Raw genomic sequence first — 49,895 nt, 5'->3', positions numbered from 1 at the left:
AGAAGTGAAACCTCTTAGCGCTGATGGTAGTGTGGGGTTACCCATGTGAGAGTAAGTCATCGCCAGCTCATTATTCAAAGCACCCCAATCTCTATAGAGGTCGGGGTGCTTCTTTATGCGTAAAAATTAAGAAAAAATGAAAAATGAGAGAGTTAGGTTGAGTTTATTAACCAGTCGTGAAAAATTTGTGCTGCGTCACTAAGTTTTCGATGCTTTTCATAGACTAAAAATTCTCCATTTCCAGTGTGACATTTGAAAGATGTCACTTGTTGAAGTTTTCCTGTATGTACCAATTCATCTGCTATAAAGCTCCATGCTAATCCTATACCCATTCCTTGTTGCACTGCATGAAAAGCCAATGTTAGTTGATTAAACGTTGGGCTGCCTGAGGCAATTTGATAGGACATATCAAAGTGTTGGAACCAGTCTTTCCAGTCTAAACAATCCCATGCGCTTGCATTAATTTGAACTAATGGAATTTTTGCTAAGTCATTTAAGTTATGAATTTTCGAAATATCAAGATCAGGATGAGCAACAGCATAAATGACTTCTGGGATCAGGCGTTGGCTATGTAAAGATGACCAATGCCCTGCACCATATAAAATACCAAGATCATATTGGGTAAAGCTCGATTCATCCATAGTATTGATCGCATCGACATGTACAGTAATGTTGGGATAAGCTTTATGAAATTCGACCAATTTAGGAAATAACCAAAATTGGGTCAGTGCATGTGTTGCAAGAATAGTGACACTATTGGATTGATGAATTGTCTGTAAGCGAATGATTTTATGTTGTAATTTCTCAAATATTTGCTGAGTTGTTTGATGTAATTCTTCTCCAGCAGGGGTCAATACCACACCGCGAGGTTTACGTTCAAATAGTTGAATTTTTAAGGTGTCTTCAAGTTGCCGAATCTGTTTGCTGACAGCACTTTGAGTCAGATACAGTTCAGTTGCTGCTTGGGTAAAGCTCCCGTGCCGCCCGACAGATTCAAAGGCAATCAAGGTTTCAAGAGGGGGTAATTTTTTAATATAAGGACTCATATTTTTTACCGTTGCTATTCCTCTATGGAATAGATTAATTCTAAATGATCTTTAGTCTTTTTACTGTGATCTCTTTATGCTGCTGTTTTATTTTTAGGGAAAATCAGTATGCGTCAAGGCATTATTTTCGCGATTTTAGCCTGTGCTTTGTGGGGAGGAACGATTGTTGCTCCCTGGTTTATTCCTGAATTTAATCCCATTCTGATTAGTAGTGTGCGCTTTGTTTTATATGGGCTAATTTCATTGCTTGTGGCATTGCCTACCTTAAAACAATTGATTAAAAAATTAGATAAAGCCGATATTTATAAACTGATTCAGTTGTCGATTGCAGGTAACATTTTATATTTTGCCTGTATTGGTACTGCTGTACAGTTTGCTGGTATCACCATGACATCATTAATTAATGGCTTAATGCCTGTATCAATTGCCTTTTTAGGACGAGGTGAACAGTTGAGTCTACCCTTTTCACAACTCAAGTTACCGCTATGTGTTGTGGCATTTGGCTTGATTTTGATTAACTTTATTCCTGATGTATTTTTTGGTGTACATTCGAGCACTGGGCAACGAATTTTTGGAATGGCATGTGTTGTTGCTGCAGTCGGGAGTTGGTCATGGTTTGCGATTCATAATGCACGTTATTTGAAAGAAAGTGCATTTAACAGTCGTGAATGGTCGAGTTTAATGGGTATTATGACGGGATTAATCGCCTTACCTGCGGGGATATTAACGGTAATTTTGATGCCGAAAACGTGGTTTTTACAGCAAACTACAGAGCAATGGGTGACTTTTGCAATGGTCAGCTTATTTTTGGCAATTGCGGGTTCTTGGATCGCAAATGCCTTGTGGAGTGCTTCAACCCGACGCTTGCCAATTAGTTTGGGTGGGCAGTTGATGGTGTTTGAAACCCTGTTTGCATGTAGTTATTCCTATGTATTTGCTGGACGTTTTCCTAGTACCTTAGAAGCGATTGCAATTGGTTGTATTTTAGGTGGAGTGTTTTGGGTGATTCGCTTGTATATGCGAGTACAGCCAGAAAAAACATCGGATCCATCTGCGATTTCATAGAATCAAAAAAGCCTCAACATCCTGTTGAGGCTTTTTTGATTCTTCACCGAGGGTACAACTCCTGTCATACCATAAGGTTTCCATACCTAGATTTTTTATTCTTTTAATAAGAAAAATCCTGTTTCTGTATGATTTAATCATAAGAAAAAAATGAATGATGCCATAGCCGCTAATGGCGGTAAGCGTTGTAAGAGATTGCTGACAACGCTGTAATCATTACACCAGAATTGCTTTGAATTCTGCAAAATGCGAATGCTCTAAACACTGTTTCTTCTTGGTTTTTTGTTTAGAATATTGAAGATATGCCATTAGCCGAGATCAGCATGCAAAAAATACAAGATTCCACTGCGATTGTTCATCAAAATACGCAGGATTATTTGCACTGGTTTCGTCATTCCGCACCTTATATTAATGCGCATCGTAATAAAACCTTTGTGGTGATGTTTGATGGTGAGGCCATCCAGCATGAAAATTTTCAATATATTATTCATGATATTGCGTTACTGCATTCCCTTGGCATTCGCTTGGTTTTGGTTTATGGCGCACGTCCACAAATTAATGCCCAACTGCAAATTCAGCACCTTGAAACGCCTTTTGAGCAGTCACGTCGTGTCACAACCCGTGAAGCATTGCCTTGTGTGATGCAGGCAGTCGGTGCTGTGCGTATGCAGATCGAAGCACTTTTGTCGATGGGGCTTGCCAATTCCCCCATGTTTGGCGCGCGGATTGATGTCGTTTCGGGCAATCTGATTACTGCCAAGCCTTATGGGATCCGTAATGGTATTGATTTTCAGCTGACAGGTGAAGTTCGTGCGGTGGATGTAGATGCCATGACGCGTTTGCTGGAACGTCACAACATTATTTTGCTCGGGCCTGTGGGCTATTCAACTACGGGGGAAGTCTTCAACTTATTGGCAGAAGAAGTGGCTACCAAAACCGCAATTGCGCTCAAAGCAGACAAGTTAATTTTTTTGGGCAATCAACGTGGGGTACTCAATCCGCAAGGGCAGTTACAGCGTGAAATTGCACCGCATCTGCTCGATCAATATATTGCTCAATCTCAGCAAAGCCAAAGTCAAATGGCGTTGTACTTACAAGGGGCAAAAGATGCGGCACTCAATGGTGTGCAGCGGGTGCATGTTTTACCATATGCGCATGATGGCGCTTTGATTCAGGAATTGTTTACCCGTGACGGGATTGGAACCATGGTCACGGATGCACATTATGAAGAAGTGCGTATGGCGAATATTCAGGATGTCGGTGGTTTAATTAACTTGCTACGTCCGCTCGAAGAGCAGGGGATTTTGGTCTATCGCTCACGCGAGCGCTTGGAAACCGAGATTGATCAATTTGCAGTGATTGAGCGCGATGGAACGATTTTGGCTTGCGCTGCTTTATATCCGATTCCAACGACTGAAAATGAAATTGCATCGGCTGAAATTGCTTGTGTTGCGGTGCATCCAAGCTATCGTAAGTCAAACCGTGGCAGCCAGATTTTAAACTTCTTGGAAGAAAAAGCCCGAACTTTGGGGATTCGCCAACTCTTTGTATTGACCACGCGGACGGCACATTGGTTCTTGGAGCATGGTTTTAGCCATGCAACAGTCGATGATTTACCAAATGCTCGACAAGCCCTATATAACTATCAGCGTAATTCCTTGGTATTTAAAAAGATAATCTAAAATTTCGATGCTTTTTTTAAAACCCATTTTATTTTTATGGATTTGTGCATTTATCGATAAGATAAGTGCACAAAGTCACAGAATTGCTCTACAATCAAATTCATTTCTCTGAAATTGTGTTGGCAATGGAACTAAAGAAAAGTACGCAAAAACGTAATCAACTTTTAAATGCTGCCTTAGATGTATTTTCTGTGTACGGCTTTAATGGGGCGAGTCTGGATGAAATTGCCCAGTTGGCACAAATGCATAAGTCGAATATTTTCTATTATTATGAAAATAAAGAAGCGCTGTATATTGAAGTGCTGATGTCAGTTCTTCAGAAATGGATTGAACCTTTGCAACTGTTTGAATCAGGTTTAGAACCTGAAGAAATTTTAACCCAGTATATTACGCAAAAGATTGAATTTTCTAAAACCAATCCGAAAGCCTCTAAACTGTTTGCCTTAGAAATTATTCAAGGTGCACCGTATATTCAAACGGTACTGAAAGGTTCGATTAAGAAACACGTCAAGCGTAAGCTGAAAGTGCTACAACACTGGCAGGCTGAAGGGAAAATGTCAGCACATATTGATCCTGAGCTGTTTATTTTGAACTTATGGTCAATTACGCAAAGCTATGCTGATTTTGATGCCCAGTTTTCTGCGATTTTAGGCAAAACCTTGCGTAATCGTAGTTTTCATCAACGTGCCATTCAACATACCATTGCGATGCTATTACATGGCAGTATGACCTCACCAGCGCAAGAATAACGCTGGTGTTATTGCTTTAAAAATGTTGTTGGTAGAGCTGCAAGAGCTTTTCTGCCCCCACTTTTAGATTCTCTTGCCAGTCGAGATGCGCGCTATCATCTGCGCCATCGGTAATATATTTGACTGAAATCAGGCGTACACCCAGTTTTTTGCAGACTTTTGCCAGCGCATAGCCTTCCATGTCGACCACCTGACATTGCACTTTGGGTAAGCCTGTTTCAAAGGAATCACCTGTACCACACACGGCATAGGGAAGTTCCAGAAAATAGCGTTCCAGTTCAATTTCAGCAGGATGCTCGTCATCCATGGGTGTCGTTCCGACAGGAAAACCAAGCGGAGAGACATCCATATCGCGTTGTACAAATTGCCCGATTTCAACTAACGCATGTCGTGGAAAACTTGAACTGCCTGCGGTACCAAAATTGATCAGGGTTTTGCAACCTGTACGCTGAATCACGTCATAGGCTTTAAATGCCGCATTGACCTTACCAATACCACTATAGTGCACGGTAATGCCATGATTTTCGAAATAACCTTGAGATTCGCTCGGAAGTGCCATGATCAGGGCATGGTCATGCAAATTGTTCAAATGATCTACTCTTTGGGGCTGAAGTTGCATGTTTAGTATAACCAAATTGTATTGATCTGTAAGAGTGACAGTAAGTTGGATGGGTTTGAAATAAATTGAGATTTTTATTATTAAATATATGTTTTTAAACATTAAAATTTGATAAAAACAACCACAAGACGAATTGATCAGAATATGGCACAATAGTTGGCTTTGAAATCATCAATTTTTAAAAGTGCCATGAAGCTACTTCGTTTGAATGCATTGCCAGCCGATTTAGATTTGCCAAAGACAGCCGTGACGATTGGCAACTTTGATGGTGTGCATCTTGGGCATCAGTCGATGATTGCTCAGCTCAAACAAGCAGCGCAAGCCGAGCAGTTGAAAACTGCCGTGATGATTTTTGAACCGCAACCTTTAGAGTTCTTTAAAGGTTATCAAGCGCCGCCACGGATTACGTCACTGCGTGAAAAAGTTGAATATCTCAGTGAGTTGGGTGTGGATTATGTGGTGATTGCCAAGTTTGACAATCATTTTCGTAGCTTGAGTGCGGAACAATTCTCAGAACTTTTAAAACAACAACTCAATGCACAGCATTTGGTGTTGGGTGATGATTTTCATTTTGGTAAAAACCGTCAGGGCAATGCCGAGTTTTTACGCCAGTATGGTTTTGGTGTCACCAACTTGCATACTGTGGAACTCGATGGTGAGCGTGTCAGCTCAACCCGTATTCGTGAAACCTTGCAAAAAGGTGATCTGGCTTTGGCTGCGCGCCTGCTTGGTCGTCCGTATAGCATTACAGGTCGGGTACAATATGGCGATCAGATTGGTCGAACCATTGATTTTCCAACGATTAATGTACGTTTAAACCGCCATCGTCCATGTATTAACGGGATTTACGCAGTAGATGTCTTCTGTGAGACGACCGCACTGGATGCCAAAGTCCGTCAAGACTCACCTGAGCAACTCGGTGTCAAAGGTTATCAACCGACGGCACTGTTTGGGGCAGGGCATGTTGGCACGCGTCCTGCGATTCGTCAGGAACACCCGCAATGGCGTTTAGAAGTACATTTTCCTGAGGTTTCTGCTAATCTGTATGGTTTATTAATGCGAGTGACATTCTTACACTTTTTGCATGGTGAACGGAATTATCCTTCTTTAGAAGCACTCAAAGCAGGAATTCAGGATGATGTTGTACAATTACGCGCATTCCGTGAGCAACACCACGAATTCCCTTTTTAAATTTTAGTTTTAATTTTGATGTTACAACGTGTCGGCGTGAGCGCAGACAGAACTGGAAGCAACTTGCATGAGCGATAAGCAAACACCTGAAAATGTAGTGGATTATAAAGCCACATTGAATCTGCCAGGTACTGAATTTGCAATGAAAGCAAATTTGGCAGTACGCGAACAAAAATGGTTAGAAGAGTGGTACGCCGACAACATTTATCAGCAGATTCGTGCTTCGCGTATTGGCAAGAAAAAATATGTGCTTCACGATGGCCCTCCGTATGCCAATGGTCAGATTCACCTTGGGCATGTGGTGAACAAAGTTCTTAAAGATATTATTGTCAAAAGCCGCACTTTAGATGGTTTCGATGCACCATATGTACCCGGTTGGGACTGCCACGGTTTACCAATTGAACTGAAAGTTGAAGAGAAAGTCGGTAAAGTCGGCGAGAAAGTCGATGCTGCAACTTTCCGTAAGCACTGCCGTGAATATGCGCTAGAACAAATTGATATTCAGCGTAATGACTTCAAACGTCTGGGCATTTTGGGTGATTGGGACAATCCGTATTTGACCATGAACTTCAAGCAAGAAGCCGATATCGTACGTGCTTTGGGTGCAATCCAGAAAAATGGTCACATTCAGCCCGGTTTAAAACCAGTGAACTGGTGTTTGGACTGTGGTTCAGCATTGGCAGAAGCTGAAGTTGAATATGAAGATAAAAAATCTGACGCGATTGATGTTGGTTTCTCTGTGGTTGATCTTGCAGATTTGTCAGCGCGTTTAGGTGTAGACGTTCAAGATCCAACCGATTTGGTGATCTGGACGACGACGCCTTGGACTTTGCCTGCCAACCAAGCAGTGGCACTGCATGCTGAAATTGAATACCAATTGGTTCAAGTACAAACCGATCGTGGCACACAAAACCTTGTCTTGGCAAAAAGCTTGGTTGAGTCTGCATGCGAGCGTTACAAGTTAGAAAATCCTGTGGTGCTTGCTGACTTTGTTGGCGAGAAACTGGAAAATCTACAACTGCAACATCCACTGATCGCAGAGCGCCAAGTGCCTGTCATTTTGGGTGAGCATGTGACTGCTGATAGCGGTACAGGTGCAGTGCATACGGCACCAGGTCATGGTGTAGACGACTATAAAGTAGGTTTGATCTACAACTTGAAAGTGGACAATCCTGTGGGTGGAAATGGGGTGTATTTACCAACTGCCCCGATCTTTGCAGGCGAGCACATCTATAAAGCCAATCCAAAAATTATTGCAGCATTAGGCGAAACAGGTCGTCTTTGGGCACATAACCCGATTAAGCACAGCTACCCGCACTGCTGGCGCCACAAAACACCAATCATTTTCCGTGCAACACCACAATGGTTCATCAGCATGGATCAACAAGGTCTACGTGACGGTGCATTGAAGGCGATTGAAAATGACATTCAGTTTGTACCGAACTGGGGTCAAAACCGTATTCAATCGATGATCGATGGTCGTCCAGACTGGTGTATTTCACGTCAACGTACTTGGGGCGTGCCAATCCCGTTCTTTGTGCATAAAGACACCAACGAGTTGCATCCGCGTACGCCTGAACTGATTGAAGATGTAGCGAAACTGATTGAACAAGAAGGCATTGATGCATGGTTTAACCGTGGTGCTCAAGACTTCTTGGGTGATGAAGCTGAACAATACAATCCTGTACGTGACACTTTAGACGTCTGGTTTGACTCGGGTACAACCCACTATGCGGTACTTGAGCAACGTGATGAGTTGGAAAGCCCTGCGGACTTGTACTTAGAAGGTTCAGACCAACACCGTGGTTGGTTCCAGTCTTCATTGTTGACCTCTATGGCGATCCACAACCGCGCACCATATAAAGCGTTGTTGACGCATGGTTTCACGGTCGATGAGAAAGGTCGTAAATTGTCTAAGTCTTTAGGCAACTACATTCCGCTTGAAGAAATCATCAAGCAGTTGGGTGCAGATGGTCTACGTTTATATGTCGCATCGAGCGATTACCGTTATGAAATTGCAGCATCTAAAGAAATCTTTAGCCGTGTCAGCGACAGCTACCGCCGTATTCGTAACACCTTACGTTTCTTGTTGGCGAACTTAAACGGTTTCAAACCAAGCACAGACTTGTTGCCTGTTGAAGAGTTGATTGCACTTGATCAATACATCTTGCAACGTGCTAACGAAGTTCAAAAAGTCATTACTCAAGCTTATGACGAAATGAACTTCCACGTGGTGTGCAGTGCATTGACTAACTTCTGTATCAATGACTTGGGTGGTTTCTACCTCGACATCATTAAAGACCGTCAGTACACCACCAATGCCAATTCGCAAGCACGTCATTCAGCACAAACTGCGTTGTATCACTTGGTACAAGCCTTTGTTCGCTGGATGAGCCCAATCTTGAGCTTTACGGCACAAGAAGCATGGCCGTTGATTCCAGAGCAATCTGAACAGTATGTGTTTACGACGGAGTGGTATAGCATTCCAACGGTGACAGCAAATTTACTTTCAGAAGCAGATTGGCAAACATTAATTCAAGTAAAATCAGCAGTAAATAAACAGATTGAAGTGGCGCGTAACGCTAAACTCATCGGCAGTAATTTGTCAGCGAAAGTAGAGCTTTGGGCGCAACCTGAACTTGCAGCAGTCCTTAACAAACTGGGTGATGAACTGCGTTTTGTATTGATTACTTCACAAGTGGCAGTGCATGAATTTGCAGAACAAGGCGAAGCAACTGAGCTAGACGGATTACGTGTTCAGGTGTCTGCTGCGGAAGGTGAGAAATGTGCACGTTGCTGGCATGTTTTACCAGATGTCAATACACATGCAGCGCATCCTGGTTTATGTTCTCGTTGTATTGTGAATGTTGCCGGTTCTGGCGAAGAGAGAAAGTATGCCTAATCCTCAAAACAAGGGTTTAGTATTTCACGCGCATAATATCCTGTGGCTTGGGTTGTCTGCCCTCGCCATTGGGCTGGATCGATGGACAAAACACATTGCCAGCACCGATCTAGTCTATGCGCAACCTGTCCATGTAATGCCATTTTTAAACTGGACATTGCTACATAACTATGGCGCAGCCTTTAGCTTCTTGTCCGATGCAGGTGGCTGGCAACGTTATTTGTTTATGGGACTTGCTGGGCTCGTGTCTTTGATTTTTGTATTTTGGCTGATGAGAATGCCGAAATCCATGAAGGTTTTACCCGCCGCGATTGCCCTGATTTTAGGTGGTGCGCTCGGTAACTTAATTGATCGGGTAACTCTGGGTTATGTTGTAGATTTTATCCATGTATATTATCAAAATCACAACTTCCCTGCGTTTAACATAGCCGATAGTGCGATTACCTTGGGAACGATTTTGTTGCTGATCGACACGTTCTTTTTGGAAAAGCAGCGTAAAGCAGGTGTAAAAAGTTAAGATGGTTGAAATTATTAATCCCAATGAAGAAACGCGCGTTAACGAAGGTTCAAAAGTCGATTTGCACTTTTCAGTAACCATTGAAAATGGCGTAGAAATTGACAATACCCGTAGCCGTGAAGAGCCTGTGAGCTTGGTGATTGGCGATGGTAACTTGTTACCAGGCTTTGAAAAGGCATTGTTTGGTTTACGTGCAGGCGATCGCCGTACTGTGCATTTGCCACCTGAAGATGCTTTTGGCCCTTGGAACCCTGAAAATGTTCAGCGTTTTGATACAGTTAAATTTGAACAGCGTCCAGTCGTTGGGCACATGATTGAATTTGAGGACAAAGCCAAAGCGAGTTTGTTCGGTGTGGTGAAATCGGTCAATGAAGATATTACCGAAATTGATTTTAACCATCCACTTGCTGGAAAAAACATCACTTTTGAAGTCGAGATTTTTAAAGTGACCCCAGCAGGGCAGCAAGGCATTAAAATCATGTAAGAAAAAAGCTCCTTAGGGAGCTTTTTTTAACGCACTTGAATAATGGTATTGTCATCATTAATCAACAAATAGTCATTGTTGACTTTATACCACTGTTGTCCACGTGCAGGTTTTGGCAGATTGTAGTGACCATAATCGACTTTGTAGCGGTCACTGCGATAGTGTTGAGGCATGGTATAGCCTGTTTGCCATTTCAGTTGTTTGAGCCGTTGAAAACCGCGTTCTTCACGGGCACGGCGGCGTTCTTGCAGATCTTGTAATGAATAGGCATCGTTATAGCCATCGTTATTACGATCAAAAAAATGATCACCACCGTTTCCACCACCAAAACCACCGCCACCATGTGGCCCTGCGAAAGCAACAGGAGTACTTAGCCAAACAGTTAAGCACAGTGCTATCGCTGTTAAACTCTGTTTCATGTTGCATCCTCAAGTGTATTGCGTGTTATGCCAAGTGTGGCTGTATTACTGTATAAAAAAAATGCAGAGAAACTGTGAAGATCATGGCATGATTGTTTTAAAAAACGTGCAGAATTTCCTATACATTAGTTTCTTATACAGATTTTATTTTAAGAATTCGCCAAAAATCAGCACTTGAATTTTAAATTGCTGATTTTTGGAGAGAGTATGACTGATGCCATTAGCCTAAAGATATGATTAATCTTGAGCATTAATGCTCTGGCCATTCATGCCAATACTGTCTTCACCCATGAGGTACAGATAGGCTGGCATCAGGCTTTCTGGCGTTGGTAGGCTCAGTGGATCTTCCTGAGGGAAGGCTTTAGCACGCATTGCGGTGCGTGTTGCGCCAGGGTTAATGCAATTGTAGCGAATATTGGCAAAGCTATTTTCACTGGCAAAAATCTTGTTCATGGCTTCAACCGCAATTTTTGAAACAGAATAGGCACCCCAAAATGCGCGAGCTTCACGTCCAACACCTGAGGAAGCGAACACGACAGAGGCATTTTCTGATTTTTGCAGCAGTGGCAACAGGGCCTGTGTCAGAAAAAATGGTGCACGTAAATTGACAGCCATGACTTCATCCCAGACATCGACAGGGTAGTCGGCCAATGGAACCCGTTCACCCAAGATGCCCGCATTGTGCAAGATCCCATCTAGGCGACCAAATTGATGCTCAAGTGTATCGACAAGATGTTCATATTCACGGCTAGAAGCACTGGAAAGCTGTAAAGGTAAAATCGCAGGTTGCGGTGCACCTAGGCTTTCAATTTCATCGTAAATCACTTCAAGCTTATTCAGTGTTCGGCCATGTAGCACCACGGTTGCACCATGTAGGGCATAACTAATTGCTGCAGCTCGCCCGATGCCATCACCTGCACCAGTAATTAAAATAATTTTGTCTTTTAATAAGTCATTACGAGGTTGGTATTCTGAATATTTCATTATGAAACCTCCGTTTATCATTGGTTTATGGAAGTATTAAATTGCGAGGTGCTGTTGCAAGATATCTTGAAGCTGTGCAACATTTTCAATAATGCAGTCTGCTTGCCAAGCCTGTAAATCATTACGATGCTGTTCGGGTAAATACCCATAGGCAGCCAAAATGGTATACATGTCAGCATTACGACCCGCTTCAATATCGCGAGGATGATCACCTACATAAATAATCTGTTCAGGATCAATTTGCAATTGTTTGGCTGCGAGAAACATCGGTTCAGGATGTGGCTTGGCGTGGGTGACATCGTCAGGGCAGACCAAAACCGAACAACGCTGTTGCAAATTAAGCGCTTCTAATAGTGATTCACTTAAATTACGTGGCTTGTTGGTGACAATACCCCACGGAATTTGATGCTGTTCAAGCATACCGAGCAGGGGATACATGCCTTCAAACAGGTCTGTTTCCACCACAATCTGCTGACCATAACGATCGAGAAAATCCTGACGATGTACCAAGAAAGTGGCATCATCAACTGCCAGTTCGGGGTACACCAGTTTCACCATGGCACGTGCGCCTTCAGACACCTGACTACGAATGGTATCGGCATCGACCACAGGGCGCTGTTGTTCACGGCACATGTCTTGAATGATACGGATAAAATCTGCTGCGGTATCGATCAGGGTACCATCGAGATCAAAGAGAACTGCTTTCATGCTTTAGCCCAAATTCTGTGTATACACCATGTAGTTCACATCAACATTTGGCGCAAGCCAGTAGTGTTTAGTCAGTGGATTGTAATGTAACCCCGTCATGTCTTTGAGCTTTAAGCCCGCAGCTTCAATATCGGTCGCCAGCTCAGAAGGGCGAATGAATTTATGATAATCATGTGTGCCTTTTGGCAGCATGCGCAGTAGATACTCAGCCCCAATAATCGCAAATAGATACGCTTTAGGATTGCGGTTAATGGTGGAGAAAAACACATGGCCATTCGGCTTGACCAATTTCTGACAAGCTTGAATAATCGAGGCAGGGTCTGGGACATGTTCCAGCATTTCCATACAGGTCACGACATCGTATAGTCCTGCCTGTTCTTCTGCCAGTTGTTCAACAGGCACTTGGCGATATTGAATATTGGTCACCTGTTCTTGTTCAGCATGTAAACGAGCTACAGCAAGTGGTGCTTCGCCCATATCAACACCCAGCACTTCTGCTGCACCACGACGTGCCATACTTTCTGCCAAAATACCGCCACCACAGCCGACATCGAGAACTTTTTTGCCACGTAAGCCACCCGACAACTCATCAATCCAGTTTAAGCGTAAAGGATTGATTTGATGCAGGGGTTTGAATTCGGAATGCTGATCCCACCATTTGGCTGCGAGAGCTTCGAATTTTGCAATTTCTTGTGGATCAACATTCAGCTGTGACATGACCTTCACCTCAGTACAGTGCTTCATTTTTAAGAGATTTGTTTTCAGTGTTAGTGTAGCGTGTCTTAAGGAAAAAGTGATCAAAGCTGCAAAAAAGTTGACACAAACAAAACGTTTTTTTTTGCATAGATGTTTTATAGTTAGCAGCTAAGCGGGTCAAAATGCTTATACAAGGAAAACTTAATCAATGAAAAAATTCATTATCAATGGCTTGGCTGTAGCTGTGATGGCATTCTCTGCGAATGCAATGGCAGAAAACTTTGTGGCTGGAAAAGACTATACGATTCTAAAAAATCCAGGCAAAGTGGATGTTCCCGGGAAAATCGAAGTTCGTGAATTCTTCTGGTATGGTTGCCCACACTGCTTTCGATTAGAACCACATATGCAGGCATGGTTGAAAAAATTGCCAAAAGATGTGAATTTTGTTCGTTCACCAGCAGCGATGAACCCAGTTTGGGAATCAGGTGCACGTACTTATTATGCTTCAGAGCAATTAGGCATTCGTAAACGCACTCACTTGGCCTTGTTTGATGCGATTCATTTACAAAACCAACAGATTTTTGACCAAGCATCGGCAGCCCAATTCTTCACAAAATATGGCGTGCCAGTTGCTAAATTCAATGCAGCCTATAGCTCGTTTGCTGTGAGTGCTAAAGTAGCTCAGTCTAACCAGTTAGCGGCTCAATACCAGTTAGCAGGTGTCCCTGCTGTTGTGGTGGATGGCAAATATTTAGTACAAGGTGAAGATGGTAAAGTTCCTAAAGTGATTGATTTCCTGATTAACAAAGAACGCCACAGCAAATAAGTCATAAGCTGAGTTGAACCTTTAAAAGCGTATATTGATATACGCTTTTTTTATATGTGGCAAGGCAAATGAACAAATTTAAGCTGCTGAATAAAACATTGTAAAAGCTGATTTTTTTGGGTTTCGTCATGGCAATGCAGCCATTTAATAATCCACGCAAAATGCAGTTCAATATTCAGTTCTGCCAAAGCTTGTAACTGTTGGGGTTGAGACAGTTGTTCGCCGTATTTTTTGCTTAAAATTTGGGTCAAATCATCGACTAAAAAAATCTGTTCCTGACTGATTTTTTCTCGCAAAGGTGGATCACCCCCCCAGCGTTCGACAATAAAGAAATGCCAGTGAGCTGCCTTTTGCTGAACCTGATTACAAAACAGAGTTAAGAGTTGTTCTAGGCTCTCTTTATTTTTAGGCTGTACATGTTCAGCAATCTGATTGAGGTGGCTCTTGATCATTAAGGAGGTTTGGTCAACCAGTTCAACGGCCAGTTGTTCTTTATTGGGGAAAAAACGATAAAAAGCGCTCGGCACCATGCCAACGGCCTGTGCGAGTTGTCTTAAACTGATGCTATTAAAACAATGACCAGCATAGTTTAGCTTTAATACTTGTTCTAGAATTGTTTGCTGACTCTGCAATTTACGCTCAGCACGTACTGACATGGCAAGTCCATCCCTGCGATCGTTTATCTTATGTACTTTGTCTCGATTATAGCGTTTCTTGTGCAAATATAATGTGTGTTTTTGCTAAATATTTAAAATTATTAAATATAAATCATATAGTTATATATTTTTTTATTCTAGCAATTAATCTAAATGAAAAAATAGTGTGCTGAAACGATGGCATGGAAAATTCTGAGTTTAAATCTGTCTTTGAAACAGGATTATTACTCAATTTTGGATGAATTAAACATTGAATAAACAACAGATATTCAGGTGGCTTGATAGGTCAGGATAATAAAATTTACATCTTTAAAAAATAAAAACTAAATATTAAAAAGATAATAAAATTCAATATATTGAAATTATTTATTGGGGGTGGAAAACAGATTGATGGGATCATTCTCCGAAATGTCACTGCGAGTCTGTTATACTTCGCACGAAATTTCTGGCTGAAAACTGAAGGAAAAATTATGCGTATTGACCAACGCACATTAGACCAATTGCGCGATGTAAAAATTACTCGTAACTATACACGTTATGCTGAAGGTTCGGTTCTCGTTGAGTTTGGTCATACCAAAGTACTGTGTACGGCAAGTATCGAGAACAGTGTGCCACGCTTTTTGAAAGGTCAAGGCCAAGGTTGGGTGACTGCTGAATATGGTATGTTGCCACGTTCAACACACACACGTTCTGACCGTGAAGCGGCACGTGGTAAGCAATCGGGTCGTACCCAAGAAATTCAACGCCTGATTGGCCGTAGCTTACGTGCTATGGTTGACCTGAAAAAACTCGGTGAAAACACCATTACGATTGACTGTGATGTGATTCAAGCCGATGGTGGTACACGTACTGCATCCATTACTGGTGCAGCGGTTGCATTGGTCGATGCGATGAATGTGTTACTTGCCCAAAAGAAAATTAAACAAGATCCACTCAAAGGTTTGGTGGCTGCGATTTCTGTGGGTATTTTCCAAGATGAAGTCTTGCTTGACCTTTGCTATGAAGAAGACTCGAACTGTCAAACTGACTTGAATGTGGTAATGACCCAAGCAGGTGAATTCATCGAAATTCAAGGAACTGCTGAAGACAAGCCATTTACCCGTAGCCAATCGAATGCCATGTTAGAAATGGCAGAGCAGGGGATTCAAGAGCTGATCAAGAAACAGCAAGAAGCTCTAGGCTGGTAAGTAAAAGAATAAAAAAAGACTCCATCAGGAGTCTTTTTTTATTTAAAGAGCAAAATTCCTGCCCACGTAATCGCCATCATACTTAAAGCGACAAACTGTGCTGCACTGCCCATATCTTTGGCATTTTTAGCGAGCGGATGGCGTTCCAGTGAAATACGATCGACCACTGCTTCAATTGCTGAATTAAATAATTCAACAATCAACGCCAGCATGCCGACTAGAATCAGCACAATATGCTCAAGCTTGCTGAGATTAAGCCATAAATTAATCGGGAGTAATAAAACATTGAGTAAGACAATCTGGCGAAATGCTGCTTCATAACGAAAGGCCGATTTAAATCCTGCGATTGAATAACTTGCAGCATTAATGATGCGCTTGATCCCGGTTTTGCCTTTCAGCGGCGAGTACTGATCCATGATAGTCTACAGATAAAGAAACTGTCATTATGTTAATCAACCTCTTTGCAAAAGTAAAAAATAATACTTTTCTACTCAGAGCAAGCGTGCAAAGTACATCAGGGCTGGCTTGAGTCAGTTAAAATGTCCTGATGTGACTTGAAATGGGAATGAAGATGTCAAACCAGACAAAATTTGCAGTGATTGATGGTGTATTACAAGGTGTGCAGCAATTACCCTCTCCCAATTTCAATCAGCGTCCTGCCAATACCCAGATTCAGTTGGTGGTGATTCACAATATTAGTTTGCCACCTTCACAATTTGGTGGTGGCTATATTCAGCAGTTTTTCCAAAACCAGTTGGATTGGAATGCTCATCCCTATTTTCAAACGATTGAGGGGATGCAGGTTTCAGCCCATCTGCTGATTTTAAGAACAGGGGAAGTGATTCAGTTCGTTAACTTTAATGATCGGGCATGGCATGCGGGGCGTTCCAGCTATCTGGGTGTACCTGAGTGTAATGACTACTCGATTGGTATTGAACTCGAAGGTAGCGATGATTTGCCTTTTGAAGCGGTGCAATATCAGTCACTTGTCCAAGTGGTTTCAGCTTTACAACAGACTTATCCTAAAATTCAGCAGCATATCGCAGGGCATTCCGATATTGCTCCACAGCGTAAAACTGATCCAGGTGAGCATTTCCACTGGGCAGATTTTCGTGAATTGTTACACAAAGAAAATCACACAAATTGAAGAATTAATAACGAAATTGTTCGGGCTTTTCTTTAAAATAGCGACTTCCAATTTGACTTAGGTGTAAGCGATGGCGCTTTGGCGGTCGACCTTTATCGTGAGTGCTATGACCATGTTGTCCCGTATTTTGGGGCTGGTGCGTGACATGGTCTTGCTGAACGTGTTTGGTGCAGGCAAAGAATTCGACGTCTTTGTTGTTGCATTTCGCATTCCCAATTTTTTCAGGCGACTGTTTGCCGAAGGTGCATTTTCACAAGCGTTTATTCCTGTATTGACCGAGTACAAAGCTGGGCGGGCCCATGCGGAAGTCCAAATCCTGATTAGTCGGGTGTTTGGCTGCTTATTGGTGGTGATGTCATCAATTACCTTGTTGGCGATGATCATTGCCCCTGCGGTGGTGTATATCTATGCCCCAGGTTTCCATAACGACCCTGACAAATTCGCCCAAGCGGTTGAAATGTTCCGTTTGACCATTCCGTATTTGATGTTTATGTCACTGACGGCATTTGCCAGCAGTATCTTAAACAGCTATGGCGCGTTTTTTAGCCCGGCATTTTCACCTGTTTTATTGAATATGGTGATGATTGCTGGCGCGTGGTGGCTCACGCCGTATTTGCAAACCCCAATTATGTCTTTGGGTTGGGCAGTCTTGGCAGCAGGCTTTATTCAGCTTACGATCCAGATTCCTGAGTTATGGCGTAAAAAACTGCTGATTCCACCTCGCATTGATTTTAAACATGAAGGGGTTGAGCGCATTCTCAAACTGATGCTGCCAGCGTTGTTTGGTGTATCGGTGACACAAATTAACTTATTGCTGAATACCATTTGGGCATCGTTCATGCAAAGCGGTTCAGTGTCTTGGTTGTACAGTGCTGAACGGATGACCGAGTTGCCATTAGGCTTGATTGGGGTTGCGATTGGGACCGTGATTTTACCATCGTTGTCTGCACGCCATGCAGAACAAGACCTAGAACGTTTCCGTGGCATGATCGACTGGGCAGCGCGTGTGATTATTATGGTGGGGGTGCCTGCCAGTGTTGCGCTATTTATGTTGTCGACACCGATTATTCAAACCCTGTTCCAACGTGGCGAGTTTACTGCTGAAGATACTCATATGACGGCATTGGCCTTGAAATGTATGAGTGGCGGCGTGTTGGCCTTTATGCTGATCAAGGTTTTTGCCCCAGGTTTTTATGCCCAGCAAGATACCAAAACGCCTGTGCGCGTCGGTTTGATGGCAGTGGCAGCCAATGCCATTTTAAACGTGATTCTGATCAGTTTCTTCAAGATGATTCACTGGAATGCTGAACATATGGCACTTGGAATTGCATCTTCAAGCTCTGCCTTTGTCAACGCAGGCATGCTCTACTATTACTTGCACAAGCGTAATGTTTATCGTTTCGGTGCACATTGGAAAAAGATTTTTGCGCAATACGGTTTTGCTAATCTGTGTATGATTGGAGCGTTGGCATACGGCTTACATTTCTATAGTAGCCATGCATCAACATGGATGAAGATTGCAGAGTTAAGCGGATTGTGTGTGGTTGGTGCAGTCGCTTATGCGGTAGGATTGTTGCTTTCAGGCTTCCGCCCTCGACATTTACGTCCCGAGCATTAAGTATTTAAAAACCCGACAAGTGTCGGGTTTTTTATTGGAATTATTTCACTTTAATCAGTTCAACATCAAAAATCAGCGTGCTGTTTGGCCCAATTGCATCGCCTGCGCCAATTTCACCATAGCCGAGTTTGGATGGAATGAAGAAACGGGTTTTACCACCTTCTTTCATGGTGAGTAAGCCTTCGGACAAGCCTGAAACCACTTCACTCACACGAAAATCAACGGGTTGCTCACGGGCAATCGAGCTGTCAAACACCGTGCCATCAATCAAACGACCTTCATAGTTGATTTCAACCGTGCTGTTTTTGTTGGGGCTTTTGCCTTCGCCAGCTTTCAAAACTTGATATTGTAAACCTGAAGCAGTGGTGACAACGCCAGACTGACGTGCATTGTTGGTAAGAAATGCAGCGCCTGCTTTGGCATTGATTTCAGCTTGCTGTTGATGGGCAATCAAGTCTTTGGCTTCAGCCTGTTTTTTATATAGAGCTAGGGCATTCGCCATTTCCTGCTCAGACAAAGCAGGATTCTGGTTATTGGATGCTGTTCTTAGCCCTTCAATAAAGGCATTCAGATCAAGGCCCTGTAGGGCCTCTGCATTACTTTTTCCCAAAAGGTAACCGAAACTATAACCTGCTTGTGTACTTAGTGAACTATTTGCATTGACTGTACTTGTTGTTGCCGCCCAAACAGGCGTGGATAAGCAAGATAAAGCACATATGACGCTCAGAATTTTTTTCATTATCGTCTTCCTAAAATATGAATGGAGAGTTATTACTCTCCATTTTTCTCATTATTTAACAGCCAGTAAATCGACTTTAAAGATCAATACGCTGTTTGGTGGAATGGCTTGGTTGCCTTGTTCACCATAAGCGAGATTTGCTGGAACGTAAAGCATGATGCTACCGCCTTCCTTAAGCAGTGGAATTCCTTCAATCCAGCCTGGAATAGTACCAGCTAGTGGGAATTCAGCAGGTTCGCCACGTGCATAGCTGCTGTCAAAGACTGTGCCATCAACCAGTTTACCTTCATAGTTGACTTTAACCGTCGAGTTGGCAGTGGCCTGCTTACCTGTACCTTGTTTGATGATTTCATATTGCAAACCAGAGGCTGTGGTTTTTACCCCTGCTTTCTTCGCATTTTCAGCCAAGAAAGTTTTGTTCTTTTCCTGCAAGCTGTTGAGTTTGCCTTGTAATTCTTTTTGATAGTTAAGAACAGCTTCTTTGACTTGCTGGTCGTTATAGGCATGTGGTTTGTGTTCACGTGCATCACGTAAGCCTTGTGCAAATCCGTCAATGTCCATCTCAGGAGAGACTTGACCACCCATTTGGTAGCCTTGCATATAGCTTAGAATTTTTTTCGGCTCAGAAGAGGTGCTTGCTGATGCGCGTTGTGATTTTGCTGGAGCAGGGTGTTGAGATGCATAGAAAACAGGAACAAGTGCAGCGCCGCCTAAAATAACTGCAACAGCAACGGGTAAGGCTTTACTCATAAGAGGGATCCAATTTTATTCGATTAACATAGCTTGCCTGATCATGCAGGCATGAGTGGCTGTTAGCATATAATGGATTGTAAACAAACGGTATGTTTTTTGTGTGAAGTAACCCAGCAATCTTGCTGAAAACGTGTTCTAAATCTGTAAATAAAGCCAACTGGTCATAAAGCGTGAACCTGCTTTTTTATCCCAAAAAATCAGTGTGATTTCTGTTATATTAGTCAGCCTGTAAGGATCATCAATTATGATCCTCTTTTACTTTATTGATTAGGATCGGACTGTCTATGTTGCAACGAGATCAACTCAAAATCGCGATTGTGGGTTTAGGCTATGTGGGACTGCCACTGGCTGTCGAATTTGGTAAAACTGTCGCAACAGTCGGGTTCGATATTCAGCAAAAACGGATTGATGAACTTCGAAACGGTCAGGATCATACTTTAGAAACGTCGCCAGAAGAATTACAACAGGCGAGCCATTTAAGCTATACCACACAGATTGATGATTTACAGACCTGTAACTTCTTTATCGTGACCGTACCGACCCCGATTGATCAGTATAAACAACCCGATTTGACCCCGTTGGTCAAGGCGTCAGAGAGCATTGGCCGTGTCTTGAAAAAAGGCGACGTCGTGGTGTACGAGTCAACCGTGTATCCAGGTGCGAGCGAAGAAGTCTGTATTCCTGTACTGGAAAAAGTGTCAGGTTTAACCTTTAACCAAGATTTCTATGCAGGCTATAGCCCAGAACGGATTAACCCAGGTGACAAAGAACACCGCGTCACCAATATTCTAAAAATTACCTCAGGGTCTACGCCAGAAATCGCAGACTATGTCGATGAAGTTTATAACCTGATTATTACTGCGGGTACACATAAAGCGCCAAGCATCAAAGTCGCTGAAGCGGCCAAAGTCATTGAAAATACCCAGCGTGATGTCAACATCGCCCTGATCAATGAGTTGGCTCTGATTTTCAATAAAATGGGCATCGATACTGAAGATGTACTCAAAGCTGCAGGTACCAAATGGAACTTCTTACCATTCCGTCCAGGTCTGGTTGGGGGGCACTGTATCGGGGTTGATCCATATTATTTGACCCATAAAGCGCAGGCGATTGGTTATCATCCTGAAATTATTCTGGCGGGTCGCCGTCTGAATGATGGTATGGGTGCGTATGTGGTGACGCAACTGGTTAAGACCATGGTGAAAAAGCGCATTCAGGTCGAAGGTGCGAAAGTCTTGGTGTTGGGTCTCAGCTTTAAAGAAAACTGTCCAGACATTCGTAACACCCGCATCATTGATATTATTCATGAATTGCAGGAATACCACATTCAGGTCGATGTGCATGATCCTTGGGTGGATGCTGCCGAAGTACAGCATGAATATAGCTTGGAACTGACGGAACAGCCAAAAAACCATTACTACGATGCGGTGGTGTTGGCCGTTGCCCATCATCAGTTTAAAGCCTTGACCCGTGATGATATTGCCAAGCTGTGCAAAGCCAATTTTGTCCTGTATGACTTGAAATATGTACTCAACAAAGACAGCGTGGACATTCGTCTGTAAGCGACCTCATGAGTAAAAAAGTCTATCTCAATTCACTGTGGATGATGGCTGAAAAGCTGTTGTCCATTTTTGGATTGATCTTCGTGACCTCGTTTGTGGCGCGTTATATTGGGCCTGCCAATTTTGGTAAGCTGACCTTTGCCACCTCGATTTTTGCGATTGTGCAAACAGTGTCGTTATTTGGCTCCGACAACCTGATTTTTCAAAAAACCAGTCAGAATCGTAAAACGGGTGAGCATATTATTTTTGCCACACGTACTTTGCGGAATCTGTTCTTTGCGGTGTTTGCCAGTCTGGTACTGCTGTATCTGTATTTAACGGTTGATCCTCTGACCTTTATTTTCTCGGTCGCAGCGTGTATCGGGGTATATTTTTCCCTGCATGACACGGCTTATAGCATTTATTTCAATGCCACCTTGCAGTCACGTTTTAATACTATCTGTAATGTCACCGCGATTTTGGTCAGCCTGATTGTGCGTTATGGTATTGCTGAATTTCATTTACCTGTCAGTTATTTAAGTATTCCGATCGTGTTGGTCACCCTCGTTCCATTTTTGATGCGTCGGGCGATTTTTGCACGTAAAAAACTCAGTAATCCAGAGCGGATTGCCGAGCGTTTACAGCAGTATCGTGGGTATGTGCTGAAAGTCGGGCGTAAACTGGTGCTGTATACATTGTCGATTGCGATTTTTACCAAGACTTCACAACTGTTTTTGGGAATGAAATCGCAACATGATCTAGGGATTTACTCGGTCGCGATGACGTTGGGCAGTAGTTTTTATTTTGTGCTCAATGCTTTTATTTCCTCATTTCTCACCCAAATTTATGCGGAAAAAGATTTTGATCGCAGCCAAAATATGGTGGCGCGCTTAAACCTGATGGTGATCGTGATTGCTTCTTCGGCTGCGGTGTTTTTTGCCTTGTTTGGGCACTGGATTATTCAGTGGCTCTACGGCTCTGCCTACCAACAGGTCAATGATATTCTGATTATTGCGGTGTTTGTAACGCTGTTTTCAGGCATGTCGACCGTGGCAGAAAAGTATCTGATCAAGTTCAATGCCTATGATTATTTACATCACAAAACTATGACTTTGGTGGTGTTTAATGTCGTGGTGACATTTTTGGCGATTCATTACTTTGCTTTGTATGGGGCAATTTTTGCGATTCTCGCCACAGAAATTTTGTCTTTAACGCTCTTTAATTACTTTTATAAGCAGGGTTTAATTTTAGATACGCATATTCGTATCTTTAAACCATCCACCTATTTCAAACGCTGAGAATACCCCGATGAAGCTGAGCTTGATCATCCCTGTTTATAATGTTGAAAAGTACATTGAACAATGCCTGACCAGTATTTGCCAGCAGTTGCCTGTGCCCGATGTTGAGGTAATAGTGGTTGATGATGGCAGTCCAGACCAGTCGGTGGCCAAAGCGCAGCAGTTTTTGGCACAGCAGCCTGAAGCGGTACAGCAGCAATTTCGCATCATCAGACAAAAAAATCAGGGTTTGAGTGGGGCACGCAATACAGGCATTACGCAGGCTCAGGGTGAGTATGTGGCATTTCTAGATTCGGATGATTATCTCAATCCGCAGTATTTTGCTGAAGTGTTCAAAGGCATTGAAATGGGGGCTGACATCGTGCAGTTTGCAGTACAGCGCGTGGATGATCAGGGCAATATCATTCCGTTTTTACATTCTATGTCGAAACAGGGTTTGCAAACCTTGAACCAAGATATCCTACTGGAACTCTCCAATCGTTCGGCGTGGTTTGCATGGCTGCGGGTCTATAAGCGCGAGTTATTTAAAGACATTCGCTTTCCAGTCGGTAAAAACTATGAAGATGCTTACACCACGCCGTTGTTATTTTTCGCAGCAAAAACCGCCTATTTTAGCCCTGAAGTGTTGATCAATTACCGCATCAACCCGCAAGGCATTACCGCGACCAAATCCCGTAAAAATATTGATGATTTGGGTGGCGTGCCGCTGTTTTATCTAGCGCATATTGAGCAGCATCCTGAACTGGTGGCGACCATGATCGCTGTGAGCCAGTCCTATATTATGGATGTCTTGAATGTCGATGGCGTGAGTGCAGCACAACAGTGTTGGAAAAATTTAAAACAGAAAATGCGTCAACATCCACTCAATGAAACCATGATCCGTAACCGTGGTAATCGTCTGTTTTTCCAGTATGGCGTAGCATTTTTATTGTTTGATCGTACATTGCGCCATTTGGGTCTAAAAAAATGATCGGCAAAATCTGCTTTCTGATTGGCAATCTGAATCTGTCAGGTGGCACAGAGCGCGTTACTACACTGGTGGCGAATGCTTTGACGGCACAGGGTCAGCAGGTGTGTATTCTGAATCTGTCGCAAGGTGAACGTCCGTTTTTTGCTTTGGATGCCCGTGTGGAAAACCATGCACTTTATCCACAGCCTGTGTCGATGAAAAGCCATTTACTGGGGACAATCTGGAAAATCCGCCGTTTTGTCCAGCAGCAGCAGATTCAGCATCTGGTGGTAGTGGACAGTATTTCCTGTATTTTTACGGTGCCTGCGCTGTTCGGTTTGAAGGTACAGCATATTTGCTGGGAACACTTTAATTTTGAAGTAGATTTGGGTGTACGTCTGCGCCGTGTCGGGCGGGTTTGGGCTGCGCGTCATGCCGATGCTGTGGTGACTTTAACCGAGCATGATCGCCAGTTATGGCAGCAGGGCATTGCCAAAATTTCAGCAAAAATCCAAGCGATTGCCAATCCATCGCCATTTAGCATTGCTTCACAGTTACCGAGCCTCAGCCATAAAACCGTGCTTGCCGTTGGGCGGCTACGTCTTGAGAAGGGTTTTGATCTGTTACTGGAAGCGTGGCAATTACTTCGTGCTCAATATCCTGACTGGACACTGCGGATTGTGGGTGGTGGCGAGCAGGAACAGGTACTCAAACAACAGGCACTCCAGTTGGGGATTCAAGATTCTGTGGACTGGGTGGCAGCGACACCTGAGATTGCCCAGTATTATGCACAGGCATCGATTTACTGTTTAAGTTCACGTTTTGAAGGTTTTGGGATGGTTCTGCTCGAAGCCCTGAGTTTTGGTTTGCCAATCGTGGCTTTTGACTGTCCGATTGGGCCGCGTGAAATTTTAGCCAATACGTCAAATTCGTTGGTTGCCCCTGAAAATGCGCAGGCTTTGAGTGATGGATTGGCACAGATGATGGCGCTAGAAACGACGCATTATCAACAGATTGCTAAACAGAATCAGCAATATGTGCAACAGTATTCGACCGAGCAGATCGTGACCCAATGGCTCGATCTGTTTGCCCAAGCCTGAGTGAGTTCAATATGAAAATTTTGCTGCTGATTACAGGTTTGGGTTTAGGTGGTGCAGAGAAAGTCGTGACCAGTCTGGCTGATCAACTCTTTGAAGCAGGGCACCAAGTCAAAATTGCCTATCTGCGTGGAGAGATTGAGGTTCGACCACAACATCCCGAGATTGAACTGATCTCACTGGGACTCAATTCAATAGCGAATTTTTCACAGAGTGCCCGACACTTTGCTCAACTGATGCAGCAGTTTCAGCCCGATGTGGTACATGCCCATATGTTCCATGCGATTTTATTTGCCCGCTTGCTGCGTCGCTCGGCACAAATTCCTTATCTGATTTGTACCGCACATAGTAAAGCGATTGGCGGTAAAGTACGACAATGGTTATACCGCCTGACCGATGGCTCAAGTGATCTGAATACCAATGTCAGTCAGGAAGCCACCGATTTTTTTGTGGCGCAAAAAGCCTTTAGCGCGGCAAAAAGTACTGCGGTCAGTAACGGCATTGATACGCAAAAATTTCAATTTTCTGCAACCGAACGTCAGCAGCTTCGTTCGCAATTTGGTTTTTCAGATGACATTCCTGTGTTGATGGCGGTCGGGCGTTTGATGCAAGCCAAAGATTATCCCAACTTGATTCAGGCATTTCGCTTACTACTCAACACGCAGCCGAAAGCACAGCTCTTGATCGTAGGGGATGGCGTGCAACGGACTGAGTTGGAACAGCAAGTGCAGCAATTAGACTTGAGCCATCAGATCCATTTTCTGGGGGTACGGCATGATGTTGCTGAACTCCTGTCCACCGCAGATCTGTTTGTCTTGTCCTCGGCTTGGGAAGGATTTGGTCTGGTGGTGGCGGAAGCCATGAGTTGTGAACGGGTGGTGGTCGCAACCGATTGTGGTGGCGTGAAAGAAGTGTTGGGTGAGCCTGATTGGCTGGTTCCACCACAAAATGCAGAAATGCTCAGCAAAAAACTCGTCCAAGCGTTACAATTGTCGACAGAACAAAAAGCCCAATTGGGGCAGCAGCACCGTCAGCGCATTCAGCAACATTACTCGATGCAGAGCATGTTGCAACAATGGTTGGCACTTTATCACCTCAGCACTGAGAGAACAGCATCATGAGCCAATATCAACAATGTTGTGAACAACTACAACAGCAGCCTAAAACGTGGTTAATTACAGGCGTTGCAGGATTTATTGGTTCAAATTTGCTGGAAAAATTATTGTTGCTGGGTCAGCGTGTGGTGGGTTTAGATAACTTTTCGACGGGCTTTCAGCATAATCTCGATGAAGTGCAAGCCACCGTATCGGCTAAACAATGGCAGAATTTTAAGTTTATTCAGGGTGATATTTGCAACCTTGAAGACTGCCAAGCCGCGTGTTCAGGTGTGGATTATGTGCTGCATCAGGCAGCGCTCGGTTCAGTGCCGCGTTCGATTGAAAACCCGATTGCCACCAATGCATCGAATATTTCGGGTTTTGTAAATATGCTGGTCGCAGCCAAAGAGACTCAGGTCAAAAACTTTGTTTATGCAGCAAGCAGTTCAACTTATGGTGATCATCCTGCTTTGCCTAAACAGGAAGATATTATTGGCAATCCGTTGTCGCCGTATGCCGTGACCAAATATGTCAATGAGTTGTATGCCAGCGTGTTTCAGCGTTGTTATGGCTTTAACTCGATTGGTCTGCGTTACTTCAATATTTTTGGGAAACGCCAAACCCCAGACGGTGCTTATGCCGCAGTGATTCCAAAATGGACGGCTGCCATGATTCAGGGCGATACAGTTTATATCAATGGCGATGGTTCAACCAGTCGCGACTTTAACTATATTGCCAATGCCGTGCAGGCTAATCTGTTGGCTGCAACAACAGAAAATACGGCTGCATTGAACCAGATTTACAATGTCGCAGTGGGTGGGCGAACTGATCTCAATCAACTGTTTAATATGCTGACCGAAACCTTAGCTAAAAATGCGGTGAACTATACGCAAGCCGCTGTATATCGCGATTTCCGTGCAGGCGATGTGCGTCATTCACAAGCCGATATTTCCAAAATTCAGACATTGTTGGGTTATCAGCCGCAGTTCAATATTGCACAGGGCATTGAACAAGCTATGCCGTGGTATGTCCAGCATTTACAGGGTTCGGCACAATAATCTATGAAGTTCTGTATTATTTCCAACGACCTGCATACTGTGCGAAATTTTCGGGGTGACTTGCTGAATAGTATCGCTGCCCAAGGCTATGCGATTCATATTCTTGCCCCAAATATTGAGTTATATCCTGAAGATCAGCGTTATTTTCAGAGTATAGGGTTTAGTTTGCACAGCTACCCTTTACAGAAAATGGGCACCAATCCTGTTGCAGATTCGAAAACCCTGTTGGCGATTTATCAGCATCTTAAGGTCATTCAGCCCAATAAAGTCTTGAGCTATACCATCAAGCCGATTTTGTATGGCACGATTGCGGCTTATTTGGCGAAAGTGCCAGAGCGTTATATTTTACTCAGCGGTTTGGGGTTTGCCTTTCAGGATGACCAATCCTCAGGGCGCTTTAAATATGTAAAGCAATTGTTTAATAAAGTTTTTCGCTTTGCGCTACGTCAAGCGACCGCGGTGATTTTTCAAAATGCGGATGATTTGGCTTTGGTACGTGAACTTAAGCATTTGCCACCGCATATCCCGACGCATATTGTGAATGGCTCTGGGGTAAATACCGAGAAATTTGGTCCTCAGCCTTTACTTTTGGATGAACTGGGTCATCCTCAACCGATTTTCTTGATGGTGGGACGATTGCTCAAAGACAAAGGCGTGTATGAATACATCGCGGCTGCCAAGCAAATCAAGCAGCACTATCCGCAAGCCCATTTTCATTTGGTTGGCTGGATTGATGAAAATCCCGCAGCCATTGCCCAAGAAGATTTGGAAGAATGGATGGCATCGGGTTTGATTCAGTACTGGGGCAAACTCAGTGATGTGCGTCAGGCGATTTGCCAAGCCAATATTTTTGTGTTGCCTTCTTATCGTGAAGGGATTCCCCGTTCGGTACTTGAAGCGATGGCAATGCGCCGTGCGATTATCACCACCGATGCACCAGGTTGTAAGGAAACCGTGATTGATGGACAAAATGGTTTTAAAGTGCCTGTGCGTGATGCCGATGCACTGGCTCAGGCGATGCAACGCCTGATTGAGCAGCCTGCCCAAATTGAATGGATGGCAGCTCAATCTCTGATTTTGGTTGAGCAGCGTTATGAGGTTGAACGGGTCAATCAACAGATGTTACAGGCGATGCAATTTGTGACAGATTCATCAGCCCATACGCCCTCGACATGAATGGCAGTTTTGCCCAAGAGTTGATAAAATACGCTTTTTAAAATTGATCTACCATTTCGGCAGACCAGTGTTTCAACAAGGTTCAATTAAATGTCTACTATCGCTATGCGATGTGATTTCGGTGGATGGGTAAAATAATCATGCTCAAAAGACTTGTCGATATCATCATTGCTTCAATTGCATTTACGATTTTGTTGCCTGTGTTTATTTATGTTGCCTTCAAGGTCAAAAAGAATCTGGGTTCACCGATTTTCTTTTACCAAGAGCGTCCAGGGAAAGATGGCAAGCTGTTTAAAATGATGAAGTTTCGTTCTATGAAAGATGCACTTGATCAACATGGCAATCCACTCCCAGACGAGCAGCGTATCACGCCGTTTGGTCAAAAGTTACGTTCAACCAGTCTCGATGAGATGCCTCAATTGCTCAATGTGATTAAAGGCGATATGAGTGTGGTTGGGCCACGTCCGATGCTCAAAGAATTTGTTGAACATTATACGCCTGAACAAGCACGTCGCTTGGAAGTCCGTCCAGGTATGACAGGTCTGGCGCAAATTAGTGGACGTAATGAACTGGATTATGAAGAACGCTTTAAATGTGATGTTTGGTATGTCGATCATCACAATGTTGCGGTGGACTTCAAAATTATGTTTAAAACTGTATCCGTGATGCTGAAAAAAGAAGGGATCAATGCCCCAGGACATGTCGGCCCATCGCTGTTTACAGGCAATGATTCTGATGCATCAAAACAAAGTAAAACCTAAAAAATAGTGAATGAATGCATGATTAAAAAAGCCATTTTGCCTGTCGCAGGTTTAGGAACCCGTTTTTTACCTGCGAGTAAATCTATTCCCAAAGAAATGGTAACCGTGGTTGATCGCCCTGCGATTGAATATGTCGTTCGTGAAGCCGTTGAAGCAGGTATTGAGCAGATTATTTTGGTGACGCATTCTTCTAAAGCCTCGATTGAAAATTATTTCGATCGTAACTTTGAGTTGGAAACGACTTTAGAGCAGAAGAAAAAATGGGACTTATTGGCGGAGATTCGCCAGATTGTGCCTGAGCATGTCAGTATTGTTAGTGTCCGTCAGCCACAACCTTTGGGCTTGGGTCATGCGGTGTTGTGTGCTAAGTCGATTGTGGGTGATGACGCATTTGCCGTGATGTTGCCTGATGTTTTAGTCAAAAATCAAAACCAGCAGAATGATTTGGCTCGCATGGTTGAGCGTTATCAGCAAGCACAAGCGGCACAAATTATGGTGGAAGCGGTTCCCGAGAATTTAGTTGATCAATACGGCATTGTTGATGTGGCAACTGTACCTTCAGAAGGTCAAAGTATTCATATGCAGGGTATTGTTGAAAAACCGGCAGTGGGTACTGCTCCAAGTAATTTATCTGTAGTGGGACGTTATGTCCTTCCTGCCAAGATTATGCAGTTATTGGAACAAACGCCGAAAGGTGCAGGCAATGAAATCCAGTTGACGGATGCGATTGCCATGTTACAACAAACAGATAGCGTAGAAGCCTATCGTATGTCTGGTGTGACCTTTGACTGTGGTAGTAAGCTCGGTTATCTCAAGGCGGTCTTACACTATGCGGTTGAGCATCCCAAATTGGGTCAGGAAGTTATCGCTTTAATTCGTGAACTCGACATCTAAATTGGAGCAATGCCATGAAAATTGCAGTTTTTGGAACGACATTGCATGCGGGTGTCATGGCGGGTTTATTTGCAGAGTATGGGCACCAAGTCTATTGGTGTTTGACCACATCGGATCAACATATCAGTACAACGCATTATCAGGAACAGGTTGTTAATCAACTGATTCAGCAGCAATTGATTGCTGAGCGTTTGCATTTAAAAGCATTAAAACAGATTCCGTTGACGGTCGACGCTTATTTCTTTGCGTTTAATTGCAATGAACAGCATCAGCTAGAGCAGATTTTAAATTATTTGCAACAGCAGCCCATGATTCATCCTAAATTGATGGTGAATGGTTCGAGTTTTGGTCTTGGTGGGACTCGTCAGTTGATGCAGCTACTGCCTCAGGATGACTGGTGTTATTTCCCTGATATGGTACAAGAAGGGAATGCCATTAATAGCGTGTTGCAGGTCAAGCATGTGGTGGTTGGTGCAGAAACGACATCAGCTCAAACAAAAATTCGTGAATTGCTGCGTCCCTTTTTTAGCTATAACCATAATTATCTGTTTATGCCAATTTTGGATGCTGAATTTACCAAGTTGAGTGTTTCTGGCATGTTGGCAACCCGTATTAGTTATATGAATGATTTGGCACAGGTTGCTGAAAAACTCAATATTGATATTGCCAATGTCCGTTTAGGACTGGGTGCGGATAACCGAATTGGGTCGAGTTATTTGGCTGCAGGTGCGGGTTTTGGCGGTGAAAATTTTTCGCATGATATTTTGACCTTATCGCAAACGATTGCAGAAACTGGGGTCAAAAGCCAGTTGCTAGAACAGGTCTGGGATATTAATGAACAACAAAAAGAAATTTTATTCCGTAAGTTGTGGAATTACTATCACTGTGATTTAAAAGGAAAAGTAATTGCGATTTGGGGAGCCTCATTTAAAGAGGATACTCCACGGACCAATTACTCCCCAATTCATACCATGCTCAAAGCCCTATGGGCACAAGGTGCGATCATTCGCTTACATGATCCGCAAGCCTTACCATTGATTGCAGAACAGTACGGTTCGCGTGATGATCTGATTTTGTGTGAAGATCAGTATGAGGCAACACAAGGGGCTGAGGCGTTGTGTTTACTGACCGCTTGGAAACAGTATTTAAGTTTGGACTATCGCCGTTTGCATCAGTTGATGCAGCATCCGTTGATTTTGGATGGGCGAAATATCTATGATCCCGAATATATTAAGGCTCAAGGCTTTGCCTATGCAGGAGTCGGTCGCCAATGACAGAAGAAAATATAACCCATTTCCCTAAGGTTCAGAGCAATTCAGCACAGCAGCAATTGAGCCATTTGGCTGAAGCGATGTCACAATTACATCTAACCGAATTGTTTGCTCTCGACTCTCAGCGCTTTCAACGGTTTTCTGTACGCTTTGAACAACTCTTTCTCGATTATAGTAAGCAGCGTCTGGATCAGCAGATTGTACAGCAGCTCATCCGTTTAGCTGAGCAACAACAACTTGGGGAGTGGATTCAGGCATTATTTTCAGAGCAGTGTATTAACTATACCGAGCAGCGTGCAGCCATGCATTGGGCACTACGTCTGCCTGAACAGTCGATTGAATTTCCTGAGTTGAGCGAACAAGTCCAGCAGCAATTACAGCGTATGTATAAGTTGGTGGAGAAAATTCATGCGGGACAATATCGTGGGGCGACAGGTGAAGTCATTCAGGATGTGGTCAATATTGGGGTAGGGGGATCAGACCTCGGTCCGCTTATGGCGACGCATGCGTTGTCAGACTTTAAAGTGAAAACTGCAAAACCATTGCAGGTGCACTTTGTTTCGACGATGGACGGTAGTCAGTTATCGGATTTACTGCATCAACTACGTCCTGAAACCACACTGTTTATTATCTCCTCTAAATCATTTGGCACGATTGATACTTTATCCAATGCACAAACCGTGCGTTTGTGGCTTGAAAAAGCTTTGGGTCAGCAAGAGAAAGTGGTTAAAAGTCACTTTATTGGCGTGTCAACCAAAGCCGATAAGATGACGGCATGGGGAATTGCCCCTGATAAACAGTTTCTACTTTGGGACTGGGTCGGGGGACGTTATTCACTCTGGTCATGTATTGGCTTGCCAATCGCTTTAAGTATTGGTGTTCAAGGTTTTCAGCAATTCCTGGCTGGAGCACATGCGATTGACCAGCATTTCCGTTCTGCCGAGTTTTCTCAAAATATTCCTGTTTTAATGGGAGTGCTGGGCATTTGGAATACCAATTTTCTAGATGTCCAAACCCATGCGGTGTTGCCGTATGATGGTCGCCTCAAGTATTTTGCGGCGTATTTGCAACAGCTCGAAATGGAGTCGAATGGCAAATCGATTCAGCGTAATGGTCAGAAAGTGAGCGTAAACACGTGTCCAATCCTTTGGGGGGAAGTGGGGCCAAATGCGCAGCACGCCTTTTATCAATTGCTGCATCAGGGCACACATACGGTGAGCTGTGATTTTATCGCACCAGTCCAGCGTTATAATGCCAAGCAATTTACCTATGTTGAAAATGCTAGCGCTCTGGTCGAACAGCATCATTTGGCTTTATCCAACTGTTTGGCACAATCACGCTTGTTGGCATTTGGTAATCAAGCATTGGATAAAAGTGAGCTGGATCATTTACCCATTTATAAACAGTATGCAGGGAATCAGGGCAGTTCAACCTTGCTGGTCAATGAACTGAATCCTTATAGTTTGGGCATGCTGATTGCCTGTTATGAACATAAAGTGTTTGTACAGTCTGTGATTTGGAATATTAATCCTTTCGATCAATGGGGCGTTGAAAAAGGCAAAGAGATTGCCAATCAACTGTTACCGATTTTAAATGGGCAGCAGCATAATTTGCCACCGCTTGATGCTTCAACCCAAGGCTTACTCAAGATTTTGTTAGGAAAATAATATGACAAAAGTTTTAGTGACGGGTGGTGCAGGGTTTATTGGCTCGCATACTTGCGTTCGTTTGCTGGAAACAGGGTATGACGTTGTCGTGCTGGACAATCTCAGTAACAGCTCGCCTGAAGCATTGAAACGTGTACAAGAACTGACAGGAAAGACACTTAAATTTATTGAAGGTGATATTCGGGACAGCCAAGTGCTGGATCAAATTTTTGCCGATCATGCGATTGATGCGGTGATCCATTTTGCTGGTTTAAAAGCTGTCGGTGAAGGTCAGCAAATTCCTTTAACCTATTTTGATAACAATATCTCGGGCAGTATCAATTTAGTCCAAGCGATGCAGCGGGCAGGTGTATTCTGTTTGGTGTTTAGCTCATCGGCAACGGTTTATGGCGATGCTCATCCATCACCATTGCAAGAAACCATGCCAACCGCGATGCCGAATAACAATTATGGCTACACCAAACTGGTGGTTGAGCAAATGCTGGAGAAATTAGCAGCGGCAGATGATCGTTGGTCATTGGCTTTATTGCGCTATTTCAATCCTGTGGGGGCACATCCAAGTGGTCGAATTGGTGAAGATCCGCAAGGCATTCCGAATAACCTGATGCCATATATTACCCAAGTGGCGGTGGGTAAACGCGAAAAACTGTCGATTTTTGGCAATGACTATGCTACCCCAGATGGTACAGGTGTGCGTGACTATATTCATGTGGTGGACTTGGCAGAGGCACATGTTTGCGCACTGAAAAATCGTTTAACCCAACAAGGCTGCCGTGCATGGAATATTGGTACAGGGCAGGGCGTTTCGGTTCTGGAAATCAAAAGCAGTTTTGAGCAGGTCAATGCCGTGCCGATTGCCTATGAGTTTGCGCCACGTCGTGCTGGTGATGTTGCCACCTGTTTTGCAGATAATACCCGTGCAGTGACAGAACTGGGATGGCAGCCAAAATATCAGCTTGAAGATATGCTCAAGCACAGTTGGAACTGGCAAAAGCAAAACCCTCAAGGTTATCGTTAAATATGAAAATGGCGCATTCAAGCGCCATTTTTTCTATAATGATAGCCTCAGGGCTGCTTATTTTTTGATATAATTTGCCGCCTGTTGAATCAATTCTTTCTCTCCTGCCTTATGAACATCTTACGCCAGCAAATTCTCTTTTTGCTTGTGGCCTGCTTTTCTACATTTTTTTCGATGTACCTCGCATCAAGCTGGAATTTCTTACTTGATGGTTTCTCTTCCGTCCGTCTTGCCAAGACACTGATGTCCTGTCTGTTTAATTACAGCCTGATTTTACTGTTTGCTGCCGTATTAAGGCGCCAATATACCGCATTGGTACTCAGCCAGATTTTTGTAGGGCTGATTGAATTTATTAATTTTAAAAAAGAAAAATATCTCTCCACCAACTTCAGTCCCGATGATATCTTGCTGTTTTCAGAAGCTTTTAAAGCTGCGCCAATACCACTGAAAGTTGCTTTTTTTGCCTTTATTGCAGCGTTCTTGGCCGTGCTGATTTTCTGTTTCAGAAAAGAAAAAGCCACACCCATAAAGACTTATTTGGTGCAGTTGTTGCTGAGCGTTGTGATGTTCTGCTCAGCCATGTATATGAATTATATAAAAAGTCCGATTGGGGCATGTAGTAAACCTAACTATCCAAAGGTTTGTTTAACCGTTTCGGGTTTCCCTAATACACGTAGTGACTGGATCGGAGATTTTCGCAAGATTCAAAATTTTGGTTTTACCACATTTTTTATGTCGAAAATTTTGGATAATTTAACCGAAACTTTTTTACCACATGAAACTGTTTCACGTGAAACCATTGAACAGATTTTTAAACCATTAGAAACCCCTACAGCAGCAAGTGAGCCAGCATCATCGACGACAGAACAACCGAATATTGTGGTGGTGATGGATGAGTCGATGTGGAATCCACGCTTGCTCGATAAAAAATTACCGAAGAATCTGACGCCATTTACCAATCAAAATCGAGTGTCAGCATTGCTTTCACCTTCTTTTGGTGGTGGAACTGCCAATGTTGAATTTGAAGCACTGACCAGCTTAAACACGATTTTCTTCCGTAACGAACTGGTCTATGTTGCCAAAATTCATAAACCGATTTATTCATTGCCATTGTATTTAAATAGCTTGGGCTATGACACAGTCGCCATGCATAACAACTGGCGTTACTACTACAACCGTAATCGTGTTTATCAACAAATGGGTTTCAATAAATTTATTTCACTTGAAAATATGATGAATTCAGCCAACCGCTCGACCATCTTTAATCAGGCAGGTTGGGCCAATGATGATGTGATTTTTAATTCCATCAAAACAGAATTGAGCCTTGCCAGTGATCAGCCGAAATTTATTTATGCGATTACGGTTGAGAACCATCCGATGTATTCAGATGACCGTTATGGGGCGCAGTCTTATAAACTCAATCCGAATCTGTCTGAAAGTGCCCATCAGAAAATGGCAACCTATACGGCTGGGGTGGCACGAGCAGATCAGCATATTCGTGATCTGACCGATTTTGTCAAAACATTAAAGCGTCCAACCATTGTGATTGCTTATGGTGACCATTTGCCGAATCTGCAAAATGTATATGATGAATATCATTATTTTGACAAAGACCCAAATCGCGAAGAGCCGAATGCCTATGAAACGCCAATGGTGTTATGGAGTAATTATCCTGTACAGCGGAAAATTTTTGCGCAGCCATTTATTCCAGCCAGCTTTTTAGCGCCGAAAATTCTGCATCTGGCCAATTTGCCATTGTCGCCTTATTATCAGTTTATTGAGCAGGTCTCTTCTTGTTACGATGCGATTCATCAGAAATTTATTCGTGAAAAAGCATCATGCAAGTTTAATAAGGAGCAATTGTTAGATCAGTATAAATCGTTGAATAACGATACCTTGAATGGACATAATTTCACCTATCAAATGCTGAAACCTCAAATAGCAAACTGATATAACATCAAAAAGCTCGGCATGTGACCGAGCTTTTTTATTGCTGTAGATGTAAGAGATTAGCTTTGGATCATGGCTGACAGTTCATCGACATAAGCTTGCATCGCACGTGGCTGAAGCTCACTACGACTTTCAATATTTAAGCGAAGCAACGGTTCGGTATTGGAAGCACGGATATTTAAACGCCATGTACCAAAGTCCAGACTGACACCATCGGTACGGTCAATCACAGGATTTTGCTCAGCATAATGATCAAAAATCTTTTGAATGGTGATTTGGCTATCGGCAACTTTAAAGTTGATTTCGCCACTGCATGGGAATTTGGCAATCATGTCTTCAACTAAGCTTGATAATGATTGCTGAGTTTCAGACAGTAAACTTGCCACCAATAACCATGGAATCATGCCACTGTCGCAGTAAGCAAAATCACGGAAATAGTGGTGTGCGCTCATCTCGCCGCCATAAATAGCATTTTCTTCACGCATGATTTGCTTAATGAAAGCATGACCAGACTTCGACTGTACGGTTTGCCCTTGATATTTTTCAACAATATCTTGCGTGTTCCAGACTAAGCGAGGGTCGTGCACGATTTTTTCATTCGGATGTTGCAACAAGAACGCTTGTGCGAGTAGACCGACAATATAATAGCCTTCGATGAATTGGCCTTTCTCGTCGAACAAGAAGCAACGGTCAAAGTCACCATCCCAGGCAATCCCCATATCAGCTTGGTGGGCAATCACTGCTTGCGAAGTGCTGTCACGGTTTTCAATCAGGATCGGGTTAGGAATGCCATTTGGGAATGTGCCATCGGCTTCGTGGTGAATTTTGATAAATTCAACAGGCACATTCAGCGCTTTGAACTGAGTTTCAATGGCATCGATCACATGACCTGCTGCACCATTGCCTGCATTGACCACCAGTTTGAGTGGGCGAATTTTGGCAGGTTGAATGTAACCCAAAAGATGCTGCACAAATTCAGGTAAAATATTGTAGCTTTGTGTGCTGCCTTTTTGGCTGACTTCTGTAAATTCAGCACTTTCTGCCAAGGCCTGAATTTCTTTTAAGCCTGTATCGGCACTGATCGGGCGCGCATTTTCACGGACCAGTTTCATACCGTTATAGTCCATCGGGTTGTGGCTTGCCGTCACCTCAATACCGCCCTGAACATCGAGATGGAAAGCAGCAAAATACACTTCTTCTGTGCCTGTCATACCTAAATCAAGGACATTGACCCCTGCATCATTTAAACCGCGAATTGTGGCTTGTTTGAGACTTTCACTGCTGAGACGGACATCACAACCCACCGTAACGGTTTTAGGCTGATAAATCTGACCGTAAGCACGACCAATTTTATAGGCGATGTCTTCGTTAAGTTCGGTTTCGAGTTTGCCACGAATATCGTAGGCTTTAAAACATGTCAGTTGGGTCATGATCTGAATGAGGGTGCTGTTATTAGAAAGCCATATTATAACGGGCTTTTGGGCTTTATTTTGCATTCCTGATATAACTAATGAATCTATAAAAAAGGGTCTTTTTCTTGAAATATAGAGGTATTGAACAGTTAGACTTTTTTCCGATCAAAAAAAATGGAAATTTTTAAAAAAAAGAAATTAAATTTTTAAAAAATAATAACTTATTGTTATGTTTTTTAATATTCTATTCATATGATTTAATATGTTTTAGTGAATTATTTATAAATTCTTAATAAAAAATTAAAATTTAGAGTCAATATAGTGCATTGAATTTAAAATATATTTTAATTTTTTATTGTCACTCCATGCATGATACTCAATTTTTTCTGTTGACGAGAGAATAGCCCCTGAGTAGAGTAGTCCCCGTTTTTAATGGAGCGGCCTCGAAATTGGATTTCGACTTATATGCTTTATTCTTTTCCATCTTCCGTTGTTAATATCTGCCCAATTACTGTAGATAACTAACTAGATCGTATAAGGTCTTAGCCTATGAACAAAGTAAAGATTAGTCTTGCTTGGCAAATCTTAATTGCATTGATTTTGGGTGTTGTTGTGGGAACCATTTTGCACAACCAACCCGATATTCAGCAAAGTGTTGTGAATAACTTTTTGAAACCAGCCGGTCAAATTTTTATTAACTTGATCAAGATGATCGTTGTACCGATTGTGATTTCAACTTTAATCCTGGGTATTGCTGGGGTTGGAGATTCTAAAAAACTTGGAATCTTGGGTGTAAAAACCATTCTTTATTTTGAAGTGATTACCACAATCGCCATTGTTGTCGGCATTTTGTGTGCCAATGTCTTCCATCCTGGTACAGGGATTGATATGTCATTGCTGCATAAAGTGGACATTTCTCAGTATGAACATACTACTGAAGAAGTGAAGTCACAGTCACATGGCTTAGTACAAACGATCTTGTCGCTGATTCCATCGAACATCTTTAGTGCGATGGCAAGCGGACAAATGTTGCCGATTATTTTCTTCTCAGTAATGTTCGGGATTGGTTTAGCTGCTCTGCCTGTAGAAACGAAACAACCATTACTCAATGTGTTGAAAGCGGTTTCTGAAACCATGTTCAAAGTGACGCACATGATCATGATGTATGCCCCTGTGGGTGTATTCGCCTTGATCGCTGCGACAGTGACAACTTTTGGTTTTGCGTCATTGGTACCTTTGGCAAAATTGGTGGTGTTAGTTTACGCGGCAATTTTGTTCTTTGGCATTGGTGTCCTTGGCCTAGTTGCAAAAATCTGTGGTCTGAACATTTTTACCCTGATCAAGATTCTCAAAGACGAACTGATTTTGGCGTACTCAACGGCGAGTTCTGAAACGGTATTGCCACGTATCATGGAAAAAATGGAAGCATATGGTGCACCAAAAGCGATTTCGAGCTTTGTGGTTCCAACAGGCTATTCATTCAACCTTGATGGTTCAACCTTGTACCAAAGTATCGCGGCAATCTTTATTGCTCAGCTTTACGGGATTGACTTGTCCTTGACCCAAGAAATCGTGTTGGTCTTGACCTTGATGGTCACTTCTAAAGGGATTGCAGGTGTTCCAGGCGTATCTTTCGTGGTGTTATTGGCGACCTTGGGTTCAGTCGGTATTCCACTTGAAGGTCTTGCGTTTATTGCAGGGGTTGACCGTATTCTGGATATGGCGCGTACTGCATTGAACGTAGTGGGTAATGCCTTGGCTGTACTGGTGATCAGTAAATGGCAGAAGCAATTCGACGAAGACAAAGCAAAAGCATATGAAGCATCTTACAAATAAGATGATCTAGACTTCTTTCATAACTGCTTACACCCTCTTTGTTTTTCTCCCACAGGGAGAAATAAAAGGGGTCTATGAAAGAAGTCTGATTTATGCGAAATAAAAAACGGCTCATCAGAGCCGTTTTTTATGTCAGTACTGGACTAAGATAATGATGGGTCACTGGCAAGGCGTTTCTTATGTTTGAAATAGCTATAGCCAAAAATAATCAGACCGACCATGTAAAGCTGTACAGAATCCCACAGTAAAGAAAGATCTGCGGCATACAGTAACCATAGGGCATAAATGGTTGCCACGAGTGCAATCAAGATATGTTTCGGCTGTTTATTTTTACCCGATTCTTTTAAGTAGAATGCGGATACCAAGAAATAAGGCAACAGAATCATGACCGAAGAAATCATTAACAACCACGTGTAGTTTTTATTGAAAAAGTACACGCCAATCAGTGCTGCCTGCACCACAATTGAGGTCAGCCATAGCGATGAAATCGGCACATTGTTGGCATTGGTCTTGAGAAACGTCGCAGGGAATGCACCATTTTTCGCAGCCAAAAATGGAATTTCAGTGGCAAATAAAGTCCAGCTTAAATATGAGGATGCCACGGAAATCATTAGACCGACAGTAATCACAATGGTGCCTGGCAAACCAATCAACTGGGTCAAAAGAGTCGCCATAGATGGGTTATGCATATCTGCAATGTCGGCACGACTGGTGACACCGTAAGACAACACCGTGACCATCACATAAAAGGCCAGTGCCAATAAGACGCCGAACACCGTGGCTTTACCAATATCATTACGGTTACGCGCACGAGAAGACAGCACCACTGCACCTTCAATCCCTGTAAACACCCATAAGGTGATCAGCATCAAGTCTTTGACCTGTTCCCAAACGGGCATTTTTAAGGAGAAGTCATGCAAATTGAGTTTGAAGACATCCAGCTTGAATGCGACCAAACTACAGGCAATAAACACCACCATCGGTACGATTTTGGCAATCGTGGCAATCAGGTTGACCACAGCCGCTTCTTTAATCCCACGACTCACCAGCCAATGCACCAACCAGACAAAGATCGATGAGCCAATCAGCGCATAAATGGTGTTGCCATCACCAAAGATCACATGCTCTTTAGTATCTACGAATGTACCGAGACTTGAGAATACAATCACCACATAACCGACAATGCCGATGGTGGTACACAGCCAATAGCCCCATGCCGAACAGAAGCCAATCAATTCGCCAAAGCCTGCACGGGCATAGTTATAAATCCCACCATCCAGTTCAGGGTACTGACGAGATAAATACAACAATGAAAATGCCAAGAATAAAATACCGACCCCAGTGATCAGCCATGCAATCAGCAGGGCTGAACCATTGGCAACGGCTGCCATGTTCTGCGGCAAGCTAAATACCCCAGAGCCGACCATGGAGCTAAACACCAGTGCGGTCAGCGACAGTAAACCAATTTTTGCAGAAGACATATTTTCTTATTCTTTAAAAAACGCAGACAGTTCAGCAATATGTGCAGGGGTAATTCCACAGCATCCACCAATCAGTGAAGCTCCTGCATCTTGCCATTTTTTGGCAAAAGCCAAGTAAGCGGTTGGGTCAAGGTCTTTACGCACTTCATCCAAGCCATCATTGGCTGTTGCAGATTCATCTTGTGGCGGGAATGCATTGGCATAGGCACCAATGGTCAATTCAGGCGCCAATTGTTTGATTTCCTGAATCGCTTGCAAAATCACTTCAGGCTGACAGCAGTTAAATAACACCGCTTCTGCACCGATACGACGAATCACGTCTACCGCTTGTTCAAGGTTTTCACCTGAACGTAAGTAAGCACGATCTTGCTGCAAGACATCTTGCAGAGTGAAAGAGACCCAGTACGCTTTGCCATCTTTTGGCAGTAGGTTGTGCACCATTTCCACTTCTTTGAGGCTGGATTGGGTTTCAGCCAGCCAGAAATCGACTTGACCTGCCAAGGTTTCAATAATCGGCAAAGCCAGTTCACGCACATGATCTTCTTGGAATAAATCGGCACGGTATGAGCCAAACAGTGGCGGTAGGCAACCTGCGATTTTGACATCACGACCGCTTTCTTGAACGGCTTGTTTCGCTTGATCTACAGCAACTTGAACCAATTGGCGAACTTCGGCATCGAAACGTTCTTGACCAATATGGAAAGGAACAACCGCATAGTTGTTGGTGGTAATGACTTCTGCACCTGACTGAATAAAGTCGAGATGTACATCTTTTACAATTTCAGGAGCTTCCCAAAGGGCAAGAGCAGACCACTCAGGTTGACGAAATGGTGCACCACGACGCGCCAATTCACGTCCTACACCACCATCTAAAATTTTCATCGTACAGGTTCTTCTAGCGTTTTAAAGCGCATTAGTATACTCAAAAGCCGATTTCGCTGTTAATGGACTTTTTGATAACCATATTCAGTAAAACCATGAAGCTTAAAAGATTATTTTTACATAGTTTATAAAGCGCCAAACTGTTGCCATGATTCGCCTGTATGAAAACTGGCGTAGTGCTGTTGTAACTGATGTAAATAGTTGCTTTGCAGCATCAGGAAAATGATCAGGCATAGACTGAGTAAAGCCGCTGTCCATAGATGTTGGGCAACCGCAATATGTCTGGTGCGGCGATAAAAATAATAAGCGGATAGGCTCAGGTGAGGTAACAGCAACCCGATAAAACATAGATGCAAATATAGATACAGCAACAAGCCAATCGGCAAAATTAGCAAACAGCCACTACGCAACAAACTTTGCTGGCGTTGCAACTGATAAATCACAACCAAGCAGAGGTCGAGCCAGAAGAAGATTGTCGTGCCTCCTAAAATCGCAATATAGCAAGCCTGTAAAATCACAATCGCAAAGAGGCTATACAGTAAAACGCCACTGATTTTTGACCAAGACATAAAGCGCAACATATTCAACCTGATTTAGAAAAAGAATGATCAGTAGACTGATCACGGGTTTGCCGATAACTCAGCACGACTGTGAATAAAGACAAACTAGAACCCAGTAACATCGCAGGGATAATACTGAGTAGCTGTACCATTAGACTCGATTGCAATGCACCAAGCTGATTGCTCGAAGTGACAAAAATGCCATTAATCGCTGCGATCCGACCGAGCATGTCTTTGGGGGGAATCAGTTGCAGCAAGGTTTGTCGAATCACGATGCTATAACTGTCACAAGCACCCATCAGCAGCAAAATCAGTACCGCAAGATAGAGATGTCGACTCAGTGCAAACGCAAAGCAGCAACAGGCAAAACCTGCAACTGCAATCAGCATTTTTTGCCAGAGTTGCTGTTGGGGTGGAAACTTCACCAACACACTCATCATCAGCAAAGAGCCACAGGCAGGAGCAGCGCGTAACAACCCAAAACCATCAGCATCAAGATGTAAAACATCCTGAGCAAAGATGGGGAGCAGGGCAACTACGCCACCAAAAAAGACCGAGCTGACATCGAGCAGCATTGCCCAAAACAGCACTCGGCTCTGTCTTAAAAATGCCACGGCTTCTTTGAGGCTTGACCAAACAGAACTTTGCGCAAGCTGTGGAAATTCTCGCGCTTTGAGCTGCCAGAGCGCCAGACTGCCCAATACAAACAAGGCCATTACCGCCATAAATGTGGTGTGTAAACCGAAATGGGTGAGTAGCAATCCTGCCAAAATCGGGGCAAGTACCGCATTGATTTGCCAGCAGAGCGCTGTCCATGTTGAGGCATTGCTATACAGCTTTTCAGGGACCAGAAATGGACGCAACGAATTAAAACACGGGCTATAAATGCCGCGAATACAGCCAAAAAGGAAGATGATGCTATACACACTCACGAGAAATAACGTGTCAGTGAGAAGCTGTTGTTGGTGACTGGAGAAACATAACCACAGCAGTCCTGATAATGGAATCGAACTGCTAAAACTCAGTTGTAAGATCCGTTGTCGGTTAAAACGATCGGCAATATAACCACCCCAAAGCGAGAGCAGTACAAAGGGTACAAACTCTGCCAATCCGACTAAACCGAGCATCATCGGGTTATGCGTGAGCTGATATAAATAAAAACTCAGCAACACTTCCTGAATCAAAATCGCTAAGGTCAGACAGCACTGATTCATGGTCAGCAACGAGAAATCGCGACAAGTCAGGGCAGCAAAAGGTGAAATTTTGTCAGACATTAGAGATCTTAAAAGTCAAAAGTAACAAGGTTTTAAAATGACAAAAGGGATGAATGACTTCATCCCTTTTGTTTTCAGTGACTTAAATTACTTTTGTGCTTGTTGGGCAACAGGTGTGTAATGTAAGCCCAGTGTTGAACTGGTGTACTGACGCACTTGGTCAAGCAAGGCAGGGTTTTCACCCAAATCTTGTTGATAAGAGCGAATAATTTCATGCAACTTACCGTTCCACTCACCTTTGGTTTGTGTTGGGAACGCTTTTTCCAAGACATTCAAAATAATGTATGGAGACGTTGATGCACCTGGTGAAGCACCCATCAATGCTGCAATCGCGTGATCTTCAGAAACAAACACTTCAGTACCAAACTGCAATTTTGCAGGTTTACCAGGTTCTTTCTTGATGATCTGTACACGCTGACCACCTTGGCTCAAGTGCCAGTCTTTCGGATTGGCATCTGGGTAGTAGCGTTTCAGTTCACGGAAGCGGTCTTCATCAGTCATCATGACTTGGCTAATCAAGTATTTCACCAAGTCCAGATTTTGGATGCCGACAGCTGTCATTGGCAAAACATTGTTTTTGTTGGTGTTCGCAATCAAATCTAACTGTGAACCATTTTTCAGGAACTTGTTTGAGTAAGTTGCAAATGGCCCAAACAATACATATTTCTTACCGTCGATATAACGAGTGTCAATATGCGGTACAGACATTGGAGGCGCGCCGAAGTCTGCACGACCATACAATTTTGCTGTGTGTTGTGCCGTGATTTTTGGATTGTCTGTAATCAGGAATTCACCGCCAACAGGGAAGCCTGCATATTGTTTCGCTTGTGGTAGACCTGTCATTTGCAACATTTTAATCGCTGCACCACCTGCGCCAATAAACACAAAGCGTGTTTTGACATGATCCACTTTGCCTGTTTTTAAATCTTTAAATTCAACAGACCAAGTTTTGTCATCATTTTGGCTAATGCCTGTCACTTCAGTTGAGGTTTGTAACTTGAAGTTTGGTGACTTTTCCAAATGACCGACCAATTGGCGAGTGATTGAACCGTAGTTCACATCAGAACCAATTTCCATGCGGGTTGCCGCAACTTTCTGGTTCGGATCACGTCCTTCCATCACCAAAGGTGCCCATTGCTTAATCTGGTTTGGGTCTTCAGTAAATTTCATGCCTTGGAAGAATGGGCTTTTGATCATGGCTGCATAACGTTTTTCAAGGAATTTAACGTTGTCATCCATCACAAATGCGTGGTGTGGCACAGGATTGATAAAGCTTGTTGGCTCGCCCAAAACGCCCTGTTTGACTTGATATGACCAGAACTGCTTGGCAACTTCAAATTGGGAAGCGACTTTTTCTGCTTTAGAAATGTCCATTTTACCGTCTTTTTCTTCGGTATAGTTCATTTCCATGAAGCCTGAGTGACCCGTACCTGCGTTGTTAAAGCCATTTGAGCTTTCAAGTGCAACGTTATCGAGGCGCTCGTACATACGAATCTGCCAGTTTGGCTGTAATTCGTTGAGATAAGTCCCGAGTGTTGCACTCATGATACCGCCGCCAATCAGTACGGCATCAACAACAGGTTCACCTTGGGTGGTATTAATTTTTTTAGACGCAATCGGTCTAAACAAAAAGATCACAGCAAGGATGATTAATACCAAAAGCAGTATTAATAATGCCTTTAAAAACTTACGCATTCAATTTCCCTAAAAAATGAAAGGTCTTGCCAAAAGCGTGGCAAAAAAGTGGACATTAAAAATGTTCAAAAATGCTGGGAAAAATCAAACTGACTATTTACAAAGCAAAAATTAAAATGAACGAAATAAGACTTTAGTATAACAATTGTGTAGATCTATTAACAGACAGGGATTTTAATATAACCAACTGAATTAATCGGAATTTTTAAAAATTAAATAATATTCAATTGGTTATATTTTAAATTTTTTTGAATATCATGTGTTATTTTAAAGATCGGATTAACTTCTGATTTAAAATTATGAAAAATATAAATAAATATGAATTATGGTAATTATTTAGTAAAAGTTATAAATAGGTCTAAATATCCACTTTGGGTTTATGGATGGATAAATAGCTTTAAATCTTGCCATTGATGAAAGTATTTGTGAGCATAAAAGTTTGGGGGTATGGTAAGGCCATTTTATAAAGATCAATCAGCACAAAAGAGATGCTGAAAAGGGGAAACCAATGGGGTTAGATCCAACCACCTTGCTGTTAGCAGGTCTGGCACTGGGTTTTATGTTAATTTTTTTCTATCCAAAAATTCAACATAATCAGACATGGCGAGCCACAATCACACCGCTTGCCTCTATTATTGGCAGTGGTTTTCTCATCGCTGCACCATTACTTTATGATTTAAGTGGTGACGATGCTGTTTGGGTCATGCTGGGTTTGTGTGTCTTTGCATTTGCCATTGGACAAGTTATTCGCTGGAATATTCAGCAGGTTGAACCCGTCTTGCATGAGCCACGCTACCGTGCGGTACAACGCACAGAGCAATGTAGTGATATCGCGTTGGTTTTTGCTTATGTATTGTCTGTCAGCTATTACCTCTATTTATTTTCTTCTTTTATTGTCAGGGCATTTGGCTTAACCAATGGCTACCCTGAAAAGCTGATCACCAGTGTTGTCTTGGTGTTTATGGCGGTTTTTGGTTTCTGGCGTGGCTTTAAGGCATTAGAGAAAATCGAAGTTTACTCGGTGAATATCAAGCTGAGCATTATCTTGGTTTTTTTACTGGCTTTAGCATGGTTTAACCTGAAAACCCCCGCACCGAATTGGCCTGAGAAAACCTTTAACCCTCAGCATATTCCGATGGTTTTGGGGTTGCTGATCATGATTCAGGGTTTTGAAACCAGCCGCTATCTGGGAAAAGAATATAGTCCCAAGTTACGCATCAACAGTATGCGTAATGCCCAGTTGGTTAGCTCTGCGATTTATATTTCATTTATCTTGCTGTTTACACTGGTCTTTCGAATCCACCCTTTAACTACAGCCATTACCGATACCTCGGTTATCGATGTCGCTCAGTTTGTATTTGTTGCCGCACCGTTATTTTTAATGGTTGCTGCCGTAGCCAGTCAGTTGAGTGCGGCATTGGCAGACTTTTCTGGGAATGGCGGGTTAATCAACGAAGTCAGTCAGCAAAAAATTCCGATCAGAAGTGCTTATGTCATCATTGCTTTGTGCTGTCTGGTCTTGGTTTGGCAATTTGATATTTTTGAAATCATTGATTTCGCCTCCAAAGGTTTTGCACTGTTTTACCTGTTCCAGTGTGCCAGTTGCATGTGCATCAACTTCCGTGTTCGCCCTTATCGTTTTTATTTTGCCGCCTGTGTGGCTTTGGGTTGTTTGTTGGTGATTGTGATGGGACAACCTTTTGAAGGTTAACTGTGCTTAGTGCCAAATTAAGCGCAGGGCGATTCCCCACATCACCAATCCAATAACGGCATCCAGAATTTTCCAAGAAAGCGGCAGTTGAAAAATCGGAAGCAGTAGTCTGGCACCATAGGCAAGGCTGAAGAAAAATAGCCATGAGGCGAGAATGGCTCCAACGCTAAACAGACCAATGCTCGGTGAAAATTGCGTGGAAATTGAACCGATGAGTAACATGGTATCCAAATAGACATGTGGATTGAGCCATGTAAAGGCCAAGCACATTCCAATAATTTTGATCCAGCTTTCTGGTTCAAGCTGACTCGGTGTTAAAGCGGCATTTTGATAAATCGCCTGATAAAAACTGCGGAGACCGTAAGCAAATAAAAACAAGGCGCCTGCATATTGCGCAATCAGCGGAATTTGCGGAAATTGGCGAATGATCTGGCTAAATCCTGAAATTCCACCAAAAATCAGGATGGAGTCAGAGACAGCACAGATCAGTGCTACCCAGAACATGTATTGTTGTTTAAGTCCTTGTTTGAGGACAAACGCATTTTGTGCCCCAATGGCCAGTAACAGGGAAAAGCCCGTACCTAGGCCATAAAAAAATGCTGACATCACCTATTTCAGTCCAATTCAATTTTCAGCATTATGATTTTTAAAAGCGGTCAGAGCATTAAAACTAAAAAAATATCGGGATCACTAAGTTTTTTTAAGTTTCGAAGAAAGGACTTTTTAAAATTTGAGTTAATCTATTAGACTAGGCAAAATTTTATAATAAATTGAAAGCATGAGAAAAATACTTCTGTTAGGCCTGTTGCTGTGTTCATCATTCACTTGGGCAACCTCAAATCCTACTGATATAACGCCAGCCCACAACATGACTTTAGTGACGAATTCACAAGTCTATTGGGAAACCAAACCACAGCTATCTCAACATCTACTGAGCAAATATATACCTGTAGGGGAATACCATTTAAAAGTTCGTATTTGGGCTGACGCAGATGGTCAGATGGAGAAATTGGGGCTAGATCAGAGTTCTGGAAATACAAAACTGGATCAGCTGGTTTTAGATAGTTTGCATCATGCAAAGCTACATCATAGCGATAGCAAGGAGATCGTTCTTGTACAACCTTTTGACATTAAGGTTTCAAAACCAAAACGACCTTGGTGGATGAAATTATTTTTGATTTTTTAAATTAAAAAAGATGATGAAACTTTAAAATCCGTACATTGATAAATACATGGCGGATTTTGTTGATGTAATAAGCATAAATAAAAACACTTAAACTATTTGTAAAATGTGAAATAGTTCACATAAAATCACTTAAAAAAAATATGTGTATTATGGGAAAAATGACATAAAAAGATGCTACAAAAAATATATAAATTACATTTATATAATATTTAAAATAAGAAAAATACTTAAATTCAGTTATTTACATTTTATATAAATTATTTTTTCTGTCACAAAAGCTCAACAAATGAACAAAAAAATTGTGTGAAGATTAGTTTAACAAGAATTCCAATAAAAACAGTCGGGAATAAACTATGGCGAACACGATACAAATAATTTCAAAAGAGAGTCATAAAGTATTAGAAACCATTAATTCTAATCATGTCAGTGTGACTCAAAATTCGGTCGTTGTTGTAGATGTCAGGCAGCAGGACGTTGCAACCATTACAAGAGATGGAAACTCGGCAGTGATTACCCTAAAAAACGGGGATCAAATTGTCATTCAGAATTTCTATAACACCAATACACCAGATAATAGTTTGGTTTTTCGTGATGATAACCATGAGCTATTGGTGATTGAGCATAGCGCAACAAGTGAAGTCAGTTATCTCCCTATAGAATCTATAGATCCTCTTTTATATACAGATAGCGCAAATGCTGTTGCAGGTGCAGCTGGACTAAGTGCATGGGGAATTGGTGCAGGTCTGGCCGCAGGTGTAGTGGCTGCTGCTGCATCTGGAGGTAGTAGCAGTGGTTCATCGGGCGTAAAAGATACAACTGCACCAGATGCACCGACAGTGAATGTTACAGCGAATAATAATGGGACTTTGACAGTTACTGGTCAGGCAGAAGCGGGAAGTACGGTCACGGTGACTTTCCCTGATGGTACGAAAGCGAATGTCATTGCGGCGAGTGATGGTAGCTATACAGCAACCTCAGGGACACCGCAAACGTCTGGTGATGTTTCTGCAACGGCTACTGACCATGCAGGAAATACCTCCGATCCAACCACAGTGTCTTATACCGATACCACAGCACCTGAGGCACCAAGCATTGATCAGGTGACAGCCAATGACGACGGCACGGTAACAGTGAGTGGTCAGGCTGAAGCAGGTAGTACGGTTACGGTGACTTTCCCTGATGGTACAACTGCAAGTATTGTTGCGGGCAGCGATGGCAGTTATAGCTTGACTTCAGGCAGCCCACAAACCTCGGGAGATGTCTCTGCGACAGCAACTGACCATGCGGGCAATACTTCTGATCCGACTACTGTAGTCTATACCGATGTCACAGCACCGCTGGTGAGTATTGATGAACTTACACCAAATGATGATGGCACTCTAACAGTGAGTGGTCAGTCTGAGGTCGGCAGTACGGTTACGGTGACTTTCCCTGATGGTTCAACTAAAAATGTCGTTGTAGCAAGTGATGGTAGCTATTCAGTAACATCAGATATGCCCCAAACGTCAGGAGATATTTCGGCTATTGCAAAAGATGCTGCGGGTAATACATCCAACCCAGCGACAACAACATATACTGATACCACTCCGCCTGAAGCACCAACAATTGATCAAGTTATTTCAAATGACGATGGTACTGTCACAGTCGGAGGTCAGTCTGAGGTAGGTACGACCGTGACTGTGACCTTCCCAGATGGTACAACTCAAGATGTACTTACTGCGAGTGATGGTAGTTATACTGCGACATCGGTCACCGTACAAGATTCAGGAACTATTGTTGCGATTGCAGTAGATCAGGCTGGTAATTATTCATCACCAACTTCAACTGACTATGTGGATACAGTAGATTCAACTTCAGAGTCATTATCTGAATCGACTTCATTGTCTGAGTCAGCCTCTGAGTCCTTGTCAGAATCGCTATCAGCTTCTGAATCTGAGTCTGCTTCAGCCTCTGAGTCCTTGTCTGAGTCTTTATCTGCTTCTGAGTCGGCGTCGCTTTCAGCTTCAGAGTCTGTTTCTGAATCTTTATCTGCTTCTGAATCGGCATCACTTTCAGCTTCTGAGTCTGTTTCTGAATCTTTATCTGCTTCTGAG

General features: G+C 43.0%; 45 protein-coding genes. 28 read left to right on the top strand and 17 right to left on the bottom strand.

Translation table 11 applies throughout. The features are described from left to right. Positions 1–152: 152 nt before the first annotated feature. Complete coding sequence (locus C1A47_RS15210; protein WP_111895866.1) at positions 153–1,046, bottom strand: LysR family transcriptional regulator; 894 nt, start codon at positions 1,044–1,046, stop codon at positions 153–155. Positions 1,047–1,154: 108 nt separating this feature from the next. Here C1A47_RS15210 and C1A47_RS15205 point away from each other — a divergent pair, with 108 nt between their 5' ends. The 3 genes from C1A47_RS15205 to C1A47_RS15195 all read left to right on the top strand — a co-directional run bounded on the left by C1A47_RS15205 (position 1,155) and on the right by C1A47_RS15195 (position 4,542). Beyond that, positions 1,155–2,111, top strand: a complete 957-nt coding sequence (locus C1A47_RS15205) for a DMT family transporter (protein ID WP_111895865.1) — start codon at positions 1,155–1,157, stop codon at positions 2,109–2,111. A 323-nt stretch (positions 2,112–2,434) separates the two neighbouring features. Beyond that, entirely contained in the window at positions 2,435–3,793 is a 1,359-nt protein-coding gene (argA, locus tag C1A47_RS15200; RefSeq protein WP_111895873.1) for an amino-acid N-acetyltransferase, read from the top strand. 125 nt (positions 3,794–3,918) lie between these two features. Next, complete coding sequence (locus C1A47_RS15195) at positions 3,919–4,542, top strand: TetR/AcrR family transcriptional regulator (protein WP_111895872.1); 624 nt, start codon at positions 3,919–3,921, stop codon at positions 4,540–4,542. Positions 4,543–4,558: 16 nt separating this feature from the next. On the opposite strand, the gene C1A47_RS15190 is transcribed toward C1A47_RS15195, so the two are convergent. After that, positions 4,559–5,161: a 5'-methylthioadenosine/S-adenosylhomocysteine nucleosidase gene (locus C1A47_RS15190; protein WP_171294406.1), complete on the bottom strand. Its 603-nt coding sequence runs from the start codon at positions 5,159–5,161 to the stop codon at positions 4,559–4,561. A 189-nt stretch (positions 5,162–5,350) separates the two neighbouring features. Between C1A47_RS15190 and ribF the strand changes: the two genes are divergently transcribed. From ribF to C1A47_RS15170, 4 genes are all read left to right on the top strand, one after another. Continuing rightward, positions 5,351–6,352, top strand: coding sequence for a bifunctional riboflavin kinase/FAD synthetase (ribF, locus tag C1A47_RS15185; protein WP_111895870.1), 1,002 nt, complete (start codon positions 5,351–5,353; stop codon positions 6,350–6,352). Positions 6,353–6,419: 67 nt separating this feature from the next. Further along, positions 6,420–9,254 carry an isoleucine--tRNA ligase gene (gene ileS, locus C1A47_RS15180; protein ID WP_111895864.1) on the top strand — a complete coding sequence of 945 codons (2,835 nt, stop codon included), beginning with the start codon at positions 6,420–6,422 and terminating at the stop codon, positions 9,252–9,254. Next, positions 9,247–9,771, top strand: coding sequence for a signal peptidase II (gene lspA, locus C1A47_RS15175; RefSeq protein ID WP_111895863.1), 525 nt, complete (start codon positions 9,247–9,249; stop codon positions 9,769–9,771). Before ileS ends, lspA begins: the two co-directional genes overlap by 8 nt. 1 nt (position 9,772) lies before the next feature. Beyond that, positions 9,773–10,255: an FKBP-type peptidyl-prolyl cis-trans isomerase gene (locus tag C1A47_RS15170; RefSeq protein WP_111895862.1), complete on the top strand. Its 483-nt coding sequence runs from the start codon at positions 9,773–9,775 to the stop codon at positions 10,253–10,255. A 26-nt stretch (positions 10,256–10,281) separates the two neighbouring features. On the opposite strand, the gene C1A47_RS15165 is transcribed toward C1A47_RS15170, so the two are convergent. The 4 genes from C1A47_RS15165 to ubiG form a co-directional block, all read right to left on the bottom strand. Next, a complete protein-coding gene (locus C1A47_RS15165) occupies positions 10,282–10,674 on the bottom strand; it encodes an RcnB family protein (protein WP_111895861.1) in 393 nt (130 codons plus the stop codon). A gap of 237 nt (positions 10,675–10,911) precedes the next feature. Next, positions 10,912–11,658, bottom strand: coding sequence for a YciK family oxidoreductase (locus C1A47_RS15160; protein ID WP_111895860.1), 747 nt, complete (start codon positions 11,656–11,658; stop codon positions 10,912–10,914). 36 nt (positions 11,659–11,694) lie between these two features. After that, positions 11,695–12,366 (bottom strand): HAD family hydrolase, encoded by a 672-nt coding sequence (locus C1A47_RS15155; protein ID WP_111895859.1) that lies wholly within the window; start codon positions 12,364–12,366, stop codon positions 11,695–11,697. A gap of 3 nt (positions 12,367–12,369) precedes the next feature. Continuing rightward, entirely contained in the window at positions 12,370–13,083 is a 714-nt protein-coding gene (ubiG, locus tag C1A47_RS15150) for a bifunctional 2-polyprenyl-6-hydroxyphenol methylase/3-demethylubiquinol 3-O-methyltransferase UbiG (protein ID WP_111895858.1), read from the bottom strand. 187 nt (positions 13,084–13,270) lie between these two features. Here ubiG and C1A47_RS15145 point away from each other — a divergent pair, with 187 nt between their 5' ends. After that, the gene (locus C1A47_RS15145) at positions 13,271–13,888 is read left to right on the top strand and encodes a thiol:disulfide interchange protein DsbA/DsbL (protein ID WP_111895857.1); all 618 of its coding nucleotides are present in this window, start codon (positions 13,271–13,273) and stop codon (positions 13,886–13,888) included. 50 nt (positions 13,889–13,938) lie between these two features. Here the strand turns inward: C1A47_RS15145 and C1A47_RS15140 are convergent, their stop codons facing one another. After that, the gene (locus C1A47_RS15140) at positions 13,939–14,544 is read right to left on the bottom strand and encodes a TetR/AcrR family transcriptional regulator (protein WP_111895856.1); all 606 of its coding nucleotides are present in this window, start codon (positions 14,542–14,544) and stop codon (positions 13,939–13,941) included. Between the two features lie 470 nt (positions 14,545–15,014). On the opposite strand from C1A47_RS15140, the gene rph reads away from it, so the two are divergent. Then, complete coding sequence (gene rph / locus C1A47_RS15135; protein WP_111895869.1) at positions 15,015–15,731, top strand: ribonuclease PH; 717 nt, start codon at positions 15,015–15,017, stop codon at positions 15,729–15,731. A gap of 38 nt (positions 15,732–15,769) precedes the next feature. Here the strand turns inward: rph and C1A47_RS15130 are convergent, their stop codons facing one another. Next, the gene (locus C1A47_RS15130) at positions 15,770–16,147 is read right to left on the bottom strand and encodes a diacylglycerol kinase (RefSeq protein WP_111895855.1); all 378 of its coding nucleotides are present in this window, start codon (positions 16,145–16,147) and stop codon (positions 15,770–15,772) included. Between the two features lie 155 nt (positions 16,148–16,302). Between C1A47_RS15130 and ampD the strand changes: the two genes are divergently transcribed. Continuing rightward, positions 16,303–16,878, top strand: coding sequence for a 1,6-anhydro-N-acetylmuramyl-L-alanine amidase AmpD (gene ampD / locus C1A47_RS15125; RefSeq protein ID WP_111895854.1), 576 nt, complete (start codon positions 16,303–16,305; stop codon positions 16,876–16,878). 70 nt (positions 16,879–16,948) lie between these two features. Continuing rightward, entirely contained in the window at positions 16,949–18,496 is a 1,548-nt protein-coding gene (gene murJ / locus C1A47_RS15120; protein WP_111895853.1) for a murein biosynthesis integral membrane protein MurJ, read from the top strand. Between the two features lie 40 nt (positions 18,497–18,536). Here murJ and C1A47_RS15115 read toward each other — a convergent pair whose 3' ends face one another. Further along, entirely contained in the window at positions 18,537–19,235 is a 699-nt protein-coding gene (locus C1A47_RS15115; RefSeq protein WP_111895852.1) for an FKBP-type peptidyl-prolyl cis-trans isomerase, read from the bottom strand. Between the two features lie 51 nt (positions 19,236–19,286). Next, complete coding sequence (locus tag C1A47_RS15110; protein WP_111895851.1) at positions 19,287–19,985, bottom strand: FKBP-type peptidyl-prolyl cis-trans isomerase; 699 nt, start codon at positions 19,983–19,985, stop codon at positions 19,287–19,289. Between the two features lie 287 nt (positions 19,986–20,272). On the opposite strand from C1A47_RS15110, the gene tviB reads away from it, so the two are divergent. From tviB to C1A47_RS15045, 13 genes are all read left to right on the top strand, one after another. Next, positions 20,273–21,550, top strand: coding sequence for a Vi polysaccharide biosynthesis UDP-N-acetylglucosamine C-6 dehydrogenase TviB (gene tviB / locus C1A47_RS15105; protein ID WP_111895850.1), 1,278 nt, complete (start codon positions 20,273–20,275; stop codon positions 21,548–21,550). 8 nt (positions 21,551–21,558) lie between these two features. Continuing rightward, positions 21,559–22,827, top strand: coding sequence for an oligosaccharide flippase family protein (locus tag C1A47_RS15100; RefSeq protein ID WP_111895849.1), 1,269 nt, complete (start codon positions 21,559–21,561; stop codon positions 22,825–22,827). Between the two features lie 10 nt (positions 22,828–22,837). Beyond that, on the top strand, positions 22,838–23,797 hold the full coding sequence (locus tag C1A47_RS15095) for a glycosyltransferase family 2 protein (RefSeq protein WP_111895848.1): 960 nt from the start codon (positions 22,838–22,840) through the stop codon (positions 23,795–23,797). Further along, positions 23,794–24,876, top strand: a complete 1,083-nt coding sequence (locus C1A47_RS15090; protein ID WP_111895847.1) for a glycosyltransferase family 4 protein — start codon at positions 23,794–23,796, stop codon at positions 24,874–24,876. The genes C1A47_RS15095 and C1A47_RS15090 overlap by 4 nt, the downstream gene beginning before the upstream one ends. Next, complete coding sequence (locus C1A47_RS15085; RefSeq protein ID WP_227539799.1) at positions 24,849–25,994, top strand: glycosyltransferase; 1,146 nt, start codon at positions 24,849–24,851, stop codon at positions 25,992–25,994. Before C1A47_RS15090 ends, C1A47_RS15085 begins: the two co-directional genes overlap by 28 nt. Then, positions 25,991–27,028 carry an NAD-dependent epimerase/dehydratase family protein gene (locus tag C1A47_RS15080; RefSeq protein WP_111895845.1) on the top strand — a complete coding sequence of 346 codons (1,038 nt, stop codon included), beginning with the start codon at positions 25,991–25,993 and terminating at the stop codon, positions 27,026–27,028. The genes C1A47_RS15085 and C1A47_RS15080 overlap by 4 nt, the downstream gene beginning before the upstream one ends. A 3-nt stretch (positions 27,029–27,031) precedes the next feature. After that, entirely contained in the window at positions 27,032–28,204 is a 1,173-nt protein-coding gene (locus C1A47_RS15075) for a glycosyltransferase family 4 protein (RefSeq protein ID WP_111895844.1), read from the top strand. Positions 28,205–28,344: 140 nt separating this feature from the next. Continuing rightward, on the top strand, positions 28,345–28,965 hold the full coding sequence (locus C1A47_RS15070) for a sugar transferase (protein ID WP_111895843.1): 621 nt from the start codon (positions 28,345–28,347) through the stop codon (positions 28,963–28,965). Positions 28,966–28,983: 18 nt separating this feature from the next. Further along, positions 28,984–29,859 (top strand): UTP--glucose-1-phosphate uridylyltransferase GalU, encoded by an 876-nt coding sequence (gene galU / locus C1A47_RS15065; protein WP_111895842.1) that lies wholly within the window; start codon positions 28,984–28,986, stop codon positions 29,857–29,859. A gap of 14 nt (positions 29,860–29,873) precedes the next feature. Further along, positions 29,874–31,133, top strand: a complete 1,260-nt coding sequence (locus C1A47_RS15060; RefSeq protein WP_111895841.1) for a nucleotide sugar dehydrogenase — start codon at positions 29,874–29,876, stop codon at positions 31,131–31,133. Then, entirely contained in the window at positions 31,130–32,797 is a 1,668-nt protein-coding gene (gene pgi, locus C1A47_RS15055) for a glucose-6-phosphate isomerase (RefSeq protein WP_111895840.1), read from the top strand. Before C1A47_RS15060 ends, pgi begins: the two co-directional genes overlap by 4 nt. A gap of 1 nt (position 32,798) precedes the next feature. Beyond that, entirely contained in the window at positions 32,799–33,815 is a 1,017-nt protein-coding gene (gene galE, locus C1A47_RS15050) for a UDP-glucose 4-epimerase GalE (protein WP_111895839.1), read from the top strand. A gap of 111 nt (positions 33,816–33,926) precedes the next feature. Next, positions 33,927–35,765, top strand: coding sequence for an LTA synthase family protein (locus C1A47_RS15045; RefSeq protein ID WP_111895838.1), 1,839 nt, complete (start codon positions 33,927–33,929; stop codon positions 35,763–35,765). A 59-nt stretch (positions 35,766–35,824) separates the two neighbouring features. On the opposite strand, the gene C1A47_RS15040 is transcribed toward C1A47_RS15045, so the two are convergent. Further along, positions 35,825–37,195, bottom strand: coding sequence for a phosphomannomutase CpsG (locus tag C1A47_RS15040; protein ID WP_111895837.1), 1,371 nt, complete (start codon positions 37,193–37,195; stop codon positions 35,825–35,827). A gap of 531 nt (positions 37,196–37,726) precedes the next feature. Between C1A47_RS15040 and gltP the strand changes: the two genes are divergently transcribed. Next, a complete protein-coding gene (gene gltP, locus C1A47_RS15035) occupies positions 37,727–39,013 on the top strand; it encodes a glutamate/aspartate:proton symporter GltP (RefSeq protein WP_111895836.1) in 1,287 nt (428 codons plus the stop codon). Between the two features lie 143 nt (positions 39,014–39,156). On the opposite strand, the gene C1A47_RS15030 is transcribed toward gltP, so the two are convergent. From C1A47_RS15030 to mqo, 5 genes are all read right to left on the bottom strand, one after another. Beyond that, a complete protein-coding gene (locus C1A47_RS15030) occupies positions 39,157–40,494 on the bottom strand; it encodes a basic amino acid/polyamine antiporter (RefSeq protein ID WP_111895835.1) in 1,338 nt (445 codons plus the stop codon). Positions 40,495–40,500: 6 nt separating this feature from the next. Further along, positions 40,501–41,376 carry a homocysteine S-methyltransferase family protein gene (locus tag C1A47_RS15025; RefSeq protein ID WP_111895834.1) on the bottom strand — a complete coding sequence of 292 codons (876 nt, stop codon included), beginning with the start codon at positions 41,374–41,376 and terminating at the stop codon, positions 40,501–40,503. A 125-nt stretch (positions 41,377–41,501) separates the two neighbouring features. After that, positions 41,502–41,945 carry a hypothetical protein gene (locus C1A47_RS15020; protein WP_111895868.1) on the bottom strand — a complete coding sequence of 148 codons (444 nt, stop codon included), beginning with the start codon at positions 41,943–41,945 and terminating at the stop codon, positions 41,502–41,504. 14 nt (positions 41,946–41,959) lie between these two features. After that, complete coding sequence (locus tag C1A47_RS15015) at positions 41,960–43,210, bottom strand: MFS transporter (protein WP_111895833.1); 1,251 nt, start codon at positions 43,208–43,210, stop codon at positions 41,960–41,962. A gap of 87 nt (positions 43,211–43,297) precedes the next feature. Next, positions 43,298–44,905 (bottom strand): malate dehydrogenase (quinone), encoded by a 1,608-nt coding sequence (gene mqo, locus C1A47_RS15010; protein ID WP_111895832.1) that lies wholly within the window; start codon positions 44,903–44,905, stop codon positions 43,298–43,300. A gap of 508 nt (positions 44,906–45,413) precedes the next feature. On the opposite strand from mqo, the gene C1A47_RS15005 reads away from it, so the two are divergent. After that, on the top strand, positions 45,414–46,616 hold the full coding sequence (locus tag C1A47_RS15005; protein ID WP_227539798.1) for a hypothetical protein: 1,203 nt from the start codon (positions 45,414–45,416) through the stop codon (positions 46,614–46,616). A 6-nt stretch (positions 46,617–46,622) separates the two neighbouring features. On the opposite strand, the gene C1A47_RS15000 is transcribed toward C1A47_RS15005, so the two are convergent. Beyond that, a complete protein-coding gene (locus tag C1A47_RS15000; RefSeq protein ID WP_111895831.1) occupies positions 46,623–47,222 on the bottom strand; it encodes a LysE/ArgO family amino acid transporter in 600 nt (199 codons plus the stop codon). Between the two features lie 172 nt (positions 47,223–47,394). Here C1A47_RS15000 and C1A47_RS14995 point away from each other — a divergent pair, with 172 nt between their 5' ends. Beyond that, positions 47,395–47,802 carry a TonB C-terminal domain-containing protein gene (locus tag C1A47_RS14995; RefSeq protein WP_111895830.1) on the top strand — a complete coding sequence of 136 codons (408 nt, stop codon included), beginning with the start codon at positions 47,395–47,397 and terminating at the stop codon, positions 47,800–47,802. Positions 47,803–48,155: 353 nt separating this feature from the next. After that, positions 48,156–49,895 (top strand): Ig-like domain-containing protein (locus tag C1A47_RS14990; RefSeq protein WP_162625963.1); only part of this gene is annotated, 1,740 nt, incomplete at its 3' end.

This window comes from Acinetobacter sp. MB5 (genome assembly GCF_003261585.1).
Classification (GTDB): domain Bacteria; phylum Pseudomonadota; class Gammaproteobacteria; order Pseudomonadales; family Moraxellaceae; genus Acinetobacter.
The sequence above is the reverse complement of the archived record's forward strand: the minus strand, read 5'-3'. Positions and strand labels throughout refer to the sequence as shown.

Bases quoted from the DNA above. Each gene is read 5' to 3' on its own strand.
- ribF (WP_111895870.1), top strand. From the start codon at position 5,351: ATGAAGCTACTTCGTTTGAATGCATTGCCAGCCGATTTAGATTTGCCA.
- C1A47_RS15115 (WP_111895852.1), bottom strand. From the start codon at position 19,235: ATGAAAAAAATTCTGAGCGTCATATGTGCTTTATCTTGCTTATCCACG.
- C1A47_RS15080 (WP_111895845.1), top strand. From the start codon at position 25,991: ATGAGCCAATATCAACAATGTTGTGAACAACTACAACAGCAGCCTAAA.
- C1A47_RS15015 (WP_111895833.1), bottom strand. From the start codon at position 43,210: ATGTCTGACAAAATTTCACCTTTTGCTGCCCTGACTTGTCGCGATTTC.
- lspA (WP_111895863.1), top strand. From the start codon at position 9,247: ATGCCTAATCCTCAAAACAAGGGTTTAGTATTTCACGCGCATAATATC.
- C1A47_RS15095 (WP_111895848.1), top strand. From the start codon at position 22,838: ATGAAGCTGAGCTTGATCATCCCTGTTTATAATGTTGAAAAGTACATT.
- C1A47_RS15025 (WP_111895834.1), bottom strand. From the start codon at position 41,376: ATGAAAATTTTAGATGGTGGTGTAGGACGTGAATTGGCGCGTCGTGGT.
- C1A47_RS15195 (WP_111895872.1), top strand. From the start codon at position 3,919: ATGGAACTAAAGAAAAGTACGCAAAAACGTAATCAACTTTTAAATGCT.
- C1A47_RS15045 (WP_111895838.1), top strand. From the start codon at position 33,927: ATGAACATCTTACGCCAGCAAATTCTCTTTTTGCTTGTGGCCTGCTTT.
- C1A47_RS14995 (WP_111895830.1), top strand. From the start codon at position 47,395: ATGAGAAAAATACTTCTGTTAGGCCTGTTGCTGTGTTCATCATTCACT.
- C1A47_RS15100 (WP_111895849.1), top strand. From the start codon at position 21,559: ATGAGTAAAAAAGTCTATCTCAATTCACTGTGGATGATGGCTGAAAAG.
- C1A47_RS15160 (WP_111895860.1), bottom strand. From the start codon at position 11,658: ATGAAATATTCAGAATACCAACCTCGTAATGACTTATTAAAAGACAAA.
- C1A47_RS15165 (WP_111895861.1), bottom strand. From the start codon at position 10,674: ATGAAACAGAGTTTAACAGCGATAGCACTGTGCTTAACTGTTTGGCTA.
- C1A47_RS15155 (WP_111895859.1), bottom strand. From the start codon at position 12,366: ATGAAAGCAGTTCTCTTTGATCTCGATGGTACCCTGATCGATACCGCA.
- C1A47_RS15170 (WP_111895862.1), top strand. From the start codon at position 9,773: ATGGTTGAAATTATTAATCCCAATGAAGAAACGCGCGTTAACGAAGGT.
- C1A47_RS15005 (WP_227539798.1), top strand. From the start codon at position 45,414: ATGGGGTTAGATCCAACCACCTTGCTGTTAGCAGGTCTGGCACTGGGT.
- C1A47_RS15190 (WP_171294406.1), bottom strand. From the start codon at position 5,161: ATGCAACTTCAGCCCCAAAGAGTAGATCATTTGAACAATTTGCATGAC.
- gltP (WP_111895836.1), top strand. From the start codon at position 37,727: ATGAACAAAGTAAAGATTAGTCTTGCTTGGCAAATCTTAATTGCATTG.
- ampD (WP_111895854.1), top strand. From the start codon at position 16,303: ATGTCAAACCAGACAAAATTTGCAGTGATTGATGGTGTATTACAAGGT.
- C1A47_RS15130 (WP_111895855.1), bottom strand. From the start codon at position 16,147: ATGGATCAGTACTCGCCGCTGAAAGGCAAAACCGGGATCAAGCGCATC.
- C1A47_RS15060 (WP_111895841.1), top strand. From the start codon at position 29,874: ATGAAAATTGCAGTTTTTGGAACGACATTGCATGCGGGTGTCATGGCG.
- C1A47_RS15110 (WP_111895851.1), bottom strand. From the start codon at position 19,985: ATGAGTAAAGCCTTACCCGTTGCTGTTGCAGTTATTTTAGGCGGCGCT.
- C1A47_RS15140 (WP_111895856.1), bottom strand. From the start codon at position 14,544: ATGTCAGTACGTGCTGAGCGTAAATTGCAGAGTCAGCAAACAATTCTA.
- C1A47_RS15210 (WP_111895866.1), bottom strand. From the start codon at position 1,046: ATGAGTCCTTATATTAAAAAATTACCCCCTCTTGAAACCTTGATTGCC.
- C1A47_RS15030 (WP_111895835.1), bottom strand. From the start codon at position 40,494: ATGTCTTCTGCAAAAATTGGTTTACTGTCGCTGACCGCACTGGTGTTT.
- C1A47_RS15020 (WP_111895868.1), bottom strand. From the start codon at position 41,945: ATGTCTTGGTCAAAAATCAGTGGCGTTTTACTGTATAGCCTCTTTGCG.
- rph (WP_111895869.1), top strand. From the start codon at position 15,015: ATGCGTATTGACCAACGCACATTAGACCAATTGCGCGATGTAAAAATT.
- C1A47_RS15000 (WP_111895831.1), bottom strand. From the start codon at position 47,222: ATGTCAGCATTTTTTTATGGCCTAGGTACGGGCTTTTCCCTGTTACTG.
- galU (WP_111895842.1), top strand. From the start codon at position 28,984: ATGATTAAAAAAGCCATTTTGCCTGTCGCAGGTTTAGGAACCCGTTTT.
- ileS (WP_111895864.1), top strand. From the start codon at position 6,420: ATGAGCGATAAGCAAACACCTGAAAATGTAGTGGATTATAAAGCCACA.
- ubiG (WP_111895858.1), bottom strand. From the start codon at position 13,083: ATGTCACAGCTGAATGTTGATCCACAAGAAATTGCAAAATTCGAAGCT.
- C1A47_RS15090 (WP_111895847.1), top strand. From the start codon at position 23,794: ATGATCGGCAAAATCTGCTTTCTGATTGGCAATCTGAATCTGTCAGGT.
- mqo (WP_111895832.1), bottom strand. From the start codon at position 44,905: ATGCGTAAGTTTTTAAAGGCATTATTAATACTGCTTTTGGTATTAATC.
- C1A47_RS15145 (WP_111895857.1), top strand. From the start codon at position 13,271: ATGAAAAAATTCATTATCAATGGCTTGGCTGTAGCTGTGATGGCATTC.
- pgi (WP_111895840.1), top strand. From the start codon at position 31,130: ATGACAGAAGAAAATATAACCCATTTCCCTAAGGTTCAGAGCAATTCA.
- argA (WP_111895873.1), top strand. From the start codon at position 2,435: ATGCAAAAAATACAAGATTCCACTGCGATTGTTCATCAAAATACGCAG.
- murJ (WP_111895853.1), top strand. From the start codon at position 16,949: ATGGCGCTTTGGCGGTCGACCTTTATCGTGAGTGCTATGACCATGTTG.
- tviB (WP_111895850.1), top strand. From the start codon at position 20,273: ATGTTGCAACGAGATCAACTCAAAATCGCGATTGTGGGTTTAGGCTAT.
- C1A47_RS15205 (WP_111895865.1), top strand. From the start codon at position 1,155: ATGCGTCAAGGCATTATTTTCGCGATTTTAGCCTGTGCTTTGTGGGGA.
- C1A47_RS15075 (WP_111895844.1), top strand. From the start codon at position 27,032: ATGAAGTTCTGTATTATTTCCAACGACCTGCATACTGTGCGAAATTTT.
- C1A47_RS15070 (WP_111895843.1), top strand. From the start codon at position 28,345: ATGCTCAAAAGACTTGTCGATATCATCATTGCTTCAATTGCATTTACG.
- galE (WP_111895839.1), top strand. From the start codon at position 32,799: ATGACAAAAGTTTTAGTGACGGGTGGTGCAGGGTTTATTGGCTCGCAT.
- C1A47_RS15085 (WP_227539799.1), top strand. From the start codon at position 24,849: ATGGCTCGATCTGTTTGCCCAAGCCTGAGTGAGTTCAATATGAAAATT.
- C1A47_RS15040 (WP_111895837.1), bottom strand. From the start codon at position 37,195: ATGACCCAACTGACATGTTTTAAAGCCTACGATATTCGTGGCAAACTC.